Genomic DNA, 55,278 nt, shown 5'->3' with positions numbered 1-55,278 from the left:
CGGGAAGATGTGCGGGTGGCGCCGGATCAGCTTCTGGCGCGTGTTCTCGGCGACGGCGGCGAGGTCGCCGGCGCCGCGCTCCTCCAGCAGCAATGCGAGGAAGTGCACCTGGAAGAGGACGTCGCCGAGCTCGTCGAGCAGCTTCGCGTCGTCACGCCGGTTGGCGGCGTCGGCCAGCTCGTAGGCCTCCTCGAGCGTGTGCGGGACGATCGTGCGCTCGTCCTGCTCACGGTCCCAGGGGCATTCTCGCCGCAGGCGGCGGGTCAGCTCGTCGAGGCGCAGCAGCGCCTCCTGGATCTCTGATCGGCTCGTGCTCACTGACGGGGCAGACTACTAACGAAAAACGGCCCCGGTTGCCCGGGGCCGTCTGTCACACCTGTGAACTGCTGGGGCGCTGGATCAGTCGCCCGACGTCGACGTCGCGACGGTGCCGCCGGAGGTCGCCGTGGTACCGGTTCTCGGGGCGTTGCCGCAGATCTGGGGCACGATGAACTCTCTGCGGCAGTTCGTGAGCGCGACCCATCTTCTCTCGAATCTTCTGCCGAACTCGGTCAGCGCTCTCTGGCCGTTCTGCTGTCTGAGCAGCTCTCTGATCTGGTCTCTCGACTCGGCCAGCGTGTTCTGTCTCGCCGGCGTGACGCCGTCGACACGGACGATGTACCAGCCGAACTGACCTCTCACCGGGCCGACGACGACGCCTCTTCTGGCGGCGAATGCGGCGGTGTCGAGCGCTCTGTCCTGCTGGCCTCTGGCGACGCCGAGCAGTCTGCCGCCGTTGCTCTTGGAGAGCGTGTCGCTCGAATATCTTCTGGCGACGTCAGCCCATCTGTCGCCACCCTCGATCGCTCTCTTGGCCGCCTCGGCGTTCGCCTCGGTTCTGGTCAGGACGATCTCGAGGTCACGACGCTCCGGGACAGCGAACTGCTCTCTGTTTCTGTCGTAGTACGTGCTGACCTGCGCCTCGGTGACGTTGCCGGCGTCTCTCTGCACCTTGTCGGTGATTCTGGTCGCGTACTCACGCGAGCGCAGCTGCTCGAGGACGTCGTCTCTCGTCATCCCGGTCGTTCTGAGGAACTTCTCGTAGTCGCCTCTTCTCGGGAACGACTGTCTCATCGCCTCGTTGAAGGTTCTCTCGAGCTCTCTGTCCGTGACCGTTATGCCGAGGTCAGCGGCCTCTCTCTCCAGCCATATCGTCTGGATCAGCGACTGCATCGTCTGGTTTCTGAGCTGCGTCTCGATCTGTCTGCACTGCGCTCTCAGCGCGCTCTCGGCGGGGACTCTCTGTCCTCTCACCGCTCTCGCCTGTCTCGTCAGCGCCGCGACGCATCTCGTGTACGACGGCGGGTCCGGGATCACAGGATCTGCACCCTGCGACGAGCTCTTGGCCGTTATCTCGACCCAGCGGTCATAATCGGCTCTCGTCACCGGCGTGCCGTCGACAGAGGCGACAGCATTGCTCGGGACGTCGTTGTTGTCATCGTCCCCGCCACACGCGGCGATCGTGAACGAGAGCGCGAAAAAGGCGCAGAGCGCCAGGACTATGCGAAGTGTCTTGGTCACAGGCGAGGGCACTGTACAGAAGTCTCCTTGCTCGGTGCGGCAGTTCAACCGATTATTAGATTGGCTTTACAAATCGAGGTCGCGCTCACACCGTTCACGCGGCCTCTCGTGTCACTGCGAGCAGCACGTCGGCCGCCCGCACGACCGCCGGGAAGCGCGCGGCCGGGTCATCGGGCACCCGCACTGACAGCTGCGACTTGCCCGATTCGTACAGCGCCTCCGGGATCTCCTCGCGGAACCGCTTGGCGCGGCGCGAGTCGAGCTCGATCGGCGTGACGGCGAGCCTACCGGCTCGGAAGCTGACGGCGCGAGCACCGGCCTCGCCGAGCTTGATGCGCGCCTGCTGCAGCAGCAGCAGGTTGCGCAGCGGCTCGGGCGGCTCGCCGAAGCGATCCTCCAGCTCGGCCTTCAGCTCCTGCAGCTCGGAGACCTGGCGCGCGCCGGCGATGCGGCGGTGGACGTCGATCTTCGCCTGCTCGTACGGGATGTAGTCGGCCGGCACGTAGGCGTCGACGTTGACGTCGAGGCGGACCGGCTCTGCCAGGTCCTCGCCGTCGCCCTCGCCGCTCAGCTCGGCGACTGCCTCGTCGAGCATCTGCATGTACAGCTCGAAGCCGAGTGCGGCGACGTGGCCGGACTGCTCGTCGCCGAGCAGGTTGCCGGCGCCGCGGATCTCGAGGTCGCGCATCGCGACCTTGAAGCCGGCGCCCAGCTCGGTGTAGTCCGACAGCGCGGAGAGGCGCTGTGCGGCGTCGGCCGTCAGCGAGGCCGCCGACGGGTACAGCAGATACGCATAGGCGCGCTCGCGCGAACGCCCGACGCGACCGCGTATCTGGTAGAGCTGCGAGAGGCCGAAGAGGTCGGAGCGCTCGACGATCAGCGTGTTCGCCTGCGGGATGTCGATGCCCGACTCGATGATCGAGGTCGCGACCAGCACGTCGGCCTCGCCGCGCAGGAAGCGCAGCATCCGCTTCTCCAGCTCTCTCTCGTCGAGCTGGCCGTGCGCGACCTCGAACCTCGCCTCCGGCACGAGCGCGCGCAGCCGCTCGGCCGTCTCGTCGATCGATTCGACGCGGTTGTGGAGGAAGAACGCCTGGCCTCTGCGCGCCAGCTCGCGGTTGATCGCGCCCTTGACGAGCTGCTCGTCGTACTCGCCGACGTAGGTCTTGACGGGACGGCGGCCCTCCGGCGGCGTCTCGATCACGGAGATGTCGCGGATGCCGGCGATCGACATCTGCAGCGTGCGCGGGATCGGCGTCGCCGACATCGCGATCACGTCGACTCTCAGCTTCAGCTGGCGCAGCAGCTCCTTCTGCTTGACGCCGAAGCGCTGCTCCTCGTCGACGATCAGCAGGCCGAGGTCCTTCGGGCGGACGTCGCGCGAGAGCAGCCGGTGGGTGCCGATCAGGATGTCGACCCTGCCCTCGACGAAGGCGGCGATCGCCGTTCTCTGCTCGGCCGCCGGGCGGAAGCGCGAGACGTGCTCGATCGTGAACGGATAGTCCTTCAGCCGCTCCGAGAAGGTGCCGTAGTGCTGCTGGGCGAGGATCGTCGTCGGGACGAGCACCATCACCTGTCTGCCGTCGTTGGCGGCCTTGAAGGCGGCCCGCAGCGCGACCTCGGTCTTGCCGTAGCCGACGTCGCCGCAGATCAGCCGGTCCATCGGGCGCGCCGTCTCCATGTCGGCCTTGACCTGGTCGATCGCCTCGCGCTGGTCGGGCGTCTCGCGGTATGGCCAGGCGTCCTCGAAGTCGCGCATCCAGTCGCTGTCGGGCGGGAAGGCGTGGCCCTCGCGGCGCTTGCGCTCGGCGTACAGGTTGAGCAGCTCGCCGGCCATCTCCTGCGCGGCTCTGCGGGCGCGCGACTTGAGCGTGTCCCAGCGTCTGCCGCCGAGCTTGGAGAGCGGCGGATGGTCGCCGCCGGCGCCGACGTAGCGCGAGATCTTCGCGAACTGGTCGACCGGCATGAAGACCTTGTCGCTGCCGGCGTACTCCAGCTCGAGGTAGTCGCGCGTGACGCCGGCGACGGTCTTCGTGTCGAAGCCGGCGAAGCGCGCCAGGCCGTGGTCCTCGTGGACGACGATGTCACCGGTGCGCAGGTCGGTGAAGGAGCGCAGCGCGCCGCGCCGCGAACCGGTCGAGCCGCGGCCGGCGGAGCGCGCCGGGCGGCGGTGGAAGAGCCGGTGCTCGGGGATCACCGCGAGTCTGAAGCCGGGCGCGACGAAGCCGTCGCGCAGGCGCGCCTCGACGAAGGCGAGGTCGGCGCCGCGCGGCGCGTCGCCCTCGACCCAGCGGACCTTCATGCGGCCGAGGTTGTAGGCGGCGCGCTCGCCCTCGCCTCTGCGGCCGAACGCGACGACGGTGCGGTAGCCGCTGCGCACGAGCTTCTCCAGCTCCGGCTCGGCCTCCTTGACGCCGCGCGCGGCGACGTCGGCGCTCTGGCCGCGGAAGGCGATCGACTGGTCGCCGTCGATCGAGCTGAGGCGGATCCTGGCGCGCTGCCCGAGCGCCTGCTGGACCTCGTCGGGAGCGACGTAGAGGTCGTGCGCGTCCTCGGCGTGGAAGGCGGTGCAGACGTCGGACCAGTGGTCGGTCAGCGCCGGCGTGATCTCCTCCTCGGCGGCGACCAGCACGGCCGCGTCGGGGACCAGATCGAGCATCGCGTGGAAGTCTCTGACCGGCAGCAGCTCGGCGATGTCGGGCCGCTCGTCCTCGTTCTCCAGCGCGGCGATCTCGGCCAGCTCGCGGTGCTCGGCGGCCAGCTCGGCCGCGGGCGAGACCTCGATCCGCTCGGCGTCGCCGAGCGAGCGCTGCGTGAAGGTCGAGAACCACCGCAGCGACTCGACCTCGTCGCCGAACAGGTCGACGCGGACGGCGCGGTCCTCGGTCGCCGGGTAGAGGTCGAGCAGACCGCCGCGGATCGCGAACTGGCCGCGGTCCTCGACCTGGTCGACGCGCTCGTAGCCGGCCGCGACGAGATCCTCGGCGGTCTCGTCGAGGTCCATCAGCTCGCCGACCTCGAGCACGAAGCCGCGCGGCCGCAGCGCCGGGTCGGGGACCTTCTCCGACAGCGCGACGGCCGAGACGACGACGACCGGCGCCGGCTCGCCGGCGGCCCGCTTCGAGGCGAGCGCGTCGAGCGCTGCGACGCGCAGGCCGACGAGGTGCGGCGGCGGCGCCAGGTGCGACTCGTAGGCGACGCCGCGGGAGGGGTAGAAGCGGACCGGCCGCGGGCTCAGCCAGGTGCGCAGGTCGGAGGCGAGGTCGCGCGCCTGGCGGTCGTCGCCGGCGACGACCAGCAGCGGCCGCTCGACGTCCTGCTGCGCCAGCGCGGCGACGACGTAGGGGCGCAGCGAGAGCGAGACGAAGGCGTCGCCGCCGTCGCGTGCGAGCGTCGTGGTGGCGGGGTCGTCAGCAGCGTATGCGAGAAGCGGAGCGAGCATGGAAGAGGGCAGCACCAACGACCGCGCACGGCGGCCTGGGCCTGGTCAGGAGTTTATGACCTGATTCTCACGATCTCCTAAGCGCGCCGCGCGGCGCGCTAGGCCAACTCGGTCTCGCCGAGCACGATCCGCTCGGCGACGTCGGTCGATCGCTCGATCAGCTCGGCGACGTCGGCTCTCGGCTCGCTGAAGCGGCCGAGCACGTAGGCGGCGACACGGTCGGGATCGGTGCTCGGCGGGCGGTCGACGCCGATCCGCACGCGCGCGAAGTCGGGGCTGCCGAGCTCGCGCTTGAGCGACTTGAGCCCGTTGTGGCCGGCGAGGCCGCCGCCCATGCGGGCGCGGATGTCGCCGAACGGGAGGTCGATCTCGTCGTGCAGGACGAGGATCCGCTCCAACGGCACTCTGTAGGCGCCGCGAGCGGGGCCGACGGAGCGACCCGACTCGTTCATGTACGTCTGCGGCAGGATCACCGCGACGCGAGGGGAACCAGGCCCGCCCAGCCCGGCACGTCCATCCGTCACCAGGCCGGCGAACTTTCTCTTCGCCTTCGGCAGCTGCCAGCGCGCGGCGAGCGCGCTGGCGACCTCGAAGCCGATGTTGTGACGCGTTGCCGCGTACTGCGAGCCGGGGTTGCCCAGCCCGACGACCAGCCAGTCGACCGGCGTGGCGCCCGCGGCGGACCGCCCCAGGCGCACCGCGGGTTACTCCGAGTCGCCCTCGGAGGCGGACTCGGCCGGCTTGTCGCTGGCGACCTCGGTCTCGGTCTCGATCTCGTCCTCGGACTCGACCGACAGCTTCGGCGCGAGCACCGACGCGAGCACGGTCTCCTCGAGGTCGTCGAGCAGCTCGACGCCCTCCGGCGCCTTCAGCGCCGACAGGTAGACGGTGTCGCCGACCTCGACGTTCGAGACGTCGAGCTCGATCAGATCCGGGATCTCGTTCGGCAGCGCCTCTATGTTGATCTCGCGCGTGACCTGCTCGAGCACGCCACCGCCGCGGATGCCGGGGGCATCGTCGGCGTTGACCAGCTCGACCACGACGGTCGCGTGGATCTTCTTCTTCAGGTCGACGCGCAGCATGTCGACGTGGAGCATGTCCCCGGTGACGGGGTGACGGTGGTGGTCCTTCAGGACGACCGGGATCTGCGTGCCATCGAGCGTCAGCTGGATGACGGCGCCGCCGTGAGCCAGCGCGTTCCGCAGCTCGCGGGCGCCGACCTGGAACGGCGCGGGGTCTGCGTCCCCGCCGTAGACGATGCCCGGCACGAACCCGCTGCGACGGAGGCGGCGGGTGGCGCGGGAGCCTTCGATCTCGCGGGGAGCGACGGTGAGTGTGGTCTCTTCAGCAGCCATGAGCGACGAGCAAGGGTAGAGCATTCGCTCATATCGCGCGGACCGGCGGACACAAATCCCCCGTCGGCGCCGGTGCGGCGCTACGCTGCCTGGATGGGCGAAGAGACGCTCGTCGTGGTCATCTTCGGCACGCTCCACCTCGTCGGGCTGGGGCTGGGGATGGTGCTGCTGCTCCCGCTGCTGCGCGAGGAGCACGTCGCGCCGTGGGTTCCGCCGCAGGAGGACGACGACGGCGGAGGCGGCGGCAACGACCGCGTCGCGCCCGATCCGCCGCGCGGGCCCAGCTCCGGCGGCCTGCCGCTGCCGGACGCGGTGCAGACGCGCGTGCGCCTGCGCTCGGGCGAGCGGCTCGCCGACCGCAGGCCGGCGCGCGACCGCCGTCCGGCCCATCCGGCGACGCCGTCGCCGGCGCCGCGGCGCGTGCCGCAGCGCTGAGCGGCCGGGCTACTTCTTGCCGCCGCTGCGGGCGACGTACTGGCGCGAGGCGCGGTAGCTGCTGCGCAGCACCTGGTAGGCCGGCTTCTCGGTCCAGTCGAGCCGCACGAGGCCCTTCTGGTGGATCGGCGGCTCCGGCCACGGGTTGCCACCGCCCCAGGCGTTGCGGATCCGGAACTCCTGCAGCGCCCAGTAGACGCTGCCGCTGAGCCACGGCTTGGTCGCGAACTCTCTGAGGTGGTAGTCGACGAACTCTCTCTGGAACTCGTACGTGCCCTTCTCCTCGGCCGGACCGTCGCGGTTGGCCTCGGCGCCGTACTCGGTCACCGCGATCGCCTGCTTCGGGTAGCACGTGCGCAGCGCGTCGAGGAAGCCGGACAGCTCGTCGCGGTCGGCGATGTTGCCGCCGACGCCGGTGTACCAGCCGAAGTAGTCGTTCATCCCGAGCACGTCGATCGGCTTGTAGGAGGCCTGGCAGCCGGCCTCCGGGTGGCCGGCGAAGGCGAGGCCGACGAGGCCGCTCGGGTTGAGCGCGCGGATCAGCTGCGACGAGGCGGTGAGATAGCTGGCCTGGTTGCGGCCGGGCTGGCTCGCCATCTCGTTGCCGACCGACCAGACCGCGATCGACGGGTGGTTGCGGTTGGCGAGCAGGTCCTCTCTGACCTCCTGCAGCGCGAGCTTGCGGAAGGCCGGGCGGCCGAGGTCGCTCTCCGACAGCTGGTAGGTCGAGGGGATCTCGTTCCACAGCAGGATGCCCATGCGGTCGGCGAGCTGCTGGAAGTAGGGGTGCAGCGGGTAGTGCGAGCGCACGAGCGTCGAGCCCGAGTCGCGCACGAGCTGCATCAGTCTCGCGCGGTCGTCGTTGTTCATCGCCGAGCCGCGCTCGAGCGTGTCCTCGTGGATCGCGACGCCGCGGAAGCGGACCGTCTGGCCGTTGAGCGTCAGCTGGCCGGCGCCGGAGACGACGAGCGAGCGGATGCCGGTCTCGAGCGTGTAGCCGGCGACCGGCGTCGCTCTTCTCTCGTTCGCGCCCTGCGCCGTCGCCGACAGCCGCACGCGGTAGAGGTTCGGCTTCGCCGGCGACCACAGCTGCGGCCGTCTGACGACCAGCTTCGTTCTCAGCGTCACCGCTCTGCCGGCGCCGATCACCTGCTCGCCGAAGTCGAACGCCTGTCTGCCGAAGCGGCCGCCGAGCGTCGCGAGCTGGTTGGAGCTGGTCGTGTTGGTGACGGTCGCCTCGACGTCGACGGTCGCGGTCGCGCGGCTCGCCGACAGTCTCGGCTGCACGAACACGTCGGTCAGGTCGAGGCGGTCGACCTTGCGCAGGTAGACCTCGCGCTGGAGGCCGCCGTAGTTCCACCAGCCGGTCGCGGCGATCGGCTGGCTGACGATCCCGGTCGGCATCGCGCGGCGGTTGTCGGCGCGGATAACGAGCCGGTTGACGCCGTTGCGGTTGAGGTTCGGCAGTCTCAGCTCGAACGGCGTGTAGCCGCCGGTGTGGGTGCCGATCTGGCGCCCGTTGAGCCATATCGTCGAGCGCAGGTTGACGGCCTCGAAGCGGACGATCCAGTCGTCCGTTCTCGCCGTTCTGCTGGCCGGCAGTCTGAAGTCCTTGCGGTACCAGCCGATCGAGCCCTCGTACGACTCGCGCGTCGAGCCGTTGACGTTCCAGACCTGCGGCGCGGTCGTGCCGCTCCAGCCGTCGACGCCGCTGGCGCCGTACCAGCGCTGCGCGACGCCGGTGTCGTCGAGGTCGGCTCTGAACAGCCAGGGCCCGTCGACGAGGAAGCGGTTGTCCTGGCCCTCCAGGTAGAGCGGCTTGCCCGACGGGACGGTCACCTCCGCCGAGGGCGGGCCCATCGGCGTCGTCGGAGCGGCCGGCGACGCCGGCGCGCCGCTGTCGGGGTCGCCCTCTTCGGCGAGGGCGGGGGCTGCGCCGAGTCCCGCGAACAGCGAGGAGGCGAGCAGCAAGGCGAGGAACGGCGAACGACGCGGCATCGACCGGAGGAGAGTACGGAAGGGTCCCGACAGTTGCGGCGCCAACTGCTCCATGTCAGCTGTCTGACATCCCTGCGACGCGCCGGCTCGCGGTGCGTCGCCGCCCGCTCACGGGCAGCTCGTGTCGCGCTTGATCGGGCGGCTGAGCGAGGTCAGCCGCACCTCGATCCCGCTCGCGACGTTGCCCGAGCGATGGACGCGCGCGCACTGCACGACCGTCAGCCGGCTCGGCGTCTTCCAGACGACGCGCGCGGTGCCGGTCGTGTCGAACGGCGAGAAGCTGGTCGACAGGTCCAGCCGCGCCAGCTCGATCTCGCCGCTCGATCTGAGCGCCGCGGCGTTGACGGCGGCCTCCGCGCGACAGGCCTCGTCCTGCGCGCAGCCGTCGATCGCGGCGACGAGCGCGCGCGCGTCGCCGCTGGCCTGCGCCTCCAGCGCGTCGCGGATCGCCGCGCGCTCGGCGCCGTTGGCGCTGAGGACCCGCGCCAGCGCGGCGCTCACGAGCAGGAAGATGACGACCGCGGACGCGAGCACGAGGTAGCGGCGAGAGCGACCCATCGCGGCGCATCATCTCTGATCGCGAGCGCGCCGTGGGACGGTTCTCGCACGGGGCGGCTCGCGCGGACGGGCGCGCGCGGGCGCCGCGCGTCAGTGCAGCGTCGGCGGCTCCTCGCCCGAGATCTCGAGGAAGCGGGCGACCGAGGCCTCCTGGTGGGCCAGCCGCGACGCCAGCTCGTGGGCGTGATCGGCGGCGAAGTCGAGGAAGTCGCCGATCGCCCGCACGGGGTCGTCGGGCAGCGGGTAGATGCGGGCGAGGTCCTGCTGGGCGCAGGCGATCCCGAGCGGCGGCCTGCCCTCCGACAGCGCCCGCGCGCCGCAGACCGGCGCCACCACCAGCTGCCGCTCGGGCGCGACCAGCGCGACCGGCAGCAGCCGGTGGGCCGGCAGCGGCACGTTCAGCGCGACCGAGCGCTCGATCGTCACGTCGCCGCCGGCCAGCTCGGCGAGCGGCTCGCGCCAGACGTCGAGCACGGTGTCGGCGCCGACGAGCGCCTCGCGCAGCGCCCGCGCCTGCTGCAGGTACAGCTCCTCGGCCTGCTCGCGGTCCTCGGCGTCGCCGAGGTCGAGGTCGCAGGGAACGCGCATCAGCTCGCGCGCCGACAGCGTCGAGCCGGCGCCGAAACGGCCGCGGGCGACGTACGTCTGGATCGTGCCGAGGTCGCGGCGGCCGTGGAAGACGACCGTGACGACGTCGCTGACGGGCAGGTCGCCGACCGCGAGCGAGACGGCCGCGGCGTCGGAGGCGTCGAGCAGGGCGCGGCGGAGCAGCTCCTCAGCCGTGCCGTCGTCGTGCCGTTCGTCTGCCATGACGCACCGTCCTCGTGAAGTTCGTTCACACAGGATAATCGCCCTGTCGACGGGTAAGTTGACGACATGAAGCTGATCTACAAGCCGTTCGGCATCATCGTCGGCATCGTCGCCGGCCTGCTGGCGCGAAAGCTCTTCACGTTCGTGTGGGCCAAGATCGACGACGAGGAGCCGCCAGAAGCGACCACCGAGCTGGCGAGCTGGTCGAGAGTCGTGACGGCCGCGGCCGTCCAGGGCGTGACCTTCTCGGTCACGCGCGCGGTCGTCGACCGCGCCGGCGCAAGAGGCTGGGAGCACATCTTCGGTGTGTGGCCCGGCGAGAAGGCGCCGGACAAGGCGTAGCGCTGCGGCGCCGGCTCAGCCGGCGCCGCCGCCGCCGCGCAGCACGAACCCGCGCGCGGCCAACGTGCCGAGCGCGTCCTCGAAGCGCCCGAAGTCGCGCGCCAGCAGGGCGTCCAGCGGCCGCCCCTCCGGACCGCTGGCACGCAGCCAGCGCCGCAGCACCGGCGCGCCGGCGCGCTCCTCCGCCTCGGCCAGCAGGTCGAGCAGGATCGGCAGCTCGGGCCGGTGGTCGAGCTGGCCCGACAGCAGCGTCAGCGGGTCGACCGCGAGCGCCTGACACAGCTCGTCCTCAGAGAGGCCGAGCAGTGTCATCAGGTGGTGGGCGTCGCGCGCCACGGCGGCTGGAGGCGGGGCGCCGGGATCAGAACAGCTGGTTCTCGCCGCGGAAAACCTCGGAGACCGAGCCGTCCGTGAAGATCTGGCGGATCGAGCTGGTCAGCAGGTCGGCGCACGGCAGCACCGTGATGTTGTCCGGCGCGCCGTCGCGCAGCGGGATCGTGTCGGTCACGACGATCTCGTCGAAGGCCGCCGCGGCGAGGTTCTCCCACGCGTTGCCGGAGAAGACGCCGTGCGTTGCGGCCGCCAGCACGCGCGTGGCGCCGGCGTCGCGGACGGTCTGCGCGGCCGCCTTGAGCGTGCCGGCCGTGTCGATGATGTCGTCGACGATGACGGCCGTCTTGCCCTTCACGTCGCCGATCACGTAGCCGATCTCGGCGACCTGCTGGGCCGGGCGCTCCTTGTTGAGGATCGCCAGCTCGGCGCCGATCGTGGCGGCGAACTTCTTGTTCAGCTTCACGCGGCCGGCGTCCGGCGAGACGACGACGAGGTCCTCCAGCGACTGGTCGGCGAAGTATCTCGTCAGCATCCACATCGCGGTCATGTGGTCGCACGGCTTCTGGAAGAAGCCCTGGATCTGGCCGGAGTGGAGGTCCATCGTCAGGATCCGGTCGATCCCCGCGGTCTCGAGCATGCGCGCGACGAGGCGGGCCGAGATCGGCTCGCGAGGAGCCGACTTCTTGTCCTGGCGCGAATAGCCGTACCAGGGGCAGACGGCGACGACGCGGTGGGCCGAGCCGCCGACGGCCGCGTCGACCATCTCCAACAGCTCCATCAGCGAGTCGTTGGCGGTCATGCCGGTGCGCGCGTTGCCGCTGATCGGCTGGACGATGAAGACGTCCGCGCCGCGGATCGACTCCTCGTAGCGGCAGTAGACCTCGCCGTTGGAGAAGGTCTTCGTCGTGACGCCGCCGAGCTCGACCCCGAGCTTGCCGGCGATGTCGGCGCCGAGCTGCTGATGAGCGCGGCCGCTGAACAGCATCAGCTGCTTGCCATAGCCGATCTCGAGGTGGCTGTTGGGGTGCTCCTGCGGACCGGCACTCATCGAGTGAACGAGTCTACGCCCTGACGACGACGCTCCACGGGTGACGATGGGGGACATCAGTCCACGTTCTCCTTCTTGCGCTCGCTGTACTGCTCGATGTTCCGCTGCCGCGACCGGCCGACGCCGAGGGCGCCGTCCGGCACGTCCTCGGTGATCACCGACCCGGCGGCCGTCCAGGCGTCGTCGCCGACGGTCACCGGCGCGACGAAGGCGGTGTCGACTCCGCCCTTGACGCGTGCGCCGATCGTGGTGCGGTGCTTTCTGCGGCCGTCGTAGTTGGCGGTGATCGTGCCGGCACCGAGGTTCGACCCCGGCCCGACGTCCGCGTCACCGATGTACGACAGATGGGGGACCTTCGTGCCTTCGCCGATGTCGGAGTTCTTGACCTCGACGAACGTCCCGACCTTCGCCCCCGCTCGCAGCACCGCGCCGGGGCGCAGATAGGCGAACGGGCCGACGGAGGCGCCGTCGTGGACGGCGCACCCGGTCAGGTAGGAGTGCGGCACGCTGACGCCGTCGCCCAGCTCGGCGTCGATCAGCGACGTCTGCGGGCCGACGCTCGAGCCGCTGCCGACGCGCGTGGCGCCGAGCAGCGAGCTGAACGGCAGGATCGTCGTGTCGGCGCCGATCTCGACGCCGGCGTCGATCACGGTCGAGCCCGGGTCGACGATCGTGACGCCGGCCGCCATGTGCGCGGCGAGGATCCGCCGCTGCGCCTCGGCGCGGACCTTCGCGAGGTCGCCGCGGTCGTTGACGCCGAGCGCGAGGCCCGGGTCGTCGACGACGTGGGCGCGCACGGCACGCCCTCTGGCGCGCAGGATCGGCAGCACGTCAGGCAGGTACAGCTCGCCCTGCGCGTTGTCGGAGCGGACCTCCAGCAGCGCGTCGAGCAGCTCGCCGCCGTCGAACGCGTAGACGCCGCCGTTGACCTCGCGGATCTCCAGCTCGGCCGGCGTCGCGTCACCCGGCTTCTTCGTCTCGACGACGCGCTCGACGGCGCCGTCGGCGTTGCGCACGACGCGGCCGTAGCCGCTCGGGTCCGGCAGCACCATCGTCAGCATCGTCGCCGCCGCGCCCTGCTCGGCGTGGGCGGTCGCGAGCGCGCCCAGCGACGCGCCCGTCATCAGCGGCACGTCGCCGTTGAGGACGATCACCGGGGCGTCGCGGTCGATCTCGGCCGCGGCGGCCTGGACGGCGTCGGCGGTGCCGCGCGCCTCCTGCTGGACGGCGAGCACGACGTCGTCGGGGAGCCCCGGCGCGAGCGCGCGGTCGGGGCCGCCGACGACGACGACCTTGGACGCACCTGCGGCACGGGCCGCGTCGACGGTCCAGCTGAGCAGGGGTCTGCCGCAGAGTTCGTGCAGCAGTTTTGGCGTGGCGGAACGCATGCGCGTTCCCTGGCCCGCCGCGAGGATGACGACGACCGGAGCGGTCACGTACGGCATCGTAGCCACGTCGGGCGGCGGAGCGCTGCCTCAGCCCCGCTCGTTGCGGACGAATAGAATCGCGAGAACCCGTTGGGGGGTCGTCTAATGGCAAGACTCCGGCCTTTGGAGCCGGCTATCCGGGTTCGAGTCCCGGCCCCCCAGTTTCCCGGGCCCGACACACACCCACCGACGCGAGAGGAGGCGGGATGAAGGAGTTCTTCTGCGGAGCCGTGGTTCCCGACTGCACGGCACGATTCCGCGGCGAGAGCGAGGAGGCGATCCTCGCTCAGGTCGCGCAGCACGCGCATGACGATCACGGCATGGAGCACGTGCCCGACGCCGTGATCGAGGAGGTGCGGGCGCAGATCCAGGAGGTCGAGTAGCGCCTCAGACGGCTGAGAGCGTGCGCTCGCGCGCCTGCGCGAGCGCCGCGACCAGCCGTTCGACGCGCACCAGCCCGAGGTATCTGCCCTGCACGTCGCAGCAGACGATCGGGTGGAAGCGGGCCTCCGGCGGGCGCAGCATCGCCCGCTGCGCCAGCTCCGGGATCCGCCCCGACGGCGCCACCACGAGCACGTCGCCGAGCGGGTCCTCGCCGCGCAGCGCCGCGGCCCGCCCGAGCATCCCGACCGGTCGCCGGCGCGCGTCGACGACCGGCAGATGCTGCAGGCCGGCGTCGGCGCTGAAGCGGTCGGCGCGCTCGTCGGCGCCCGCGTCGCGCTCCAGCGGCGCGACCCGCTCCAGCAGCGCGACGAGCGCGCTCGGCGTCGTCGCGGCCGCGCCGCGGTCCCTCACGTAGGCGCTCAGCGCGAAGCCGATCCGTGTCAGCGTCTTCGTGCTGACACCGATCAGCGGCCCCTGCGCGAGCGGCGCCCGCAGCGCGATCAGCGCGTCCAGCTCCTCGACCTGCGAGACGCCCTGGGCGACGATCCAGGCGTCGAGCTGGCTGGCGAGGTGGCCGATCGTGTCGACGATCACCAGCTTCGCGTCGTCGCGGTGGATGCCCCTGACGAGGGCCGGGTCGAGCTTGACGAACTCCGGCCGCACTATCGCGATCTGCCGCAGCGTCGCGGTGCCGCCGCCGACGCCGTCGACCGCGATCGTCGCGCCGGCGTCGCGCAGCCGGCGCGCGGCCTCCTCCAGCTGCGGCTCCTCCACGGCGCTGCCGAGCGCCGTCAGCTCGATCACCAGCCGGTCGAGCCGGCCGGCCTCCGCCAGCACGCGCTGGACCGCCTCGCGCACGAGCGTGCGCGGGTCGATGTCGAAGCCGAGGAAGCAGTCGGCGGGGAGGCTCTCACGCGCCGCCAGCACGGAGCCGACGACGAAGGCGTCGAAGTCCGGCTCGAGGCCGCGCTCCAGCGCCTCGCGGCGCCAGCGGTCGCGGCTCATCGCCGCGGGGAAGCGGGCGCGCGCCTCGAAGCCGCAGATGACGCCGCGCGCGAGATCGGCGACCGGCTCGTAGGCGAGCCGGCAGCGGCCGCGCCGATCGATCAGGTGCGAGACCGAGACCGCATCGCTGCTCTCGTCAGGGGCTGTCCCTTCGCGATCTGCGTCCACGACGCGAATCCTAGGCATAGGACGAGTGTCAGAGCGCCGTGAGGTCACAGACACAAACGCGCGGCTGCGGCAAGCGCGCGCCTGGTGCCCCTCCACCGCCGCTCGGCGGTGTCAGCATGAGAACCCACGTCGCGAAACCCTCGGGTCGGACTACCGGGAGCTTCGATCGGGCGCCTCGCGGCGGACGCGGCCGCCCTCGGAGCCGCGCTCGGTCGCCGGGCCGCGCGGCGCGGCGATCCCGAGCACGCGCATCGCCTTCAGCCCGAACGAGAGCTTCTCGCGGCCGTCGGTCGAGGCGACGTCGAGGCCGGTGATCTCGCGCACGCGCTCGAAGCGGTAGCGGACCGTGTGACGGTGGGTGATCAGCCTTGCGGCGGTCGCGTTGACGTTGCCGTCGCACTCGAGGAAGGTCTCGAGCGTGCCGACGAGGTCGGAGGTCTCGTACTGCTCGTCGTAGGCGACGATCTTCGAGACCGTCTCGTCGTAGAAGCGCCGCAGCTCGGCCGGATCGCTCATGTGCGGCAGCAGCAGCTGGTAGGTGCCGGTGTCGTCGTAGGCGAGCAGCGCCTCGTCCGGGTCGCCCTCGACGACGTTGGCGGCCAGCAGCGCCTCGTTGCCGGCGCGATGGAGGTCGACCGGATCGCGCGCGACGCGGCTGCGGCCGACCGCGAAGGCGAAGCCGCTGAGATTGGCCTCCAGCTCGCGCAGGACGGTCGCGCCGACGCGGCGGCCGGCCTCGCCGTCGGCATCGGCGACCAGCAGCACGACCTCGTCGCCGTCGCCGCCGGCGGTCGGCGCGGCGATCGCGCCCGGGGCGATCGAGCGGGCGCCGCGCTCGGCCAGCGCCAGCAGCCGCGAGCGCCAGTCGTCGTCGGTCGGCGAGCGCGGATGGGCGCGCACGACGACGACGCTGCCGCCGCGGTCGAGCGAGATCCCCAGCTCCTTGCCGCGCGCGACGAGGTCGTCGCGGTCGCTGATCGCACGCGCGAGCACGTCGTGGACGAAGGCGGCGGCGGCCTCCTCGGAGGCGCGCTCAGGGCCGCGCACGCGCTCGACCTCTGAGGCGATCAGCGTCGTCACGAGCCGCAGCATCGAGCTGCCGGAGGCGGCCCACTCGGCGTCACGGCCGCGCAGCCGCAGCTGGCCGACGACGGTGTCGGCGACGCGCAGCTCGATCCGCTCGACGCCCTCGGCGTCGCGCAGCAGCGCCCGCTCCTCAGCCGGCGAACGGGCCGCGACCGCCAGCACGACGCTGGTGCGATCGATCAGCACGAGGCTCGCGTCGAGTGCGCGCGAGGCGGCGCGGATGATCTCGGGCAGGCCGGCGCCAGCCGCGATCGCGTCGGTGATCGCTTCGAGTGCGGAGAGGTCTGGCGCGGAGGCGTCGCCGCGGGCCTGCGAGGACATTGCCACCAATTGTACGAGCGGACCGCGCCAATCGCGCGCGGCCCGCTCGAAATCGGCTTAAGCGGCCGGCGGGACGAGCACCCGCAGGTACTTCGCCCAGTCGACGCCGGAGGCCATGTCGTAGGCGTAGGTGCCGGCCCAGTCGCCGCTGCCGGCGCGCATCCCGATCGACTTCGAGTACGTCACGAGCGGGTCGGCGGCGCCGAACGAGGTGTAGCCGGAGCCCGACTCGAACTGGAACGCGAAGCCGGAGCCGCCGGTGTCGCCGACGTAGCCGCCGTAGGTCGCCAGCGCCGTCAGGATCGTCTTCTTCCAGGCCGGGACCGACAGCGCGCCGATCTGCGCGGCGGTCATGTTGAGCTGCAGCCGCGCGCCCATCGGCGGCGCGGAGTTGTCGCACGACGCGCCGCCGTGCGAGGCCGGGTAGACGTAGGCGCTCTGGCCCCCGCCCGGCGCCGGCTTGGTGCCGTAGCCGAAGCCGGTCGTGCCCGAGGTGCACTTGAGCACGACGAAGAGCGCATGGTTGATTCTGCCCGCGGCCAGCTCGGCGCCGCGGATCGAGCCGGCGAGGTTGCCGAAGTTCGACGCGGTCGCCTTGCTGTCGATGCCGCTGCCGTCGATTCTCGTGCGGCCGCCGATCGCGAAGGTCAGCGTGCCCCCGCCTGCCGGCTTGGAGGAGACGCGCCAGAAGTCGTACTCCCAGCCGTCGGGCTGCACGACCGTCATGTGGCCGTCGTCGCCGCCGGCAGCCTTCGCGGCGCTCGGGACGCGGATTCTGAGCCCTTCGATGCTGTTCTTCGTGCTCGTCGCGTGCAGCGTGTAGAGCGGATCGCTCGGCTGCGCGTAGTAGGTCGGGTGGGCGTAGTCCTTCGTCGTGCCGGCGACGCCGGCGACGAGCGTGCCGGGCTTGCCCCACGAGAGGATCTTGTTGACGTACGCCGCCGAGTTGGGGTGGACGGCCTGGCCGGCCGCCGGGGTGTTGAACGGCGAGCTGGCGGCATAGGGACGCCAGTCGGAGCCCGGCCAGGCGCCGGCGCCGAAGCCGTTCCAGCCTTGGGCAGCATGCGCCGCGCCTGCGGGCAGCAGGACGAGGGCGGCGACAATCGAGCCGGCGAAGAGCCGACCGCGCAGCGGGTGATGACGCATCAAGCGTCTCCTTATGGGCTATGCGTCCGTGCGACCTTGTGACGCCTTGCCTCCCAGCAGGCGCCTGTCAGTCACGCGTTCAGTCCCCGTCGCGTCCGACTTTCACCCTGAAATGGAGAAAATCGGGCGAAACAGCAAACATTTCGCGCAGCCTGTCCCCCAGCTTGGGCCACGAGCGCTTCAGCGCAAGGAACCCCGTGTGCTCAGAACAGGCGCGGCCAATAGTAGATGACGGCCGCACCGGCCAGAGCGCCAACTCCCATCAGCGCGGCGAGCACCCACAGCGACAGCAGGCTCGCGACGATCCGCTCCCAGACGCGCTCGTAGGCGGAGGCGACGGGGACCATCACGAGGGTCACGAAGGCGATGAGGCCGACGACGGCGGCGCCGACGGCGACGAGCTGGACGATCGCGTCATTGCTCATGAGGCGCCTCATTCTCGCGCACGGCGCCGACGGCCGCGAACTCGGGCCCGACCGGCGCCGCCGCGACCGGCTCCGGGAAGCGCCCGCGCAGCGCCTCGGCGGCGACCAGCGCGGCCGTGCGCGCCTCCTCCCCGCCCCACCACAGGCCGATCGTCGTCGGCCCCGAGCCGCTGACGAAGGCGTGGTCGGCGCCGGCCGCGCGAAGGGCGTCCAGCGCCGGGCCGATCGCCGGGCAGAGCGAGCGGGCCGGCGCCTCGAGGTCGTTGACGAGCAGCTCCGGCAGCAGGCCCTCGCGCAGGCGCTCACGCAGCTCCAGCAGCTCCTCGGCGGAGCGGCCGAGGCCGAGCCGGTCGGCCTCGCGGAAGACGTCGGGCGTCGACAGCGGCAGGCCCGCGGGCACGATCACGAGCGCGTGCGCAGGCGGCGCGGCAACGCGCTCGACGTGCTCGCCGACGCCATGGACGAGCACCGGCGCGGGCTCGACCTGGCTCGGCACGTCGGCGCCGAGCGCGGGTGCGAGGCGGGCGATCAGCGGGTCGCCGGGGCGGCCGGCGGCGTGCGCGACGAGCCGCAGCGCGGCCGCGGCATCGCCCGAACCGCCGCCCATGCCGGCCGCGACCGGGACGCGCTTGACGATCGTCAGCCGCTGCGGCGGGCCGTCCCAGCCGCTGGCGGCGCGCCAGTCGGCGAGCGCCCGCGCGGCGAGGTTCGGACCCGTGACGCCGGCGCAGACGACCTCGTCGGCGGCGAGCGCGCAGGCCTCGCCGGCGAGGCCGGGCTCGGGGGCGGCGAGCGCCTCGGCGCCGGGACGCGGCTCCAGCGTCAGCTCGTCGGCGAGCGACAGCGGCTCGAACAGCGAGACCAGCTCGTGGTAGCCGTCGGGGCGCGTCGGGCCGAGGAAGAGGCCGAGGTTGGTCTTGCCGGGCGCGAGCGCGCGCAGCCGCGTCACGTGGCCGCCGCCTCGCCGGAGTCGGCGCGCAGCAGCTCCCAGAGGGCGCGCAGCTGCTGCGGCGAGAGCCGCTCGGCGCGCACGTCGGGCGGGTGGCCGAGCTGCTCCAGCGCGGCGCGGACGCGCTCGGGCGAGCCGACGCCGGCGATCCCGGCCGACTTCGCGAGCGTCTTGCGGCGGTGGGCGAAGGCGCCCTGCACGAAGCTGCGCAGCGCTCTCGGAGCGGCCGGGCCGGTGCGGGTCAGGCCGACGAGCACCGAGTCGACGTTCGGGACCGGGAAGAAGACGCGCCGCGAGACGGCCCGCTCGACTCTCACGTCCGCCGCCAGCTGGGCGATCACGGAGGGGATCCCGTAGGCGTCGCTGGCCGGCTTGGCGGCCAGCCGCTCGCCGACCTCCTTCTGCACCATCGCGATCCAGCGGGTCGCGCTCGGGATGTCCTCCAGCGTCTTCAGGATCGAGCCGGCGGCGATCCCGTACGGCAGGTTGGCGATCACCTTCGTCGGCTGCGGGTCGAGCGCTCCCATCTGCAGCTGCATCGCGTCGCCCATGTGCAGCGTCGCGCGCGCGCCGAACGGGTCGAGCGCGTCGCGCAGCGGCTCCTCGAGGATGCGGTCGACCTCGACGACGTGGACGTGCGCGGCGCGCTGCGCGAGGTGCTCGGAGAGGACGCCGAGGCCGCCGCCGATCTCCAGCACGACGTCGTCGGGCTGCAGCCCGGCGAGCCGCTCGATCACGTCGAGGATGTTCGAGTCGATCAGGAAGTTCTGGCCCAGCTCGCGGTTGGGGCGGATGCCGAACTGGCGCATCCGGCGCAGCGAGGGCTGCGTCGGGTCGCTCACGACCAGCCGAACAGCTCGGCGGCGTTGGCCTCGACCTGCGCTGACAGCTCGTCGTAGGCGACGCGCCGCTCGACGGCGATCAGCTGCGCCGTCAGGACGACGTTGGCGGGCACGTTGCGCTGCTTGCGGACCGGCTGCGGGCTGAGGTACGGCGCGTCGGTCTCGACCAGCAGCCGGTTCGCCGGGACGCGCAGCGCGGCGCTGCGCAGGTCGCCGTTGGCCGGGTAGGTGACGTTGCCGGCGAACGAGATCCAGTAGCCGCGCTCGACGCACTCGTCGACGCGGTCGGCCATCGAGAAGCAGTGCAGGATCACTCTGACCCCGTCGGCCTCGGCGTCGAGCAGGTCGAGCGTCTGCTGGTCGGCGCTGCGGGTGTGGATCACGAGCGGCTTGGCGGTCTCGCGCGCGAGCGCGACCTGGGCGCTGAAGGCGCGCCGCTGATCGGCCTCGGGGGCGTTGTCGCGGTAGAAGTCGAGGCCGGTCTCGCCGATCGCGCGGCACTTCGGATGGGCCGCGAGCGCGCGCAGCTCGGCCAGGTCGGCGTCGTCGAAGCCGGTCGCCGAGTTGGGATGGCGGCCGATCCCGACGTAGACCTGCGGGAAGTCCTCCGCCACCTGCAGCGCGGCGCGGCAGGAGTCGCCGTCGGTGCCGATCGTCAGCAGGCGCGTGACGCCGGCCTCCGTCGCGGCGGCGACGAGGTCGGCCGCCGGCTCGGCGCACGAGGTGACGTGGGTGTGGCTGTCGATCATCTCTGCGGCTTCGGGAAGAGCGGCTCGATCGCGGCGATCGGCGTGCCCCAGCCGTCGGCCGCGAAGCTCGCGCCCGCGTAGTCGAGCGACGGCCGGTCCAGCGCCGCCAGCAGCTTGTCGACCGTCTCCGGGATGTACGGGTGCAGCAGCACCGTCACGACGCGCAGGCCCTCGGCGAGCGTCGCCAGCGTCTCATCCAGCAGCGCCGCCTGCTCGGGGTCCTTCGCCAGCTTCCACGGCGCGCGCTCCTCGACGTATCTGTTGAGCCGCCGCACGCGCACCCAGATCTCCTCCAGCGCCTGGCTCGGCTCCGCTCTGTCGAGCAGCCGCGCGACCGTGTCGGCGAGACCGTCGAAGTCGGCGGCGAGCGCCGCGTCGACCGGGACCGCCGGCACGATGCCGTCGCGATAGCGGCCGACCATCGCGACCGTGCGGCTGGCGAGGTTGCCGTAGCCGTTGGCCAGCTCGGACTCGTAGCGGGCCTCGAAGCCGGTCGTCGAGACCGAGCCGTCCTGCCCGAAGGAGACCTCGCGGAAGCAGTAGAAGCGCAGCGCGTCGGTGCCGAATCTGTCGATCACGTCGAACGGGTCGAGCACGTTGCCGAGCGACTTCGACATCTTCTCGCCGTCGAGCAGCAGGTAGCCGTGGACGATCTCGCCCTTCGGCAGCTCGATCCCCGCCGCCATCAGCATCGCCGGCCAGTAGACGGCGTGGAACTTGAGGATGTCCTTGCCGATGATGTGGAGGTCGGCCGGCCAGAAGGTGTCGGTCAGGTCGTCGCCCTCGCGCGCGAACGAGAGCGCCGTGTAGTAGTTCAGCAGCGCGTCGAACCAGACGTAGAAGACGTGCGAGGGATCCCACGTGACCGGCACGCCCCAGGTGAACTTGCCGCGCGAGAGCGAGACGTCGCGCAGGCCGCCCTTGACGAAGGCGAGCGCCTCGTTGCGACGCGACTCGGGCTTGACCCAGTCCGGCCGCTCGGCGTACAGCGCCTCGAGTCTCTCCTGGAAGTCGGAGAGTCTGAAGAACCAGTTCTCCTCCGACTCGCGCAGCAGCGGGATGTGGTGGATCGGGCAGGTGTTGCCCTCGGCGATCTCGTTCTCGTTTTTGAAGTCCGCGCAGCGGGGGCAGTACCAGCCCTCGTAGCTGCCGAGGTAGGTGAAGCCGTTGTCGTGGATCCGCTGCATCACCTCCTGCACGCGTCTGACGTGACGCGGGTCGGAGGTGCGGATGAAGAAGTCGTTGGTGACGTTCAGCCGCGGCATCATCGCCTCGAAGCGAGCGGCGTTCTTGTCCGCCAGCTGCTTCGGCGTGACGCCGGCTCTCTCGGCCGCGAGCGCGACCGGCTCGCCGTGCTCGTCGGTGCCGGTGAGGAAGAAGACCTGCTCGCCGCGCTGGCGCTGATGCCGCGCCAGCACGTCGGCGGCGATCGTCGTGTACGCGTGGCCGAGATGCGGCTGCGCGTTGACGTAGTAGATCGGGGTTGTGACGTAGTAGGACACGCGGCCGAGAACAGTAGCGGCCGCTGCCTTCGTCCTACTGCGCGACCATCTTCTTGCTGGCCTTCTTCTCGTCGCGCACGGCCTTGCGGTACTCGCGGTTGAGCGTCCCGATCACGTCGATCGAGATCTCCTGCGGGCAGGCCAGCGAGCACTCGCCGAAGTTCGTGCAGCCGCCAAAGCCCTCCGCGTCCATCTGGTGGACCATCGAGCGGACGCGGTCGCCGCGCTCGGCCTGGCCCTGCGGGAGCGAGTTGAGGTGCGTCACCTTCGCGCCCGTGAACAGCATCGCCGCGCCGTTGGGGCAGGCCGCGACGCAGGCGCCGCAGCCGATGCAGATGGCGGCGTCCATCGCCGTCGTCTGCACCTCGGGGCTGACCGGCATCGCGTTCGGCTCCGGCTGCGGGCCGGTCGACGTCGAGATGTAGCCGCCGGACTGGATGATGCGGTCGAGCGCGCCGCGGTCGGTCACGAGGTCTCTCATGACCGGGAACGCGTTGTTGCGGAACGGCTCGACTCTGATCGTCTGGCCGTCTCTGAAGTCGCGCATGTACGTCTGGCAGGTGGTGACCTGCTGCGGACCGTGCGGCAGCCCGTCGATCGTCAGCGAGCAGGCGCCGCAGATGCCCTCGCGGCAGTCGCTGTCGAAGGCGACGGCGCGGCTGCCCTGCGCGATCAGACGCTCGTTGACCTGGTCGAGCATCTCCAGGAACGACGCCTCGGCGTCGATCTCGTGCGCCTCGATCGTCTCGTAGCGCCCCGAGTCGCCAGGACGGTCCTGGCGCCAGATCTGAAGTGTGAAGTTCACTTGTAGCTCCGGGTCGCGAGCTTGACGTTCTCGAACTCCAGCGGCTCCTCGTGGGCGACCGGCATGCCGCCTTCGCCGCCGTACTCCCACGCGGTCACCGACGCGAATCTGTCGTCGTCGCGGAGCGCCTCGCCGTCCGGCGTCTGGTGCTCCTCGCGGAAGTGGCCGCCGGCCGACTCCTCGCGCTTGAGCGCGTCGAGGCACATCACCTCGGCCAGCTCGATGAAGTCGGCGACGCGGCCGGCCAGCTCGAGGCTCTGGTTCAGCTCGTCGGCCCTGCCGTCGACGCGCACGTCGTTCCAGAACTCGTCGCGGATCTGATGGATCCGCTCGATCGCCTCGGTCAGGCCCTCCGCCGTGCGCGACATGCCGCACTTGTCGAGCATGACGTTGCCGAGCTCGCGGTGGATCACCTGCGGCGCGGTCGTGCCGTTGACGTTGATCAGGCGCGCGATGCGGTCCTGCACTTCCTGCTCGGTCCGCTCGAACGCCTCGTGTCTGTCGTCGACGATGCCGCCGCGTCTGGCGATGTGGTTCGTGACCGTGTGCGGGACGATGAAGTAGCCGTCGGCGAGGCACTGCATCATCGCGCTGGCGCCGAGGCGGTTGGCGCCGTGGTCGGAGAAGTTCGCCTCACCGACCGCGAACAGGCCGTCGATCGTCGTCTGCAGCTCGTAGTCGACCCACAGGCCGCCCATTGCGTAGTGCGGGGCCGGGTAGATCATCATCGGCGTCTCGTACGGGTCCTCCGCGGTGATGCGGTGGTACATGTCGAAGAGGTTGCCGTACTTGCCCTGGACCGTCGCTCTGCCGACCGTGTCGATCGCGTCGCGGAAGTCGAGGTAGACGCCGCGGCCGGTGCCGCCGACGCCGAGACCCTCGTCGCAGACGATCTTGGCGGCGCGCGAGGCGACGTCACGCGGGACGAGGTTGCCGAAGGCCGGGTAGCGCTCCTCGAGGAAGTAGTAGCGCTCGGCCTCGGGGATCTGCGCGGGCGGGCGCGAGTCTCTGCCTCTGCGCGGGACCCAGACGCGGCCATCGTTGCGCAGCGACTCCGACATCAGCGTCAGCTTCGACTGGTACTCGCCCGACTGCGGGATGCAGGTCGGGTGGATCTGCGTGTAACAGGGGTTCGCCATCAGCGCCCCGCGCTTGTGCGCGCGCCAGGCCGCCGTGACGTTCGAGTTCATCGCGTTCGTCGACAGGTAGTAGACGTTCGTGTAGCCGCCGGAGGCGAGCACGACCGCGTCGGCGGCGTGGCGCTCCAGCTCGCCGGTCACGAGGTTGCGGGCGATGATGCCGCGCGCCTCGCCGTCGACGGTGACGACGTCGAGCATCTCGTGGCGGTTGTAGATCTTCGCGTTGCCGCTGGCGACCTGGTGCTGCAGCGCCGAGTAGGCGCCGAGCAGCAGCTGCTGGCCGGTCTGGCCGCGCGAGTAGAAGGTGCGCTGGACGAGCACGCCGCCGAACGAGCGGGTGGCGAGCTGGCCGCCGTACTCGCGGTTGAACGGGACGCCCTGCGCGACCGCCTGGTCGACGATGTTGGCCGACAGCTCGGCGAGCCGCCAGACGTTCGCCTCGCGGGCGCGGAAGTCGCCGCCTCTGATCGTGTCGACGAACAGGCGCCGGATCGAGTCGCCCTCGTTGGCGTAGTCCTTGGCGGCGTTGATGCCGCCCTGGGCCGCGATCGAGTGGGCGCGACGGGCCGAGTCCTGGAAGCAGAACGACTTGACGCGGTAGCCCTGCGCCGCCAGCGAGGCGGCCGCCGAGGCGCCGGCGAGGCCGGTGCCGACGACGATCACGGTGTGGCTGGCGCGGTTGCGCGGGCCGACCAGTCTGTGCGCGTCGAGCCAGCTGTTCCACTTGCCCTCGATCGGGCCCGCCGGGATCTTCGCGTCGAGCGTGAAGGTGCTGCTCATCGGGCCACCACCGTGATCGATGCCTGCGTGTTGGCGACGTCGGGCGCCGACAGGGCGCCGGTCCAGAACAGCACCGGCACAAGCACGAACCCGACCACGACGAAGACGGCGAGCGCGCCGGCGGTGCGGCGGATCGCCTGGTTCTTCTCGGGCGAGTCGAAGCCGAGCGTCTGCACCGCGCTCCAGACGCCGTGCCGCAGGTGGAAGCCGAGCGAGCCGACCGCCAGCACGTACAGCAGCACGAAGTACCACTTCTGGAAGGCGTTGTAGAGGTTCGCGTAGACCGCACCCTCGTGCAGCGGCGTGACGTCGATCGTCAGCGTCGTGAACTGCAGGATGTGGAAGACGATGAAGGCCAGCAGCAGCGAGCCGGTGACGATCGTCGTCGCGGCCGAGAAGCTGCGGCCGATGCGGCGGGCCGGGTGGCCGCCGCGGGCGGCGCGGCTGCGGGCGCGCAGCTGGACGATGCCGGTCACGTGGACGACGAGGGCCGCGAGCAGCAGCACGCGCACCGCCCACAGCACGAAGCCGTAGGGCAGCAGCGGCTCGCCGAAGGTGCGCAGCCAGTGGGCGTAGTCGTCGACGCGGGCGTCGCCGTTGCCCGGTCCGTACAGCGAGTTGAGGTTGCCGAGCATGTGCAGCACGACATAGCCGACGAGGATGCCGCCGGAGACGGCGACGGCGATCTTCTTGCCGATCGACGAGTCCCACAGCTCGCGCAGGCCCGACCGTCGGGCACGTGTTCCGTCTGTGACGAGCATTCTCCGAAAAGTGGTCTGGGGCGCGCTGACGGGGGGCCTCGCGCCTTGCCCACGGACGAGATCGTCCGATGGTCGGACAATAGCGCGTTCGTGGCGCTTGCGACTACTTGCCCGCGGTCAGGGCGCGGTAGAGATCGTTGGCCGCGACGCCGGTCAGCTCCGACACCGCCGCAGCCGCCGGACGGGCCTTCGCGCCCGCCTCGACGAGTCTTCTGAGCGCCACCAGCGCGGGGCCCAACTCCGGCGCGACCGGCGTGGCGGCGCCGACGACGAGCACGACCTCTCCGCGCGGCGCCTCGGCAGCGTAGCGCTCCGCCAGCTCGGCGGCAGTGCCGCGCACGACCTCCTCGTGCAGCTTCGTCAGCTCGCGGCAGACGGCGACCGGCCGCTGCGGATCGAGCTCCGCCAGCACCGCCAGCGAGGCGGCGAGCCGGTTCGGCGACTCGAACGCGACGAGCGTCTCGTCGGTCGCGAACGACTCCTTCAGCTCGCCTCTCTTGCGCGGCAGGAAGCCGGCGAAGCGCCAGCGCTCGGCCGGCAGCGCGGAGGCGACCAGCGCCGCCAGCGCCGCGCTCGGCCCCGGCAGCACCTCGACCGCCAGCCCGGCGGCGACGCACGCCTGCACGAGCAGGAAGCCGGGGTCGGAGACGAGCGGCATGCCGGCGTCGGAGACGAGCGCGACGTTGGCGCCGGCCTGCATCCGTCTGACCAGCTCGGCGGCGCGGTCGCGCTCGTTGTGCTCGTGGTAGCTGAGCAGCTCGCCGCCGACGCCGTAGCGGTCGAGCAGCACGCGCGTGCGGCGCGTGTCCTCGCAGGCGATCAGGTCGGCCTCGCGCAGCGCGGAGAGGACGCGCAGGGTGACGTCCTCGAGGTTGCCGATCGGCGTCGGGCAGACGATCAGGCGCCCCGCCATCGGGCTCACCCGACCTTGCGCAGCTCGTCGAGCGCGAGCGCGCCGGCGCCGACCATGCCGGCCTCGGGGCCGAACGAGGCGGTGACGATCCTCGCGTGCTCGGCCATCGTCGGCAGCGCGCGGCTGGTCGCCTCGTCACGCGCCGGGCCCATCAGCAGCTCGCCGGCGGCGATCACCCCGCCGCCGATCACGACGACGTCGGGGTTGAAGATGTTGAGGTAGTTGGCGATCCCGACGCCGAGGTTGCGGCCGATCAGCGCGAGCGTGTCGATCGCCGCCTGGTCGCCGTCGTGCGCCAGCTCGGTCACGAGCGCGCCGTTGACGGTGCGGCCGTCGGCGAGCGCTCTGCCGAGCAGCGAGCCGGGCCGCTCGGCGGCGATCCGCGCGCCCTCGCGCGCCAGCGCCGTGCCGGAGGCGAGCACCTCGAGGCAGCCGTGGTTGGGGCAGTTGCCCTGGCAGCGCGGGCCGTCTCTGTCGATCACCATGTGGCCGAGCTCGGCGCCCGCGCCGATCGAGCCGCGGTAGAGCTGGCCGCCGAGGATCAGGCCGCCGCCGATGCCGGTGCCGATCGTCAGCACGACCGCGTCGGTGACGCCCTGCGCCGCGCCGGCGCGGAACTCGGCCAGCGCCGCCATGTTGGCGTCATTGTCGACGTGGACCGGCAGGCCCAGCCGCTCGGCCATCACGTCGCGGAAGGGCATGTCTCTGATCGGCAGGTTGACCGCCATCTTCGCGACGCCGGTGCGCTGGTCGATCAAGCAGGGGATGCCGAAGCCGGCGGCGGAGATCTCTCGCCCGGCCGCCTCGCGCACCTCTTCGACCGCGCCGACGATCGTGTCGATCAGCTCGCCCTGGGGCAATCCATGCACCGGGCGGTACACGCGGTTGTGGACGTTCATCTCTTCGTCGAGCACGCCGGCGAGCACCTTCGTGCCCCCGAGGTCGACGCCGATTACGCAGTCGGCCGACATGGTGCGGCACTATAGACGTGCACATGGCAGATCACCGCGACGATCCCCCAGGCCGCGGCGACGAGCCCTCGTACCGCGTCTACCGCGCCGGCGAGGACGACCGATCCCGCCGCGCCGAGCGCCCAGCCGACCGCCCCTCGGGCGACTCCGCTGACGAGCCGTCGTACACGACCTACCGCGCCAGGCCGCGCGGCTTCCTGTCGCGCCTGCGCGGCGAGGACGACAGCTTCGGCGAGCCCGCGCCCGGCGGTGGCGACGGCGGCTGGGACGACGACGGGCGTGGCGGAGGCGGCGGCCGACGACTTCCGGGCCTGCCGGGGCGCGGCCGGCGGCGCGGCGGGCGCGGGATCACGCCGCGGCGCGTCGTCAAGTGGGTCGTGCTGGCGATCGGCGCCTGGCTGGCGCTGTCGATGGTGCTGTTCCTCGTCAGCGCGCAGATCCAGAAGGGCAAGGTCTCCGACTCCGCCAAGGCGGCGCTGACCGACGCCGGCTACCCGCTGTGGTCGGCCAACAACATCCTCATCCTCGGCTCCGACCAGCGCCAGAAGGGCTCGAAGGAGCCGGGCGCCTCGACGAGCGGGCCGAGCCGTTCGGACTCGATCATGCTGTGGCGCGTCGGAGGCGGGAAGTCGGCGCGACTGTCGATCCCGCGCGACACGATCGTCGACATCCCCGGCCACGGCCGCCAGAAGATCAACGCCGCCTACGCGTTCGGCGGCGCGGCGTTGTCGATCGACACGATCGAGGCCTACCTCGGCGTGCCGATCAACCACCTGATCGAGGTCGACTTCGACAACTTCCCGAAGCTGATCGACGCGCTCGGCGGCATCAACGTGACGACCGACCGCGTCTGCTCGGAGATCTCCGGCGGCAGATCCAACGGCGGCTGGACGCTCAACCTCAGACGCGGCACCCACCACCTCGACGGCGAGCAGGCGCTGGTGCTGGCGCGCACGCGCAAGAACTCGTGCAACCCGGCCGAGGACGACCTCACGCGCGCCAAGCGCCAGCAGCAGATCCTCGCGGGGATGAAGAGCAAGGCGTTCTCGCCGACGACCTTCTTCCGCCTGCCGTGGGTCTCGTGGGCGGCGCCGAAGGCGATGCGGACCGACATGGGCGGCCCGACGCTGATGGGCTTCTTCGGCGCCGCGGCGCTCGGCGGCTCGCCGCCGACGCGCGTGCTGAGACCATCCGGCTACGAGACGCTGCCCGACGGCGGCTCCGGCCTCGTCGTCTCCGACGCCGACAAGCAGCGCGCGGTCAAGCAGTTCATGGACGGCTGAGCGCGGGCTCCTCGGAGCGGACGCTGCTCGACGGCGACGTCGGCGCGTCCGCCGTCGACTGACGGCGCTCAGGCGCCGCCGGCCTCGGGCCGGTCGAGGATCCGCAGCCAGCTGCCGTCGGGCTGGCGCCGGGCGACCTGGGCGCGACCGCCCGTGCCGTCGCTCGGCTGCGTCGCGGTCAGCGCGAGGTCGCCGTGGATCAGCGTCGGCAGCGGCTGCTCGCGCGGGAACGGCAGCGGCGCGTGCTGCAGCATCTGCTCCAGCACCTGCCTGATCGCGGCGCGGCCGACGGTCTGCCGGCCGGGCGGGAAGCCCATCACGGCGTCGTCGGCGTAGAGCGCCGCGAGGCCGTCGGCGTCGCGCGCGTTGGCGCGCTCGACGAAGAGGCGGGCGAGGTCTTCGGGGGTGCTGGCCTGTTCACGTGTCGTGCTCATGGGGTGAGCCTGCTCGCCCGATGCCAGAAGCACAAGATCTATGCGTGCTATGTGCTAGAAGCAACGCGTATGGAACTGCGCCAGCTCGCCTACCTCGCCGCGGTCGCCGAGCACGGCGGCTTCACCGCCGCCGCCGATGCGCTGCACGTCGCGCAGCCGGGCGTCAGCGCGCAGGTGCGCAGACTGGAGGGCGAGCTGGGCCACGAGCTGCTCGACCGCTCCGGCCGCCGCGTGCGGCCGACAGCGGTCGGCGAGGCGGTGCTGCCGCACGCGCGCGCGGCGCTGGCGGCGGTCGCCGCGCTGCGCGACGCGGTCGACGCGCTCGACGGCCTGCTGCGCGGCCGCGTCGCCGTCGGGCTCGTGCCGGGCGGGCCGGCCGGCTTCGTCAGCGACCTGCTCGGCCGCTTCAACGCCGCCCACCCCGCCGTCGAGGCGACGCTGGAGGAGGGCGACTCGGAGTCGCTGCTGGCGCTGCTGCTCGACGGCCGCCTCGACCTCGTCGTCGCCGGCCGCGCCGCCCCGCCGCCGGCCGGCGTCGCGGCGGCGACGCTGCTGGAGGAGCCGCTCGCCGCCGCCGTCGCGCCGGAGCATCCGCTCGCCTCCCGCGCGAGCGACGCCGCAGCGCCCGCCGCCCCGCGCGCGACGCCCGCCCCACCGCCCGCCGCCCCACGCGCGACGCCCGCCCCACCCGCCGGCGCCATCTCGCTGGCCGACCTCATCGGCGAGCCGCTGATCTCGCTCCCCCGCGGCAGCGGCCTGCGCGCGGCCTTCGACGCCGGCTGCGCGGCTGCCGGCGTGCGGCCGCGGATCGCCTTCGAGGCCGGCGACCCGAACGTGCTCGTGGCGCTCGCGCGGCGCGGGCTCGGCGTCGCGATCCTGCCGCGCGTCGTCGCGACCGCCGCCGGCAGCGGCCTCGTCGCGCTCGCGCTCGGCCCGCCCGAGCTGCGCGCGCGGATGGAGCTGCTGTGGCGCGCCGGCGGCCCGTCGAGCCCGGCCGCGCAGGCGCTGATCGCGCTCGCACGCGAGGCCGTCGCCCGCTAGACGACTGCGAACTTCCAGCGCGCGACGACCGTGCCGGCGACCGACCAGCTGACCGCCCACTTGCCCTTGCGGAAGCGCAGCGGCGTGATCGTCGGGCTGCCGGCGGGACCGCTGGTCGTCGCGAAGCAGCTCCTGAGCGCGCCCTTGCCGAGCCGCCTGACGCAGGTGCGGTAGCTCGTGCCGGCGGCGTCGTCGTCGACGAAGACGAGGTCGGCGAGCGCGCGGCCGGTCGAATCGGCCGCGAGCTTGTGCGCCGGCGTGCGCAGCGCGTCGGTGACCTGGCCGTCGAAGCGCGCGTCGTCGTCGGCGAAGGCCGCCGGGGCGCAGGTCAGCAGCAGCGCCAGCGCGGTCGCGAACGCGACCGCGACGCTACGACGCGGCGCTCTTGGGAGCCGAGTCGCCACTGCTCGACGAGGAGGACGAGCTGCTGGTGCTGCTCGTCGATCTGCTGTCGCCCGACGTGGAGTCGCTGGAGCTGGTGCTGGTGCTGGTGGAGCTGCCGGAGCTGGTGCCATCGCCGCCGTTCGATCCGCTCTTGCCCTCGCCCGCGCTCTTCAGCTCGCGGGCGCGCTTCTTCGTACCGTAGTCGGTGTTGTAGAAGCCCGAGCCCTTGAAGTGGACGGCCGGGGCGTGGAGGACGCGCTGGCACGGGGCGCCGCAGACCTCGCACTCCGTGAGCGCATCGTCGGCCATTCTCTGAATGGCGTCGAAGGTGTGCCCGTTCTCGCAGCGGTACTCGTAGATCGGCATCGTCGGGAGAGTATCGCAGACGCCTTGGCACTCTCTCGCCGAGAGTGCCAAGAACGGATGTCCGTGCACCGACCTGGCGCGCCTAGCTAGCATCCCTCGCCGGATGACGACCGACATCGTGACCATGGACAAGATCGTCGCGCTCTGCAAGCGACGTGGCTTCATCTTCCCCTCCTCCGAGATCTACGGAGGGGTCGGCTCGACCTACGACTACGGGCACTACGGCGTTCTGCTCAAGACGAACGTCAAGAACGAGTGGTGGCGGGCGATGCTGCAGGATCGCGACGACGTCGTCGCGATCGACTCGGCGATCATCCAGAGCCCACGCGTGTGGGAGGCCTCGGGCCACCTCGCCGGCTTCAGCGACCCGCTCGTGCAGTGCCTCGGCGACTGCAAGAGACGCTGGCGCCTGGATCATCTGCAGGAGGCCGCCGTCGAGAACGGCGAGGATCCCGCGCTCGTCAGATGCCCCACCTGCGGCGGCGACCTGACCGAGCCGCGCGCCTTCAACCTGATGTTCGAGACGACCGTCGGCCCCGTCAGAGACGAGGGCGCGACCGTCTACCTGCGGCCCGAGACGGCGCAGGGCATCTTCATCAACTTCAAGAACGTGCTCCAGTTCGCGCGCAGAAAGCCGCCGTTCGGCATCGCGCAGATCGGCAAGTCGTTCCGCAACGAGATCACGCCCGGCAACTTCATCTTCCGCACGCGCGAGTTCGAGCAGATGGAGATGGAGTTCTTCACGCCGCCGGACGAGGCCGACAAGTGGTTCGCGCACTGGCTCTCCGCCCGCGAGCGCTGGTACACCGACCTCGGCCTGCGCCCCGACCACCTGCGCCTGCGCCCGCACGAGCAGGACGAGCTGTCGCACTACTCCAGCGGCACCAGCGACGTCGAGTACCTCTTCCCGATCGGCTGGTCGGAGCTGGAGGGCATAGCGAACCGCGGCAGCTACGACCTGACCGCGCACAGAAACGCCTCCGGCGAGAAGCTGGAGTACATGGACCCGGGCACCGGCGAGCGCTACACGCCGCACGTGATCGAGCCGGCCGCCGGCGCCGACCGCGCGACGCTCGCCTTCCTCGTCGACTCCTACGACGAGGAGGAGGTCGAGGGCGACGTCCGCACCGTCCTGCGCCTGCACCCGAAGCTGGCGCCGGTCAAGGTCGCGGTGATGCCGCTGCTGAAGAAGGCCGGCCACCCCGAGGTCGCGAGAGAGATCTTCGACGACCTGCGCCCGCGCATGCAGGCCGAGTACGACGAGGGCGGCTCGATCGGCAAGCGCTACCGCCGCCAGGACGAGATCGGCACGCCGTGGGGCGTGACGGTCGACCACCAGACGCTCGAGGACCGCACCGTCACGCTGCGCGACCGCGACTCGCTGGAGCAGGTCCGGATCGCGATCGACGAGCTGGCGCCGGAGCTGGAGCGCCGCCTCAAGGCGTCCTGGACCTCGCCGAAGCTCGCCTCCTAGCCGCTCGCCTCAGCTACGGTTGCACCAGCCGGTGGTGCAACCGTAGGAGGGAGAGCGAGATGGCCGTCGTCAGCGCGACAGAGCAGATCAGCTACACGGACCTCTACGCCCGCTGGGAACGCGGCAACTGGAGCGCGACCGAGATCGACTTCAGCGCCGACCGCGAGCAGTGGCAGACGCGTTTCGGCGCGTTCGAGCGCAGAGCGGCGCTGTTCAACTACTCGCTCTTCTTCCACGGCGAGGACGCCGTCGCAGACACGCTGACGCCGTACATCGACGCCGCGCCGCTGCCCGAGCAGAAGTACTTCCTGACGACGCAGCAGGTCGACGAGGCGCGCCACGCCGTCTTCTTCAAGCGCTTCATGCACGAGGTCGCGGGCGTCGGCGACGGCACGATGGCCGGCGGCCTGGCGGCGATCCAGCCGCAGCTGACGTGGGGCTTCCGCAAGGTCTTCGAGCGGCTCGACCAGATGGCCGACGAGCTGCGGCGGGACAGATCGAAGCCGCGGCTGGCCGCCGCGATCGCGCTCTACCACCTGATCGTCGAGGCGACGCTGGCGCAGTCCGGCCAGCACTTCATCACCGGCTATCTCGAGCAGCGCGACATGCTGCCGGGCTTCTACGGCGGGATGCGCAACGTCGAGCTCGACGAGCAGCGCCACATCGGCTTCGGCGTGCGGCTGCTGTACGACCTCAACCGCGAGGACCCCGACTGCAGAGAGGCGGTCGAGGAGCTGCTGCGCGAGGTGCTGCCGTGGGCGCTGGCGGTGTTCGTGCCGCCGGGCTGGGACGAGCGCTACGTGGGCGCATTCGGCTTCGAGCTGCTCGACATCTACGAGCTGGGGATCGGCTCGCTCGACAGCAAGCTGCGCGCCGCCGGGATGCCGCTGGAGCAAATGCGGCTGCCGCTGCCGAGCGGCCAGACGCCGCGCGAGCGGGCCGCGTACGGGATCGCGCTGCTGAGAGCGGGCTACCTCGGCGAGAAGCTGCGCAAGCCGGCGACCGACCGCGAGACGCTGAGACTGCTGTTCGACGGCGTCGAGGGGCTCGTCGACCACCGCCACGCGCCGGCGCGGCCGGTGACGCTGGAGTGGCAGTTCCGCGACGCCGAGCCGTGGCACCTGCGGATCGACAACGGCCGCACACGCGCGCTGCCGGGCGCCGTCGACGGCGGCGCCGACCTGACCTTCCACTGCACGGTCGAGGACTGGGTCGACGTCGCCGCCGGCCGCGTCGACCCGCGCGTCGCGATGCTGCGCGGCAGACTGCGCCCGCGCGGCTCGCTGCGGCTGCTGGCGCGGATGCCGAAGCTGCTCAGCTGACGACGCGCGCGCTGGCGCGCAGCTCGACGCGCCCGTCCGGCTGCGGATACGCGGCGATCCGCTCGACGTCGATGCGCGGGTCGCCGAACAGCGTGTAGGAGCTGATCAGCCCCAGCAGCCCCTCCGGCCGCGCCACCACGCGGCCGTCGCGGGCCGCCACCTGCAACGTCACGTTCGCGCCGCCGATGCGCGCCGCGACCCGCACCGCGCCGTCGTCGCTGGGCAGCAGCCGGCCCTCGATCCCGGCCGGCAGGGCGGCCGCGACCTGGTCCGGGTCGACGGTCGCGCTGCCGCTCAGGCGCCCGTCGCGCTTCTCGACGCGCACGTCGTGCAGCTCGACCTCGGGCGTCGCCTGGACGCGCTCGATCCACACGTCGAGCGTGTCGACCTTGCGCGTCTGCGCGAGGTCGTCGGCTATCGAGGCGCCGTCGGCGTCGAAGCTGCGCACGCGCGCGGAGACGCGGTCGGCGTGCTGCCACAGCAGCTCGATCGCGGGCAGCGCGCCGACCTCGACGTGCGTCACCTCGTCGCCGCCGAGCCGGCGCCTCACCTCGTCCTCCGCCAGCCGCGGCAGCGCGAGCTGGGCGACGAGCAGCAGCAGGAGCGCGACCGCCACTCCGATGAGCGCGACGCGCCGCAGCGCGAGCCCTTCACGCTACGCCGGGTCGGCGATCAGCGTGCGCGCGGCCGCGACCGCGGCGCCGACGGTCGGGCGCGGGTCGAGCTTCGGCTCCGTCAGGAAGCGCAGCGCGAGCCCGTCGGCGAGCGCCAGCAGCACGCCGGCGACGGCGTCCGGCTCGGCGCCGAGCCGCAGCACGCCCTCGTCGCGCTTCTCCGCCAGCGAGGCGGCGAGGTGGCCGCGCATCTTCAGGCAGAGGTCGGCGAGCGCCTCGGCGATCTCGTCGTTGCGGCGCGAGAGCGTGAACAGCTCGAACATCAGCGTGACGAGATCGGAGTCGCCTTCGACCAGCTCGGAGAGGCCGCGCACGAGGCCGCCGATGAAGTCGTCGGCGGTGTGGGCGTCCTGCAGCTGGGCGGCGAGGCTCTCGATGCGGATGTCGCAGTCGCGCCGCACGACCTCGACCAGCAGCCGCTCCTTCGTGCCGAAGTAGTAGTGCAGCAGGCCGCGTGAGACGCCGGCCTCACGCGCGACGTGGTCGAACGTCGAGCCGGCCGCGCCGCGCGCCGCGACGCTGACGCGCATCGCGTCGACGATCCTTCTCGCCTTGTCGCTCTCGAGCGTGCGGACTTGCTCCGCGGCGACCGCATCGGTTGCTGCCATCGTCCGATCGTAGCTGGCTCGGCGGCCAGGGTGCCCCGCACTGGCACGAGAGAGGGCGCCCTGTGGGCGCCCTCTGAACGACTGCTGCTGTGGTGACGAGCCTACGCCGCCGGTGGCGCCGGCGGCGCGGGCGGCGTCGTGGTGGAGGTGTACTCGAACTCCTCCTCCTTGCCGAAGAGCGCGTCGAGCACCTTCGTGCGGAGGTCCTCGCTGATCGCCAGCGCGGCGCCCGCGAGCACGAACGCGATCAGCAGCTTGCGGAACGGATGGCGCTTCTTCGGCTTCTTCTTCGGGCCGTCCTTCAGCGCGGCGCCCGCGTCCTTGAGCGCGCCCGCGGCCTTGTTGAGGTCCTTCTGGACCTTCTTGTCCTCGACGAGCGCCTTCGGGCCCTTGCCGTCGGAGACGCGGTCGTAGGCGTCCTTGGCAGCCTCGAACGCGACGCGGAAGTTGTCGCGCAGCTCGTCGTCCTCGACCAGACGCTGGACCCACGGACTCGTCGTCGCGGCCGCCGAGCTCGCCGCCTTCTTCGCCTTCTTCGTGCGTGCCGCCATGTCGTGGTGCTCCTTGTCGATTACCTCGGTGGCCTTCACCATACCCCCTGTCAAGCGGGTCGACGCCGCCCCGTTCTCCTGGCGGCGAGCGCCAGCTCGAGCACCTGCTCGATGCGGGAGACGAAGTGGAAGTCGAGGTCCTTGCGGAGGTGCTCGGGGATGTCGTCGACGTCCTGCTCGTTGAGCGCGGGCGCGATCACGACTCTGATGCCGCTGCGCTGCGCGGCGAGCGCCTTCTCCTTCAGCCCGCCGATCGGCAGCACCTGGCCGGTCAGCGTGATCTCGCCGGTCATCGCCACCTCGGCGCGGACCGAGCGGCGCGTCAGCAGCGACGTCAGCGCGGTCGCGATCGTGATGCCGGCGCTGGGGCCGTCCTTCGGGATCGCGCCGGCCGGCACATGCACGTGCAGGTCGTGCTCGGCGAACCAGTCGTCGCCGATCCCCTCCGGCGGATGGCTGCGAACCCATGACAGCGCCGCCTGCGCCGACTCGCGCATCACCTCTCCGAGCTGGCCGGTGATCGTCAGCTTGCCGCTGCCGGGCATCGCCGTCGCCTCGACGAACAGCACGTCGCCGCCGACCGGCGTCCACGCCAGCCCGGTCGAGACGCCCGGCTCGGAGGTGCGGCGGCGGGTCTCGCGGAAGACGCGCCGCTTGCCCAGCAGCTCGCGCACGCGCGGGCCCGAGACGGTCACCTTTCTCGTCACTCTGCCCTCGGCCACCTGGCGCGCGATCTTGCGGCAGACGGTGCCGATCTCGCGGTCGAGCCCGCGCACGCCGGCCTCGCGCGTGTAGTCGCCGATGATCGCCCGCAGGGCGGAGTCGCTGAAGGCGATCTGCGCTCTGCGCAGGCCGTTGCGGTCGATCTGGCGCGGCACCAGGTAGCGGCGCGCGATCTCCAGCTTCTCCTCCTCGGTGTAGCCGGCGAGCTGGATCGTCTCCATCCGGTCGCGCAGCGGGCCGGGGATCGTGTCGAGCGTGTTCGCCGTCGTCACGAACATCACGTCGGAGAGGTCGAACGGCAGGTCGAGGTAGTGGTCGCGGAAGGTCTCGTTCTGCTCGGGGTCGAGCACCTCCAGCATCGCGCTGGCCGGGTCGCCGCGGAAGTCGGAGCCCATCTTGTCGATCTCGTCGATCATGAACAGCGGGTTCTTCGACTCGGCGTCGCGCAGCGCGCGGACGATCACGCCCGGCATCGCGCCGATGTAGGTGCGGCGGTGGCCGCGGACCTCCGACTCGTCGCGCATGCCGCCGACCGAGATGCGCTCGAATCTGCGCCCGAGCGCACGTGCGATCGATCTGCCGAGCGAGGTCTTGCCGACGCCGGGCGGCCCGACGAGGCAGAGGATCGAGCCGCGCGCGTCCGGCTTCAGCTTGCGCACGGCGAGGAACTCGAGGATCCGCTCCTTCACCTGCTCGATGTCGTAGTGGTCCTCGTCGAGCACGGCGCGCGCGTGTCTGAGGTCGAGGTTGTCCTCGGTCCGCTCGCTCCACGGCAGCGAGGCGATCCATTCGAGGTAGCCGCGGATGACGCCGTGCTCGGCGGAGGCGGGCGGGATCCGCTCCAGCCGCGCCAGCTCGCGGTCGACCTGCTTGCGGACCTCCTCGGGCAGCTCCAGCGCGTCGAGCTGCTCGCGCAGCTCCTCCGCCTCGGCCGCCATCTCGTCGCCCTCGCCGAGCTCCTCCTGGATCGCCTTCAGCTGCTGGCGCAGGAAGTACTCGCGCTGCGTCTTGTCGAGCTCGGACTGGACCTGCGACTGGATCTTGGAGCCGAGCGCGACGACCTCCAGCTCGCGCGCGAGGATCTCCGACAGGCGCCGCAGCCGGCGCGCGACGTCGCGCTCCTCCAGCAGCCCCTGCTTCTCCTCGGTTCTGATCCTGAGCGCGCTCGCGATCAGGTGGCTGAGCGCGCCCGGGTCGTCGAGGTTGGCGATCGCGACGTGCAGCTCCTCCGGCAGATACGGGACCTCCTCGACGATGTTCGAGAAGGTCGCCTGCACGTTGCGCATCAGCGCGATCAGCTCGGGCGTCTCCTGGCCGTTCTCGTCGGGCGCCTCGGCGATGTCGGCGACGAGGTAGGGCTCGGTCCGCTCCCAGCCGGTGACGCGGATCCGCTGGGTCGCCTGCACGAGGATCCGCAGCGTCCCGTCGGGGACCTTCAGCATCCGCGCGACGACGCCGGCGACGCCGACGTCGTAGAGGTCCTCCGGGCCGGGCGTCTCCAGCTCCGGCTTGCGCGAGGCGACGAGCGCGATCATGCGGTCGCCGCCGAGCACGTCGTTGACGAGCGCGACGCTGCGGTCCTGACCGACCGCCAGCGGGACGAGCGTCTCCGGGAAGGTGACGCTGTCGCGCAGCGGCAGCACCGGCAGCGTCCCGGACAGCGACCTCTGGGTCGGGACCTCGATCTCGCGAGCCTGTCCGGGCGTGCCGATCTCGATCATGACGCGCCGCCTCTGCGCGTTCTCGAATGCGGTCTCGGGACCTCGATCGGGACGCTGCGACGGCGCTTCTCGGGCTCGACCAGCGGCAGCTCGACGCGCAGCAGGCCGTCCTCGTAGATCGCCTTCGCCTCCTCCGCGCGCACCTCGGCGCCGAGCTGGACGACGCGGCGGAAGGGACCGTGCTCGATCTCGACCTGCTGATAGACGCGGCCCTCCGCCTCGCCGGCGCGGCGGTGGCCGGAGAGGACCAGCTCGCGGCCCTGGATCTCCAGCGCGAGCCGGTCGGCGTCGATCCCCGGCAGCTCCGCCGTCACGACCGCGCGCGGCGGGTCGTCGGCGTAGTAGACGTCGACCGCGGGCGAGAAGCCGCCGCGCTTGCGTGGCGCGATGCCGGGTCGCTGGAGGACGTCGCCGAACAGCTCGTCCATCTCCCGCCGCATGCGCTCGAAGTTCGCGAAGAGGTCGCGTTCCGGAGCCATGCGCAGAAACCTACCCGTCCGCGCGCCCGCTTGACATACGGGCAACCGACCTTGCGCGGCGGGCGCCGCTGGCGCGTCTGCGTCAGAGCTCGTAGGTCGCGAACTCGACCGCGATCTCGACCGGTGCGCCGAAGGCCGCCTCGGCCGCCGCGCGGGCCTTGTCGAGGTCGTCGTCGGCGGCGATGTGGGTCAGCACCAGCCGCTTGGCGCCGGCCGCTCTGCCGAGCGTGCCGGCCTCGGCCCAGGTGAGGTGGCCGCGGTGGCCGTCCTCGGGCGTCTCCAGCGTCGCTTCCAGCATCAGCAGGTCGGCGTCGCGGCCGAACTCGATCAGCGCCTCGTTGGGGCAGCAGTCGGCGCCGAAGGTGAAGCTGCCGCTGGGGCCGGTCACCTTGACCGCGTGCGTGCGGATGAAGTGCGGGACCTCGCGGAAGGTGATCGTCAGCGGACCCAGCTCGATCGTGCGGTCGGGCTCGTACTCGATCAGGCAGAAGGCCTGCTCGACCAGCTCCGGGGCGTTCCAGGCGCCGGTGATCTGGCGGAAGACGTCCCTGCCGCCGGGCGGCGCGTAGAGCGTCGGGCGCGGATGCGGGAAGGCCCGCGCCCGCGGCGAGTACGACAGCGCGTACGAGTACGGGATCAAGTCGATGCAGTGGTCGGCGTGCAGGTGCGACACGACGACCGCGTCGACTGCCATGTAGTCGACGGCCTCGCGCAGCTTGCCGAAGACGCCGTTGCCGCAGTCGACGAGCAGCGTCGTGTCACCCTCCTCGACGAGGTAGCCGCTGCACGCCCCGCCGGCGTCTTGCCAGGCGGGTGACTTTCCGAGCACGGTGATCTTCACGCCGGGGACCTTCCCACAGTGGGTCGGACACTCTAGCCGTGTGACCGCCGCCCGGCGCCGTGCCTCCTGCGCACCGCTTTTCAGGTGACGCGCCGGTCAGGCGTGGAGCGCGGCCTGCTCCTGCGCGCTGGGCATCGCCCAGACGGCCTGCGTGCGGCGCTCCTGACGGAACTGGAAGCGCAGCTGACGCGGTGGCCGGAGGCCCTCGGGACTGGCTGGCCGGAAGGTCGCGCAAGGCTCGTCGTCCGCGAGCGCGCAGAGCAGGTTCTGACGGAAGAAGCAGTCTTCGCAACCGACTCTGCGTCCATTCACACGACCCTTTGCCATCTAGTCCTTCGACCTCCTTCGTCCGGCCTCACGGCCGCCTGCTCTGCTTGGGGGAGGCGGCAGTCAAACAAACCTGCCGAGCGGACTCAACGTCGATTCCCGCAAAACGCAGGAACTTTTTGACGCGTCTACTTTCACCTGCAAATCCGCGACTTTTTGCTATGGGGTCCGAGAACTCCCCGGTATTTGCGGAGGTTTCCGGGAACTGCGTTCGTCATGCTGTCGCAGGCATGCGAATCCTGATAACGGGCGTCAGCGGGTTCGTCGGATCGCGGCTCGTCCCGCGCCTCCGGCACGACGGTCACGAGCTGCGCGGCTTCGCCCGCGACGCGGCTCGCGTCGCCGTCGACGTCCCGCTCGTGCTCGGCGACGCGGTCAGCGGCGCCGGCCTCGACGCGGCGCTCGACGGGGTCGAGGTCGCCTACTTCCTGATCCACTCGATGGAGCCGCCGCCCGATGGCGACCGCGCGGCGTTCGAGGCGCGCGAGCTGGCCTCGGCGGAGCGCTTCGCGACGGCGGCGCGCGCGGCCGGCGTGCGGCGGATCGTCTACCTCGGCGGACTGGTGCCGACGGCGGTCGCGCCCTCCGCCCACCTCGCCAGCCGGCTCGTGGTCGAGCAGACGCTGCTGGCGGCCGTGCCGGACCCGCTCGCGCTGCGCGCCTCGATCGTGATCGGCGCCGGCTCGCGCTCGTTCCGCTTCCTCGTGCGGCTGATCGAGCGGATGCCGGTGCTGGCGCTGCCGGGCTGGCGCGACTTCCGCACCCAGCCGGTCGACGAGCGCGACGTCGTCGAGACGGTCGCGCGCGCCGCGACGGCGCAGCTGCCGGCCGGTGCGCCGCGCTCGCTCGACCTCGCCGGGCCGGACGTCGTCAGCTACCGCGAGCTGATCGAGCGGATCCGCGACCACATGCTGCTCGACCGGCCGGTGCTGCCGTTCGACCCGCCGGCGCCCGCGAGCATCGCCAGCCGCGTCGCGGCCGCGATCGCGGGCGAGCGCCACGAGCTGGTCGGCCCGCTGATGGCCGGGCTCACGAGCGACCTGCTGCCGCGCGCCGGCGACACGGCGGCGCTGCTGGACGTGCGGCTGCACCGGCTCGACGCCGCGATCGAGCACGCGCTGCGCGAGTGGGAGCGCGATGAGCCGCTGGCGGCGAGATAGGGTCCTGGGCAGATGACGCTCGTCACCACCGCGATCGAGATCGAGGCGCCGCCGGAGCGCGTCTGGGCGGTCCTGCTCGATCCGCGCAGGCTCGGCGACTGGGTCACGATCCACCGTGCGCTCGGCGAGGACACGCCCGCGAAGCTGCGCGTCGGCTCGACCTTCGAGCAGACGATGAACCTGCGCGGCGCCCACCTGCACGTCAACTGGCGCGTGGTCGCGCTCGACCCGCCGACGCGCGCCGAGTGGCACGGCCGCGGGCCCGCCCACTCGCAGGCGTCGATCGTCTACGCGCTGGAGCCGACGCCGGCCGGCGGCACCCGCTTCACCTACGAGAACACCTTCAAGCCGCCGGGCGGCCCGCTCGGCGCGGTCGCCGGGCGGGTGCTCGTCGGCGGTCTCTCACACCGTGAGGCGGTGCGGTCACTGGAGCGGCTGAAGCAGTTGCTGGAAAGCTCCTGATCAGTGAAGTCGGGCAATGTGCGCTGCACTGGTCGAAGGTGACGCCGCACCGCGCTAAGATTCGGCTCAACCGGCTGAACCGCAGTGACTGGGGCGGCTAGTTGAACACATACGTAGGGGGAATTCAGGGGGCGGGCGATTCGACCATGCGTCAACGGGTCGCGTCGTGAACGTTTGTGTTTTCCACCTCGGGACCCAGACAGGAGAAAGGACCGGAAACGAAGTGGCTGACTTTCTCGACGCAAAGGTGAAAGAGATCGAAGGGCGCCTGAGAGAGCTGCGCCCGCTGCTCGACGAGTACCACAGGCTGGAAGCCGCCGCGGCGGCTCTCGGTGGTGTCGAGCTGCCGCGCAACGGGCGCGTACGGGCGCGTGGGAGCGTTCCGCGCAGCAATGGCGTGAACGGCACCCGGCGCGGGCGCCCGCGCGGCAGCAGGGGCGAGAACACCCGCGCGGCGCAGGCCGTCGAGCTGGTGCGCACGCGCCCGGGGATCACGATCCCCGAGCTGGCCGAGCACATGGGCATCAAGCCGAACTACCTGTACCGCATCCTCCCCCAGCTGGAGGAAGAGGGCAGAGTGCGGCGCGAAGACAAGGGCTGGCTGCCGGGGTAGCCAGCAGAACCGCCGGCGCGACCCCCTCCGCGCCGACGGTCCCCCTCAGGCGTTCTTCACGGGATCAGGCCGAGCTGCCTGATCGCCTCGCGCTCCTCGACCAGCTCGTTGACCGAGGCGTCGATCTTCGCGCGCGAGAAGTCGCTGATCTCCAGCCCCTGGACGATCTCGTACGTGCCGTCCTCGGTCGTGCACGGAAACGACGAGATGATCCCTTCCGGCACCCCGTAGGAGCCGTCCGACGGGACCGACATCGAGACCCAGTCGCCGGCCGGCGTGCCGAGCACCCAGTCGTGCACGTGGTCGATCGCCGCGTTGGCGGCCGAGGCCGCCGAAGAGGCGCCGCGCGCGTCGATGATCGCCGCGCCGCGCTTCTGCACGGTCGGGATGAAGTCGCTCTCCAGCCAGGCCTGGTCGCCGATCAGCTCGGCCGCGTTCTTGCCGCCGACCTGCGCGTGGAAGATGTCCGGGTACTGGGTCGCCGAGTGGTTGCCCCAGATCGTCACGTTGGTGATGTCCTTCACCGCCGCGCCGGTCTTCTTCGCCAACTGCGCGATCGCGCGGTTGTGGTCCAGCCGCGTCATCGCGTGGAAGCGGTCCTTCGGCACGTCGGGCGCGTTGCTGGCGGCGATCAGCGCGTTCGTGTTGGCCGGGTTGCCGACCACGAGCACCTTCACGTCGTCGGCGGCGTGGGCGTTGATCGCCTCGCCCTGCGGCTTGAAGATGCCGCCGTTGGCCTCCAGCAGGTCGGCCCGCTCCATCCCTCTGGAGCGCGGGCGCGCGCCGACCAGCAGCGCGACGTTGGCGCCGTCGAAGGCGACGTTGGCGTCGTCGGTCGCGTCGACGCTGTGCAGCAGCGGGAAGGCGCAGTCGTCCAGCTCCATGATCACGCCCTCGGCGGCCTTCAGCGCCGGGGTGATCTCCAGCAGCCGCAGCGAGACCGGCTGGTCGGGCCCGAGCAGGGCGCCGCTGGCGATGCGGAACAGCAGGGCGTAGCCGATCTGGCCGGCGCCACCGGTGACGGTGACGCGTACGGGTTGCTTGTCAGTCACTGGCCTCGAGCCTTTCGATTTTCCGGGGTAGCCGCGCGATGCTATCGCCGATTGTCAGACAAAGGCCGCGTCAGCGTGTCGTCGCCAAGCTGCGCGGGAGGCGTGCAGATCGTGCTTGACTGTCACTCATGTCCCTCGCGCCGCCCGGGGAGACGCAGGCAACGCACCGCGTCACCAACCAGCCGCCTCCGCTGGAGGGCCTCGACCTGTTCAGCGAGAACCGCCCGCTGGTGGAGGCGCTGGAGCGCGAAGGCGGCGGCTGGGCCGCCGCCGACGCGGCGATGGTCGGCGAGATCGCGGGCGGCGAGGCGATCCGCTGGGGCTTCGAGGCGAACGAGAACCCGCCGAGACTGAAGACGCACGACCGCTTCGGCAACCGCGTCGACCAGGTCGACTTCCATCCCTCCTGGCACCACCTGATGCGGACCTCAGTCGAGCACGCGGTCCACGCGCTGCCGTGGCGCGAGCAGCGGCCCGGCGCGCACGCCGCGCGAACCGCGCTGTTCCTCACGCTCACGCAGCCCGAGGCCGGCCACGCCTGCCCGATCACGATGACGTTCGCCGCCGTGCCGGCGCTGCGCGCGCAGCCGGAGCTGCTGGAGACGTGGGAGGAGCGGCTGACCTCGGCCCGCTACGACAGCCGCGACCTGCCGGCGGCCGAGAAGACCGGCGCCCTCTGCGGCATGGGCATGACGGAGAAGCAGGGCGGCTCCGACGTGCGCGCGAACGCGACCGTCGCGAAGGCGGTCGGCGCCGGCGGCGCGGGCGCGGAGTACGCGCTGAACGGCCACAAGTGGTTCTGCTCGGCGCCGATGTGCGACCTCTTCCTGATGCTGGCGCAGATCGAGGGCGAGGGGCTCTCCTGCTTCGCGGTCCCGCGCTGGCGGCCCGACGGCAGCCGCAACGCCTTCCAGCTGCAGCGGCTGAAGGACAAGCTCGGCAACCGCTCCAACGCCTCCTCCGAGGTCGAGCTGCGCAACGCCTACGGGCAGCTCGTCGGCGAGCCCGGCCGCGGCGTCGCGACGATCATCGAGATGGTCAACCACACGCGCCTGGACTGCGTGATCGGCTCGGCCGCGGGGATGCGCTGGGCGGTCTCGCTCGCGACCCACCACGCCGCCCACCGCAGCGCCTTCGGGCGGCTGCTGAACGAGCAGCCGCTGATGGCCAACGTGCTCGCCGACCTGTGCGTCGAGTCGGAGGCGGCGACGGTCACCGCGATGCGGCTGGCGCGCGCCTACGACGAGGCCGGCGACCCGGCCGGCGACCCCGCGGCGGTCGCGCAGGCGCAGGCGTTCAAGCGGATCGCGACCGCGGTGATGAAGTTCTGGGTCTGCAAGCGCCAGGCGCCGCACGCCGCCGAGGCGCTGGAGGTGCTCGGCGGCAACGGCTACGTCGAGGAGTCGGGGCTGCCGCGGCTCTACCGCGAGGCGCCGCTGAACTCCGTCTGGGAGGGATCCGGCAACGTCATCTGCCTCGACGTCCTGCGCGCGCTCCACGATGATTCAGATCCCACCCGCCCCCGCGAGGCGTTCCTCGCCGAGCTGGCGCTGACCGACGGCGCCGATCCGCGCCTCGACGCGCACGTCGCGACGCTGCGCAAGCGGCTCGCCGACCCGACCGACGCCGAGCTGCGCGCCCGCCGCACGGTCGAGGCGATGGCGCTCGCGCTGCAGGGCTCGCTGCTGGTGCGCCACGCGCCGCCGGCCGTCCGCGAGGCGTTCCTCGCCTCGCGGCTGACCGGCGACCACGGCAGCGCCTTCGGCACGCTGCCGCCCCACGTCGCCTTCGGCGCGATCGTGGAGCGGCACCGGCCGCGGCTCTAGCGCCCTGTCCAGGTCCCGGAGTAGCAGGACGTGCCGGCGCCGCAGGTGTCGACGACGCGCCCGCCGACTCTGAGGAACTCCGACTTCTGCGCGCGGGCGGCCGGCGTCGCGCGCGGCAGGCCGTGCGGGTCGTGGCCGTCGTTGGCGGCACCGCCGTCGACCGCCTCGACCGGCGCTCGGTTGACGAGCGGCGCCGGGTTGTTGCCGAGCGCGCCGCCGTCGCGCACCGGGCCGGCGTCCCACAGCACCAGCGCCGAGCCGGCGTAGGGGAAGCCGCCGATCGGCTTCAGCCCGTAGAACGGCGATCTGACCGGGATCCGGCCGGCGTCGGCGAGCGGCGTGCGGACGCGCGCGCCGATCGTGCGCGCCTCGACCTGCGCCATCGTGTCCGAGACCTGGAAGTCGCCGAGCGCGACGTGCAGCAGCACCTCGTGTCTGGGCGTGTTCTTCAACGGGTCGCTCGTCATGTGGTGGGCGACGCCGTTGGCCTCCGAGCGGTCCCACAGCATCTGCGCCAGCGTCAGCACGAGCGGCCGCGAGTGCTCGGCCGGGTAGCCGTTGTCGAACGCGGGCGAGAACTGGCCCCAGTCGGTCGAGCGCGGCAGCAGCACGCTGTAGTTCATCCCCGGCACGCCGAGCACGGCGCGGTCGAAGTCGGGCGCGAACGCCGTCAGCGCGCCGCCGAGGATCCCGCCCTGGCTGTTGCCGTCGTAGAAGAGGCGGGTCGTGTCGATCAGCCGCTGGCCGTCGGCCGTCTGGAAGGCGGGGTCGGCGGCGAGGCCCTGCGGGTGGACCAGCAGGCGGCCGAGGTACAGCTCGTTCAGCAGGCCCTGCTGTATGCGGTCGACGAATCTGCCGAAGTTGGAGAAGTCGCCGAGCATCGTGATCGCGGTGACGATGTCCTCGTTGGCGAAGCCGATCTCCGGCGTCGCGCAGAAGACGAAGTCGTGCTCCTGCGCCATCGCCTGCACGTTGGCGGCGGTGACCTCGGTGTGGCGGCCGAGCAGCCCATGGCCGTACAGCGACGGCCGCGCGGGCGCGACCGGGCCGCCGGCGACGCCGCTGGCGCGCGGCACGATGCAGAGGAATCTCGCCTGGTAGACGTTGCCGGGGATCTGGCTCGGCAGCGTGTCGGCGCCTCTGTCGGGGTAGTGATAGCCGGCGCCGGGCGGGCAGCCGACGACGTTCAGGTAGCACGGCACCTCGACCGTGCCCTCGACCTGCCGCGCGATCAGCGGGTTCTGCTCGGGGGTGAAGTCGGTGACGGCCTGCAGCGCGTATCTCGGCGCGGTGCCCTCGACCTTCAGGTCGGCGAGGTCGGTGTCGCCGAGCTGCTTGAAGGCGTCGTCGCGGATCTGCAGCATCCGCTCCGTCAGCGCGCGCTCGGAGGAGACGGTGAAGTCCCACGCCAGGTAGAGCGTTCTGTCGCGCGCGACCTTCGCCCTTCTCAGCGTTCTGAAGATCGACGCGAACTGCGGCCGCCGCAGCTCGACGGCGCGGCTGCGGGTTCTGATCTCGTCGCGGAAGAGGCGGAAGCCGGGCGGCGCCGTGAGCGCTCTCCCCTTCGCGTTGCGCAGGTCGCGCAGCACGACGACGTAGCGGCGGCCCTCGGCGAGGTTTCTCGCCGGGTGGATCAGCAGCGTGCGCTCCTTCGCGCTCGTCGCCTGCGCGTCCAGCTCGACCCAGATCAGCTGCCGCTTGCCCGTCTGCGCGTCGAGCAGCAGGACGGGCTGGTCCTTGCGCTTGTACTGCGACAGGTCGGAGAGCGTGACGGCTCTGGTGCGCGCGAGCGCCTTGTCCCTGTCGAGCCCGGGGACCTGGACGACGATCTGCTGCCCGGGGCTGAAGCCGTCGTTGCGGTTCCACTCGGCCGGGTCGATGCGGACGCCGTTCTGGTTGGCCGGCATCGAGGCGCGCGTGAAGTGGACGCGCAGCCCGGTCGCGGTCCGTCTGTCGCGGATCGTGAAGCGGTCGCTGGGGAACGGCAGCATGCAGTCGCGGCCGGCGATGAACTCGCAGCGGTCGGCGTTGCGCAGGTCGAGGCCTGCCGGCAGTTTCGCCGCTGAGGCGCTGGCGGATGCGGCCACGAGGCAGCAGCCCGCGAGCGCCAGCGCGCGGATGACTCTCTCCATGCGCGCGAACGTACCACCGCGCCGTCGCACCGAACCGAGGCGCGACGGCGGCGGTTCGCGCCGCTACGAGAGACCGTAGAGCGGGGTCAGCTTCGTCGTCAGGTAGTCGACGAACGGCTGCACCTGGATCGGACCGCCGAGCACCCGCCGCTGCAGCTCCTTCGGCGGCAGCTTGCGCCCGTATCTGTGCAGCTGCTCGCCGAGCCAGGCCCGCAGCGCGGCGCCGTCGCCGGCCGCCAGTTGGGCGTCGAGGTCGGGCAGGTCGGTGCGCGCCTTCTGCCACAGCTGCGCCGCGATCAGGTTGCCGAGCGCGTAGGTCGAGAAGTAGCCGATCTCGCCGGCCGACCAGTGGACGTCCTGCAGCACGCCGTCGGCGTCGTCGGGCACGTCGACGCCGAGGTACTCCTTCATGCGCGCGTTCCACGCCTCCGGCAGGTCCTTCAGGTCGAGCGCGCCGGAGAGCATCTCCCGCTCCAGCTCGAAGCGGAGGATGATGTGGAGTCCGTAGGTCGCCTCGTCGGCCTCGACGCGGATCAGCGACGGCTGGACTCTGTTCACCGCGCGGTAGAACTGGTCGGCATCGACGCCCGAGAACCGCTCCGGGAAGGTCCGCTGCAGCTCGCCGTGGAGGAAGCCGGCGAACGGCCGCCCGCGGCCCACGACGTTCTCCCACAGGCGGCTCTGCGACTCGTGCCAGCCGAGCGAGACGCCGCCGGCCAGCGGCGTGCGCGCGAGCTGCGGCGCGACGCTCGCCTCGTAGAGGCCGTGGCCCATCTCGTGGATCGCGCCGTAGAGCGACATGCCGATGTAGGACGGGTCGTAGCGGGTCGTGAGGCGCACGTCGGTCGGTCCGAAGCTGGTCGCGAACGGGTGCGCGGCCTCGTCCAGCCGCCAGCCGTCGGGCGACCAGCCGAGCCGCTCCAGCACGCCGCGCAGCAGCACGGCCTGGCGCGCCGGCTCGAAGTCGCCGTGCAGCGGCGCGTTGTCGACCGCGTCGGCGCGCTCGGCGATCCGCGCGATCAGCGGCACGAGCGCGGCCCGCAGCTCGCTGAAGAGGGCGGCGACCTCGGCCGTCTTCATCCCCTCCTCGTAGTCGTCGAGCAGCACGTCGTAGGGGTCGTCCGGGCTCTCGTCGGCGAACAGCTCGACGTACTGCCGCTTCAGCTCGACGTTGCGCTGCAGGAACGGCAGGAACGCGGCGAAGTCCGATCTCGCGCGCGCCTGCACCCACGCCTGGTGGCCCAGCGCGCCGGCGCGCGCCATCTCGACGGCCAGCTCGGCCGGGACGCGCTTGGACTTCTCGTAGTCGCGCCGGGCGACGCGGATCAGCGCGGCGTCGTCGGAGTCCGGGTCGGCCGCGCGCAGCGCCTCCTCCTCGCCCTCGAGCTGGTGCAGCAGCCTGCCGATCGCCTCGTCGGTCGCGCGTTCGTGGACGATTCCGGAGAGCGTTCCGAGCTGCTCCGCGCGGAGCGGCGCGGCGCGCTCCGGCATCATCGTCTGCTGATCCCAGTCGAGCACCGCGACGGCGCTGCTGAGGTCACTGATCTCGGCGAGCCGCTGGCGCAGCTCCTGCAATGGACCGCTCATGGGCCTCCTCGCGGGTCTGAAGTCGTCGCTGTGCGACCATTGCAGCATGTTCGGCAGGAGCGGATCGATCCAGCTGGCCCGCATCTTCGGCATCCGCGTCGGAGTCGACTTCACCTGGTTCGTCGTCCTGTTCGTGGTGATCTTCTGGCTCTCGGACGAGTTCCAGCGGTCGCTCGGCGGCAGCGACACGCAGGCGTACGTGACCGCCGTGATCGCCGCGCTGCTGCTGTTCGCGTCGGTGATCGTGCACGAGCTGGGACACGCGCTGGCGGCGCGCCGGCACGGGATCGAGGTCGCCGGCATCACGCTCTCGCCGCTCGGCGGCTTCGCGCTGATGAGCCGCGAGAGCCGCACGCCGAAGGAGGAGCTGCAGGTCGCCGGCGCCGGCCCGCTGGCGACGTTCGGGGTGCTGCTGCTGTGCGCGCTCGTCTGCCTCGTCGCCTACGGGCCGAGCGAGTTCGCCGACGCGGCGCTGCTGCGCAACGACCTGCCGACGACGCCGCTGTCGCTGACGCTCGGCTGGCTGGCGACGATGAACTTCATCGTGCTCCTCTTCAACCTGATCCCCGCCTACCCGCTCGACGGCGGCCGCCTCACGCGCGGGCTGGTGTGGCAGCTGACCGGCGACAAGGAGCGCGGCTCGCGCGTGGCGGCGCGGCTCGGCCAGGTGCTCGGGATCGTGCTGATGGGCCTCGGCCTGTGGGCGCTGGTCGCGTTCGACCCGTTCATCGGCATATGGGCGCTGCTGGTCGGCTTCGTGATCAGCGGCTCGGCGCGGGCGCTGCTGGCGCAGACGGTCTTCACCGCGCAGCTGGAGGACGTGCGCGTCGCCGACATCATGGACGAGCAGCCGGTGAGCGTCCCGCAGGAGCTGACGGCCGACCGCGCGCTCGACGAGTTCTTCCTGCGCTACCGCTGGCCGTGGTTTCCGGTCGTCGACGCGGCCGGCCGCTTCGTCGGCGTGCTGCGCGAGGACGGCGCGCGCGAGGCGGTCGAGAGCGGCCGCCCGGTGCTGCCGGTCGCCGAGCTGATGGACCCGGACGAGCACGAGCGCTGGCGGATCGACGAGGACCGCACGCTGCGCGAGCTGCTGGAGGCCGACGGGATGCGCTCGCTCGGCGCGGTGATGGCGGTCGACCGCGCCGGCGTGCTGCGCGGCGTCGTGACGATCGGCCGTCTGCGCCGCGCGGTGCAGGCCGCGATCGCGAAGCCCTGAGCCGGCCCGGCCGGCCGCCTGCCGCCGCGCCGGCCGCCGCGTGTGACGACGGTTGCGGCGGGCGAGGGCCGAACGCCGGGCGCTCCAGAAGGGCCGCGCGCAGCCGGCCCGCGCGGGGGAACGCGGACCGGCGTTGGCGCTTGAGCGCCCCGGGGCCATGCGGAATCGCAACGCAATGGCCGGGGACCTTCTACCCCAGATGTCAGAGACAGCGCCAGCCTCCCGGAAGGCGAATCGTCTCTGCGGCCGTAACCCCTGCCGTCGTGTCCGTGGGGCAGAAGACGAAAGGGATACTCGCGGATCCCACCCCGGCTGTCGTCCCCTCGCGGGGGTGATCTTGGGGGGACCGCACGGGGGATCGAGGGGTGAGGCGAAGGGGTAGACAGGGGTGAGATGAACCTCCCCTCGTTGTCACACCGACAAGTAGACTCTCACTAGTCGGATGTCTCTCCGTGCCCCTGTCAGCGTGATGATCGGCCGGTTCGAGGACCTCGTCGGCCGCGGTCTGCGGGCCCTGATCGAGGAGGACCCGAACCTTGCGGTCGTCGCCCACGACGTGCCGCCCGAGCGGATCGCGGGCACCGTCGCCGACCATGCGCCGCAGGTCGCGCTGCTCAACTTCGGCTCGCTGCAGCGGCCGACCGACGTGCGCGAGCTGGCCGGCGCCAACCCGGCCACGCGCCTGATCGTGCTCGCCAACCGCCCCTCCCCCGCCGAGTGCAACCAGATGCTCGCGTTCGGCGCGACCGCCTGCCTGTCGAAGGAGACGCAGGCGCGCGACGTGCTGAGCGCGATCCATCTCGCCTCACGCGGGCTGCACGTGCTGCCGCGCACCGCGCGCGACCCGCTCGGCGCCGAGAGCCCGCGCCAGGCCGGACCGCAGCTGCTGACGCCGCGCGAGGCCGACGTGCTCGAGCAGCTGCAGCAGGGCCGCTCCAACGCCGAGATCGCGATCGCGCTGCACGTCGGCGTCGAGACGGTGCGCACGCACGCACGCAACATCTACCGCAAGCTCGGCGTCCGCTCGCGCCGCGACCTGGCGCGGATCGGCGAGCCCGCGGCGCACTGAGCGGTCGGGCCGGGCGCGGCGTGCGCGCCGCTCAGCCGCGCAGACGGCCGAGCAGGCCGCGGCGGCGCTTCAGCGCGACCGTCTCCGGCGGCGCCTGGCCGGCCAGCACCATCGCCGGGTGCTCCTCGCACAGCAGCCGCACGGCGGCGCCGAAGCCGGCCTGCTCGAGCGGCTCGCGCAGGCCCGGCCGGCGTCTCTCGGCGCTGTGCGAGTCCGACGCGAAGGTGTGGGCGAGACCGGACTCCATCAGCGCCAGCGCGCAGCGCTGCACGTGGCGGCCGAATCTGCCCTCCAGCGCGCCGGCCGTCACCTGCGTGCGCACGCCCGCGCGCACCAGCCGCGCGACCTGCTGCGGCTCGCGCTGCAGCAGCGGCGCCCGCTCGGGATGGGCGAGCAGGATCTCGAAGCCGCGGCGGCGCAGCGTCGCGACGCCCTCCTCCAGCGGCGCGGTCGCCGTCAGCGGCGACTCCAGCAGCAGCCAGCGGCCGCCGTCGAGCGTCAGCCCCGACAGCTCCTCGTCGCTGCGCCCCAGCGCCCATCTGAGGTCGACCTCGGCGCCGTGCACCAGCTCCAGCGGGATCGACGCCGCTCTCAGCGCCGTCCGCATCTCGATCAGCCCGCGCGCGATCCTCGCCTCGTCGTTGGGCCAGGCGGCGATCGCGTGCGGCGTGACCGCGACCGTCCGCACGCCCGCGGCGGCCTGCGCCTGTGCCAGCCGCAGCGCGGCGCCGAGGTCCGGCGGACCGTCGTCGATCGCCGGCAGCAGGTGGCAGTGGAGGTCGATCACCGCGGGCTCACGACAGGCCCGGCCGCGCCCAGCTCAGCTCGCGGCGCGCGCCGCGCTGCCGATCAGCCCGCGCTCGTGCAGCAGCTCGGCGAGCTGGACGGCGTTGAGCGCCGCGCCCTTGCGCAGGTTGTCGGCGACGACCCACAGGTCGAGCGCCTGCTCGTTGCCGGGATCGCGGCGGATGCGGCCGACGAAGACGTCGTCCTGGCCGGAGGCCTCGATCGCGAGCGGGTAGCTGTTCGCGTCCGGGTCGTCGAGCACCGTGATCCCCGGCGCCGCGCGCAGCAGCTCGCGCGCCCGCTCGGGCGACAGCGGCCGGCGCGTCTCGACGTTGACCGCCTCCGAGTGGCCGTTGACGACCGGCACGCGGACGCAGGTCGCGCTGACGCGGATCGACTCGTCGCCGAGGATCTTGCGCGTCTCGTTGATCAGCTTGCGCTCCTCGTCGGTGTGGTCGTCACCGGGAGCGAAGTTGCCCGCGTGCGGCAGCGCGTTGAAGGCGATCTGATGCTTGTAGGCCTGCGCGGCCGGCACCTCGGCGCCTTCGACGACGGCCTTCGCCTGGCCCAGCAGCTCGTCGACGCCGACCTTGCCGGTGCCGGAGACGGCCTGGTAGGTCGAGATCACGAGCCGCTCGATGCCCGCCTCCGCGTGCAGCGGCTTGAGCGCGACGACCATCTGCATCGTCGAGCAGTTGGGGTTGGCGACGATCCCTCTGTGGCCGTCGAGCGCCTCCGGGTTGACCTCGGAGACGACGAGCGGGACGTCCTCGTGCATCCGCCACTTCGAGCTGTTGTCGATCACGACCGCGCCCGCCTCGGCGAACTTCGGCGCCCACTCGCCCGAGGTCGAGCCGCCGGCGGAGAAGATCGCGACGTCGAAACCCTGGATCGTCTCGTCGGTCAGCGGCTGGACGACGAGGCCGCCGTCGAGCACCTTGCCGGCCGAGCGCTCCGAGGCGAACGGGACGACCTCGGAGGTCGGGAAGCCGCGCTCTCTCAGCAGCTGCAGCATGACGGTGCCGACCTGGCCGGTCGCACCGACGACGGCAAGGCGGTAGGGGGCGGGCGGGCGGGAACTGAATCCGCTCATCGCGCCTGCTCCCCGATCGGCGCCTCGGCGACGATCCCGTCGGCGCCCAGCTCGAAGGCGCCGTGGAGCGCGCGCACGGCCGTCGGCACCTGGTCGGCGGCGATCACGCAGGAGATCTTGATCGGCGAGGTCGAGATCATCTCGATGTTGATCTCGTGCTCGGCGAGCACCTGGAAGACCTTCGCCGCGACGCCCGGATGCGACTTCATGCCGGCGCCGACGATCGAGACCTTGCCCATCTCCGGCACCGACTCGACCGAGTCGATCCCCAGCTCGGCCGCGACCGGCTCCAGCGCGTCCTGCGCGGCGCGCAGGTCGTCGCGCGGGACGGTGAAGGAGACCTCGGCCTTGCGGCCCTCCTCCAGCGGCTCGTTCTGGATGATCATGTCGACGTTGCAGTTCGCGTCGGCCAGCGCCGCGAAGATCTTGGCGGCAGCGCCCGGCTCGTCCGGCACGCCGACGAGCGACAGGCGCGCCTCGTCGGTCGAGTGCGCAACGGCGGTGATGAGGGCGTGCTCCATGGTCTCCTGCTCTCCGACGACAAAGGTACCGGTGGAGTCGTCGAAGCTCGACCGGCAGTGGATCCGCACTCCGTGGTTGCGCGCGTACTCGACCGAGCGCAGCTGCAGCACCTTCGCGCCCGAGGAGGCCATCTCGAGCATCTCCTCGAACGAGACGACATCGAGCTTTCTGGCGTCCGGGACGATCCGCGGGTCGGCGCTGAAGACGCCGGGGACGTCGGTGTAGATCTCGCAGACGTCGGCGTCGACGGCGGCGGCGAGCGCGACGGCGGTCGTGTCCGAGCCGCCGCGGCCGAGCGTCGTCACGTCCTGCGCGGTCGAGACGCCCTGGAAGCCGGCGACGAGCACGATCAGGCCCTCGTCGAGCGCCGTTCTGATGCGGTCGGCGCGGACGTCGAGGATGCGCGCCTTCGTGTGCGAGGTGTCGGTCACGATGCCGGCCTGCGAGCCGGTCAGCGAGATCGCCTTGTGGCCGAGGTCGTTGATCGCCATCGCGCAGAGCGCGCACGAGATCCGCTCGCCGGTCGACAGCAGCATGTCCATCTCGCGCGGGTCGGGCGTGTCCGACATCTCGTTCGCGAGCGCGACCAGCTCGTCCGTCGTCTTGCCTCGCGCCGACAGCACGGCGACGACGTTGTTGCCCTCCTCGCGGGCGGCGACGATGCGGCGCGCGGCGCGCTTGAGTCGTTCGGAGTCGGCGACGGAGGTCCCGCCGAACTTCATGACCACGGTTCCTGACACAGTCGTCCTAGGGTAACCGAGGCGCGCGGTGCGGGAGTGACCGGGGCGCTACGAGAGCGCGCGGCGACCGGCGAGCGCGCGGCCGAGCGTCAGCTCGTCGGCGTACTCGAGGTCGGCGCCGACCGGCAGGCCGCTGGCGAGGCGCGTGACGACCGTCTGCGGGGCGCGCTCGCGCAGCTGGTCGGCGATGTGCAGGGCGGTCGCCTCGCCGGTCGTCGTCGGGTTGGTCGCGAGCACGACCTCGCGGATCGCCGGCGCGCCGTCCTCGGGCGTCGCCGTAACGCGTCTGTACAGCTCCGCGATCCGCAGGTCCTCGGGGTCGACGCCGTCGATCGGCGAGAGCGCGCCGCCCAGCACGTGGTAGCGGCCGTGGTACTCGTGCGTGCGCTCGATCGGGATGATGTCGGACGGCTCCTCGACGACGCAGATCAGGCTCGCGTCCCGGCGCTCGTCGGAGCAGATGCGGCAGCGCGGGCCGTCGGCGAGGTTGAAGCAGATCTCGCAGAGGCCGATTCTCGCCTTCACGTCCTTGATCGCCTCGGCCAGCGCGAGCGCGTCCTCCTCGGAGGCGCGCAGCAGGTGGAAGGCGAGCCGCTGCGCCGTGCGCCCGCCGATGCCCGGCAGTCTGCCGAGCTCGGTGATCAGCCGCTGGACGGGGGGCGCGAAGGTGGACATGGTCGGCGCTGGCTCGCTCTGCGCGGCTAGAAGCCCGGGATCCCGAGCCCGCCGAGGCCGCCGCCCGGACCGCCGAGGCCGCCGGTGACCGAGCCCATCCGTCTCTCGGCGAGCTCCTGCGCGGCGCGGATCGCCTCGTTGACGGCGACGAGGATCGTGTCCTGCAGCAGCTCGACGTCCTCGGGGTCGACCGCCTCAGGGTCGACCGTGATCGACTTGACCTCGAGGTCGCCGCTGATCTTGACCGTCACCATGCCGCCGCCCGCGGCCGCCTCGACGACCTCGTCCTTGAGTCTCTCCTGCGCGGCCGCCATGTCGGCCTGCATTCTCTGGACCTGCTTGAGCATCTTCTGCATGTTCGGCTGGGGCATCAGGCGCCGCCTTCCTCGGGATCGTCGATCAGCTCCTCGGCCTCGAACTCTGCCACGAACCTCGCGACCAGCTCGTCGTGTGACAGCTCCGGCGCCGCGGCCGCGGCGGCCTCCGGCTCCACCTCGGTCAGGTCGCGCAGCTCGTAGACCGGCTTGAGGCTCACGCCCGCGAGCGCCAGCAGCGCGGCGGCGACGAGCCGCCTGCACTCGTCGCCCTCGGCCTTGCGCTTGAAGAAGGCGGCGCTGGGCGAGAAGGCGAAGACCGCCTCGGAGCCGGTCACGTCGAACGGCCTCGCCTCCCCGAGCGCGGCGGCGAGCATCGCGTTGTCGGCGCGGACGGCGTCTATGACCGCCGGCCAGATCTCGCGCAGCGCCGCGAGGTCGAAGGCGCCGCCGGGCGCGGGCGGCGCGGCGGGCGCGGGTGCGGCGGCAGGCGCGGGTGCGGCGGCAGGCGCGGGTGCGGCAGCAGGCGCGGGTGCGGCGGCAGGCGCG

54 protein-coding genes, 1 tRNA gene and 1 pseudogene (1 of these 56 only partly in view) are annotated in these 55,278 nt (G+C 71.9%); 14 read left to right on the top strand and 42 right to left on the bottom strand.

The window, feature by feature from the left end:
- The 5 genes from mazG to Q7L73_RS14785 form a co-directional block, all read right to left on the bottom strand.
- Window positions 1–318, bottom strand: partial view of a nucleoside triphosphate pyrophosphohydrolase gene (gene mazG / locus Q7L73_RS14805; protein ID WP_304690504.1) — the start only. It extends 540 nt beyond the left edge of the window; only the first 318 of its 858 coding nucleotides appear in the window; it begins with the start codon at window positions 316–318; the stop codon falls past the left edge of the window.
- Window positions 319–399: 81 nt separating this feature from the next.
- Entirely contained in the window at window positions 400–1,560 is a 1,161-nt protein-coding gene (locus Q7L73_RS14800; protein ID WP_304690503.1) for a peptidyl-prolyl cis-trans isomerase, read from the bottom strand.
- Between the two features lie 94 nt (window positions 1,561–1,654).
- On the bottom strand, window positions 1,655–5,002 hold the full coding sequence (gene mfd / locus Q7L73_RS14795; RefSeq protein ID WP_304690502.1) for a transcription-repair coupling factor: 3,348 nt from the start codon (window positions 5,000–5,002) through the stop codon (window positions 1,655–1,657).
- A gap of 98 nt (window positions 5,003–5,100) precedes the next feature.
- Window positions 5,101–5,700, bottom strand: a complete 600-nt coding sequence (pth, locus tag Q7L73_RS14790; protein WP_304690501.1) for an aminoacyl-tRNA hydrolase — start codon at window positions 5,698–5,700, stop codon at window positions 5,101–5,103.
- Window positions 5,701–5,706: 6 nt separating this feature from the next.
- The gene (locus Q7L73_RS14785) at window positions 5,707–6,357 is read right to left on the bottom strand and encodes a 50S ribosomal protein L25 (RefSeq protein WP_304690500.1); all 651 of its coding nucleotides are present in this window, start codon (window positions 6,355–6,357) and stop codon (window positions 5,707–5,709) included.
- Between the two features lie 93 nt (window positions 6,358–6,450).
- Between Q7L73_RS14785 and Q7L73_RS14780 the strand changes: the two genes are divergently transcribed.
- The gene (locus tag Q7L73_RS14780; RefSeq protein ID WP_304690499.1) at window positions 6,451–6,792 is read left to right on the top strand and encodes a hypothetical protein; all 342 of its coding nucleotides are present in this window, start codon (window positions 6,451–6,453) and stop codon (window positions 6,790–6,792) included.
- Window positions 6,793–6,801: 9 nt separating this feature from the next.
- Here the strand turns inward: Q7L73_RS14780 and Q7L73_RS14775 are convergent, their stop codons facing one another.
- The 3 genes from Q7L73_RS14775 to Q7L73_RS14765 form a co-directional block, all read right to left on the bottom strand.
- Window positions 6,802–8,790, bottom strand: a complete 1,989-nt coding sequence (locus Q7L73_RS14775; protein WP_304690498.1) for a glycoside hydrolase family 2 protein — start codon at window positions 8,788–8,790, stop codon at window positions 6,802–6,804.
- A gap of 108 nt (window positions 8,791–8,898) precedes the next feature.
- On the bottom strand, window positions 8,899–9,348 hold the full coding sequence (locus tag Q7L73_RS14770) for a hypothetical protein (protein ID WP_304690497.1): 450 nt from the start codon (window positions 9,346–9,348) through the stop codon (window positions 8,899–8,901).
- Between the two features lie 90 nt (window positions 9,349–9,438).
- Window positions 9,439–10,158 (bottom strand): hypothetical protein, encoded by a 720-nt coding sequence (locus Q7L73_RS14765; protein WP_304690495.1) that lies wholly within the window; start codon window positions 10,156–10,158, stop codon window positions 9,439–9,441.
- Window positions 10,159–10,224: 66 nt separating this feature from the next.
- Here Q7L73_RS14765 and Q7L73_RS14760 point away from each other — a divergent pair, with 66 nt between their 5' ends.
- Window positions 10,225–10,500, top strand: coding sequence for a DUF4235 domain-containing protein (locus Q7L73_RS14760; protein ID WP_304690494.1), 276 nt, complete (start codon window positions 10,225–10,227; stop codon window positions 10,498–10,500).
- 15 nt (window positions 10,501–10,515) lie between these two features.
- Here the strand turns inward: Q7L73_RS14760 and Q7L73_RS14755 are convergent, their stop codons facing one another.
- The 3 genes from Q7L73_RS14755 to glmU all read right to left on the bottom strand — a co-directional run bounded on the left by Q7L73_RS14755 (window position 10,516) and on the right by glmU (window position 13,317).
- Window positions 10,516–10,836: a hypothetical protein gene (locus Q7L73_RS14755; RefSeq protein ID WP_304690493.1), complete on the bottom strand. Its 321-nt coding sequence runs from the start codon at window positions 10,834–10,836 to the stop codon at window positions 10,516–10,518.
- Between the two features lie 25 nt (window positions 10,837–10,861).
- Window positions 10,862–11,839 (bottom strand): ribose-phosphate diphosphokinase, encoded by a 978-nt coding sequence (locus Q7L73_RS14750; RefSeq protein WP_370552390.1) that lies wholly within the window; start codon window positions 11,837–11,839, stop codon window positions 10,862–10,864.
- Window positions 11,840–11,937: 98 nt separating this feature from the next.
- Window positions 11,938–13,317, bottom strand: a complete 1,380-nt coding sequence (glmU, locus tag Q7L73_RS14745; protein ID WP_304690491.1) for a bifunctional UDP-N-acetylglucosamine diphosphorylase/glucosamine-1-phosphate N-acetyltransferase GlmU — start codon at window positions 13,315–13,317, stop codon at window positions 11,938–11,940.
- 82 nt (window positions 13,318–13,399) lie between these two features.
- On the opposite strand from glmU, the gene Q7L73_RS14740 reads away from it, so the two are divergent.
- Window positions 13,400–13,470, top strand: a tRNA-Gln gene (locus Q7L73_RS14740).
- A 44-nt stretch (window positions 13,471–13,514) separates the two neighbouring features.
- The gene (locus Q7L73_RS14735) at window positions 13,515–13,691 is read left to right on the top strand and encodes a DUF1059 domain-containing protein (RefSeq protein ID WP_304690490.1); all 177 of its coding nucleotides are present in this window, start codon (window positions 13,515–13,517) and stop codon (window positions 13,689–13,691) included.
- A gap of 4 nt (window positions 13,692–13,695) precedes the next feature.
- Here the strand turns inward: Q7L73_RS14735 and Q7L73_RS14730 are convergent, their stop codons facing one another.
- From Q7L73_RS14730 to Q7L73_RS14670, 13 genes are all read right to left on the bottom strand, one after another.
- Complete coding sequence (locus Q7L73_RS14730) at window positions 13,696–14,865, bottom strand: EAL domain-containing protein (RefSeq protein ID WP_304690489.1); 1,170 nt, start codon at window positions 14,863–14,865, stop codon at window positions 13,696–13,698.
- 150 nt (window positions 14,866–15,015) lie between these two features.
- The gene (locus Q7L73_RS14725) at window positions 15,016–16,272 is read right to left on the bottom strand and encodes a CdaR family transcriptional regulator (RefSeq protein WP_304690488.1); all 1,257 of its coding nucleotides are present in this window, start codon (window positions 16,270–16,272) and stop codon (window positions 15,016–15,018) included.
- A 57-nt stretch (window positions 16,273–16,329) separates the two neighbouring features.
- Window positions 16,330–17,418, bottom strand: coding sequence for a hypothetical protein (locus Q7L73_RS14720; protein ID WP_304690487.1), 1,089 nt, complete (start codon window positions 17,416–17,418; stop codon window positions 16,330–16,332).
- A gap of 203 nt (window positions 17,419–17,621) precedes the next feature.
- Window positions 17,622–17,843, bottom strand: a complete 222-nt coding sequence (locus Q7L73_RS14715) for a hypothetical protein (protein WP_304690486.1) — start codon at window positions 17,841–17,843, stop codon at window positions 17,622–17,624.
- Window positions 17,833–18,792 (bottom strand): 4-(cytidine 5'-diphospho)-2-C-methyl-D-erythritol kinase, encoded by a 960-nt coding sequence (locus tag Q7L73_RS14710; protein ID WP_304690485.1) that lies wholly within the window; start codon window positions 18,790–18,792, stop codon window positions 17,833–17,835. The genes Q7L73_RS14715 and Q7L73_RS14710 overlap by 11 nt, the downstream gene beginning before the upstream one ends.
- Window positions 18,789–19,634: a 16S rRNA (adenine(1518)-N(6)/adenine(1519)-N(6))-dimethyltransferase RsmA gene (gene rsmA / locus Q7L73_RS14705; protein ID WP_304690484.1), complete on the bottom strand. Its 846-nt coding sequence runs from the start codon at window positions 19,632–19,634 to the stop codon at window positions 18,789–18,791. Before rsmA ends, Q7L73_RS14710 begins: the two co-directional genes overlap by 4 nt.
- Entirely contained in the window at window positions 19,631–20,383 is a 753-nt protein-coding gene (locus Q7L73_RS14700; protein ID WP_304690483.1) for a TatD family hydrolase, read from the bottom strand. Before Q7L73_RS14700 ends, rsmA begins: the two co-directional genes overlap by 4 nt.
- The gene (gene metG, locus Q7L73_RS14695) at window positions 20,380–21,885 is read right to left on the bottom strand and encodes a methionine--tRNA ligase (RefSeq protein ID WP_304690482.1); all 1,506 of its coding nucleotides are present in this window, start codon (window positions 21,883–21,885) and stop codon (window positions 20,380–20,382) included. Before metG ends, Q7L73_RS14700 begins: the two co-directional genes overlap by 4 nt.
- A gap of 34 nt (window positions 21,886–21,919) precedes the next feature.
- Window positions 21,920–22,690: a succinate dehydrogenase/fumarate reductase iron-sulfur subunit gene (locus Q7L73_RS14690; RefSeq protein WP_304690481.1), complete on the bottom strand. Its 771-nt coding sequence runs from the start codon at window positions 22,688–22,690 to the stop codon at window positions 21,920–21,922.
- The gene (locus Q7L73_RS14685; RefSeq protein ID WP_304690480.1) at window positions 22,687–24,609 is read right to left on the bottom strand and encodes a fumarate reductase/succinate dehydrogenase flavoprotein subunit; all 1,923 of its coding nucleotides are present in this window, start codon (window positions 24,607–24,609) and stop codon (window positions 22,687–22,689) included. The genes Q7L73_RS14690 and Q7L73_RS14685 overlap by 4 nt, the downstream gene beginning before the upstream one ends.
- Window positions 24,606–25,370 (bottom strand): succinate dehydrogenase cytochrome b subunit, encoded by a 765-nt coding sequence (locus Q7L73_RS14680; RefSeq protein ID WP_304690479.1) that lies wholly within the window; start codon window positions 25,368–25,370, stop codon window positions 24,606–24,608. The genes Q7L73_RS14685 and Q7L73_RS14680 overlap by 4 nt, the downstream gene beginning before the upstream one ends.
- A gap of 103 nt (window positions 25,371–25,473) precedes the next feature.
- A complete protein-coding gene (gene rsmI / locus Q7L73_RS14675; RefSeq protein WP_304690478.1) occupies window positions 25,474–26,283 on the bottom strand; it encodes a 16S rRNA (cytidine(1402)-2'-O)-methyltransferase in 810 nt (269 codons plus the stop codon).
- Window positions 26,284–26,288: 5 nt separating this feature from the next.
- Window positions 26,289–27,254, bottom strand: coding sequence for an ROK family protein (locus Q7L73_RS14670; RefSeq protein ID WP_304690477.1), 966 nt, complete (start codon window positions 27,252–27,254; stop codon window positions 26,289–26,291).
- Window positions 27,255–27,277: 23 nt separating this feature from the next.
- Here Q7L73_RS14670 and Q7L73_RS14665 point away from each other — a divergent pair, with 23 nt between their 5' ends.
- Complete coding sequence (locus Q7L73_RS14665; protein ID WP_304690476.1) at window positions 27,278–28,537, top strand: LCP family protein; 1,260 nt, start codon at window positions 27,278–27,280, stop codon at window positions 28,535–28,537.
- A 68-nt stretch (window positions 28,538–28,605) separates the two neighbouring features.
- On the opposite strand, the gene Q7L73_RS14660 is transcribed toward Q7L73_RS14665, so the two are convergent.
- On the bottom strand, window positions 28,606–28,971 hold the full coding sequence (locus Q7L73_RS14660) for a nuclear transport factor 2 family protein (RefSeq protein WP_304690475.1): 366 nt from the start codon (window positions 28,969–28,971) through the stop codon (window positions 28,606–28,608).
- Between the two features lie 69 nt (window positions 28,972–29,040).
- On the opposite strand from Q7L73_RS14660, the gene Q7L73_RS14655 reads away from it, so the two are divergent.
- Complete coding sequence (locus Q7L73_RS14655) at window positions 29,041–30,012, top strand: LysR substrate-binding domain-containing protein (protein ID WP_304690474.1); 972 nt, start codon at window positions 29,041–29,043, stop codon at window positions 30,010–30,012.
- Here Q7L73_RS14655 and Q7L73_RS14650 read toward each other — a convergent pair.
- The gene (locus tag Q7L73_RS14650) at window positions 30,009–30,416 is read right to left on the bottom strand and encodes a hypothetical protein (protein WP_304690473.1); all 408 of its coding nucleotides are present in this window, start codon (window positions 30,414–30,416) and stop codon (window positions 30,009–30,011) included. The two genes, Q7L73_RS14655 and Q7L73_RS14650, sit on opposite strands and share 4 nt — an antisense overlap.
- Complete coding sequence (locus Q7L73_RS14645) at window positions 30,382–30,762, bottom strand: FmdB family zinc ribbon protein (protein ID WP_304690472.1); 381 nt, start codon at window positions 30,760–30,762, stop codon at window positions 30,382–30,384. Before Q7L73_RS14645 ends, Q7L73_RS14650 begins: the two co-directional genes overlap by 35 nt.
- A 103-nt stretch (window positions 30,763–30,865) precedes the next feature.
- Here Q7L73_RS14645 and Q7L73_RS14640 point away from each other — a divergent pair, with 103 nt between their 5' ends.
- Window positions 30,866–32,236, top strand: a complete 1,371-nt coding sequence (locus tag Q7L73_RS14640; protein ID WP_304690471.1) for a glycine--tRNA ligase — start codon at window positions 30,866–30,868, stop codon at window positions 32,234–32,236.
- 59 nt (window positions 32,237–32,295) lie between these two features.
- Window positions 32,296–33,558, top strand: a complete 1,263-nt coding sequence (locus tag Q7L73_RS14635) for a ribonucleotide-diphosphate reductase subunit beta (RefSeq protein WP_304690470.1) — start codon at window positions 32,296–32,298, stop codon at window positions 33,556–33,558.
- Here Q7L73_RS14635 and Q7L73_RS14630 read toward each other — a convergent pair.
- The 6 genes from Q7L73_RS14630 to Q7L73_RS14605 form a co-directional block, all read right to left on the bottom strand.
- A complete protein-coding gene (locus tag Q7L73_RS14630) occupies window positions 33,551–34,174 on the bottom strand; it encodes a hypothetical protein (protein ID WP_304690469.1) in 624 nt (207 codons plus the stop codon). The two genes, Q7L73_RS14635 and Q7L73_RS14630, sit on opposite strands and share 8 nt — an antisense overlap.
- 39 nt (window positions 34,175–34,213) lie before the next feature.
- The gene (locus Q7L73_RS14625; protein ID WP_304690468.1) at window positions 34,214–34,840 is read right to left on the bottom strand and encodes a TetR/AcrR family transcriptional regulator; all 627 of its coding nucleotides are present in this window, start codon (window positions 34,838–34,840) and stop codon (window positions 34,214–34,216) included.
- Between the two features lie 101 nt (window positions 34,841–34,941).
- The gene (locus Q7L73_RS14620) at window positions 34,942–35,391 is read right to left on the bottom strand and encodes a hypothetical protein (RefSeq protein WP_304690467.1); all 450 of its coding nucleotides are present in this window, start codon (window positions 35,389–35,391) and stop codon (window positions 34,942–34,944) included.
- Between the two features lie 50 nt (window positions 35,392–35,441).
- The gene (gene lon / locus Q7L73_RS14615; RefSeq protein WP_304690466.1) at window positions 35,442–37,835 is read right to left on the bottom strand and encodes an endopeptidase La; all 2,394 of its coding nucleotides are present in this window, start codon (window positions 37,833–37,835) and stop codon (window positions 35,442–35,444) included.
- Window positions 37,832–38,314 carry an Hsp20/alpha crystallin family protein gene (locus tag Q7L73_RS14610; protein WP_304690465.1) on the bottom strand — a complete coding sequence of 161 codons (483 nt, stop codon included), beginning with the start codon at window positions 38,312–38,314 and terminating at the stop codon, window positions 37,832–37,834. Before Q7L73_RS14610 ends, lon begins: the two co-directional genes overlap by 4 nt.
- 82 nt (window positions 38,315–38,396) lie before the next feature.
- Window positions 38,397–39,155 (bottom strand): MBL fold metallo-hydrolase, encoded by a 759-nt coding sequence (locus Q7L73_RS14605; protein WP_304690464.1) that lies wholly within the window; start codon window positions 39,153–39,155, stop codon window positions 38,397–38,399.
- 557 nt (window positions 39,156–39,712) lie between these two features.
- Here Q7L73_RS14605 and Q7L73_RS14600 point away from each other — a divergent pair.
- The 3 genes from Q7L73_RS14600 to Q7L73_RS14590 all read left to right on the top strand — a co-directional run bounded on the left by Q7L73_RS14600 (window position 39,713) and on the right by Q7L73_RS14590 (window position 41,717).
- On the top strand, window positions 39,713–40,642 hold the full coding sequence (locus Q7L73_RS14600; protein WP_304690463.1) for an NAD(P)H-binding protein: 930 nt from the start codon (window positions 39,713–39,715) through the stop codon (window positions 40,640–40,642).
- Window positions 40,643–40,654: 12 nt separating this feature from the next.
- Window positions 40,655–41,104, top strand: coding sequence for an SRPBCC family protein (locus Q7L73_RS14595; RefSeq protein WP_304690462.1), 450 nt, complete (start codon window positions 40,655–40,657; stop codon window positions 41,102–41,104).
- A 223-nt stretch (window positions 41,105–41,327) separates the two neighbouring features.
- A complete protein-coding gene (locus Q7L73_RS14590; protein ID WP_304690461.1) occupies window positions 41,328–41,717 on the top strand; it encodes a MarR family transcriptional regulator in 390 nt (129 codons plus the stop codon).
- A gap of 56 nt (window positions 41,718–41,773) precedes the next feature.
- On the opposite strand, the gene Q7L73_RS14585 is transcribed toward Q7L73_RS14590, so the two are convergent.
- The gene (locus tag Q7L73_RS14585) at window positions 41,774–42,769 is read right to left on the bottom strand and encodes a malate dehydrogenase (RefSeq protein ID WP_304690460.1); all 996 of its coding nucleotides are present in this window, start codon (window positions 42,767–42,769) and stop codon (window positions 41,774–41,776) included.
- Window positions 42,770–42,897: 128 nt separating this feature from the next.
- Between Q7L73_RS14585 and Q7L73_RS14580 the strand changes: the two genes are divergently transcribed.
- Complete coding sequence (locus Q7L73_RS14580; protein WP_304690459.1) at window positions 42,898–44,595, top strand: acyl-CoA dehydrogenase family protein; 1,698 nt, start codon at window positions 42,898–42,900, stop codon at window positions 44,593–44,595.
- Here Q7L73_RS14580 and Q7L73_RS14575 read toward each other — a convergent pair.
- Window positions 44,592–46,727 (bottom strand): hypothetical protein, encoded by a 2,136-nt coding sequence (locus tag Q7L73_RS14575; RefSeq protein WP_304690458.1) that lies wholly within the window; start codon window positions 46,725–46,727, stop codon window positions 44,592–44,594. The genes Q7L73_RS14580 and Q7L73_RS14575 overlap by 4 nt on opposite strands.
- 63 nt (window positions 46,728–46,790) lie before the next feature.
- Complete coding sequence (locus tag Q7L73_RS14570; protein WP_304690457.1) at window positions 46,791–48,314, bottom strand: carboxypeptidase M32; 1,524 nt, start codon at window positions 48,312–48,314, stop codon at window positions 46,791–46,793.
- 46 nt (window positions 48,315–48,360) lie between these two features.
- Here Q7L73_RS14570 and Q7L73_RS14565 point away from each other — a divergent pair, with 46 nt between their 5' ends.
- Window positions 48,361–49,530: a site-2 protease family protein gene (locus Q7L73_RS14565; RefSeq protein ID WP_304690456.1), complete on the top strand. Its 1,170-nt coding sequence runs from the start codon at window positions 48,361–48,363 to the stop codon at window positions 49,528–49,530.
- A 442-nt stretch (window positions 49,531–49,972) separates the two neighbouring features.
- Window positions 49,973–50,599: a response regulator transcription factor gene (locus Q7L73_RS14560; protein ID WP_304690455.1), complete on the top strand. Its 627-nt coding sequence runs from the start codon at window positions 49,973–49,975 to the stop codon at window positions 50,597–50,599.
- Between the two features lie 31 nt (window positions 50,600–50,630).
- Here Q7L73_RS14560 and Q7L73_RS14555 read toward each other — a convergent pair whose 3' ends face one another.
- From Q7L73_RS14555 to Q7L73_RS14530, 6 genes and pseudogenes are all read right to left on the bottom strand, one after another.
- A complete protein-coding gene (locus Q7L73_RS14555; protein WP_304690454.1) occupies window positions 50,631–51,386 on the bottom strand; it encodes a tyrosine-protein phosphatase in 756 nt (251 codons plus the stop codon).
- Between the two features lie 33 nt (window positions 51,387–51,419).
- Window positions 51,420–52,478, bottom strand: coding sequence for an aspartate-semialdehyde dehydrogenase (locus tag Q7L73_RS14550; RefSeq protein WP_304690453.1), 1,059 nt, complete (start codon window positions 52,476–52,478; stop codon window positions 51,420–51,422).
- Complete coding sequence (locus Q7L73_RS14545) at window positions 52,475–53,722, bottom strand: aspartate kinase (RefSeq protein ID WP_370552389.1); 1,248 nt, start codon at window positions 53,720–53,722, stop codon at window positions 52,475–52,477. Before Q7L73_RS14545 ends, Q7L73_RS14550 begins: the two co-directional genes overlap by 4 nt.
- Window positions 53,723–53,788: 66 nt before the next feature.
- Entirely contained in the window at window positions 53,789–54,415 is a 627-nt protein-coding gene (gene recR / locus Q7L73_RS14540) for a recombination mediator RecR (RefSeq protein ID WP_304690451.1), read from the bottom strand.
- 26 nt (window positions 54,416–54,441) lie between these two features.
- A complete protein-coding gene (locus Q7L73_RS14535; RefSeq protein WP_304690450.1) occupies window positions 54,442–54,786 on the bottom strand; it encodes a YbaB/EbfC family nucleoid-associated protein in 345 nt (114 codons plus the stop codon).
- Window positions 54,786–55,278: pseudogene (locus Q7L73_RS14530) on the bottom strand (hypothetical protein); the annotation flags it as partial. The gene Q7L73_RS14535 and the pseudogene Q7L73_RS14530, both read right to left, overlap by 1 nt.

It is taken from the genome of Conexibacter sp. CPCC 205762, from assembly GCF_030646155.1.
GTDB lineage: Bacteria > Actinomycetota > Thermoleophilia > Solirubrobacterales > Solirubrobacteraceae > Conexibacter.
This window is presented reverse-complemented; position numbering and strand designations above follow the sequence as displayed.

Bases quoted from the DNA above. Each gene is read 5' to 3' on its own strand.
- mfd (WP_304690502.1), bottom strand. From the start codon at position 5,002: ATGCTCGCTCCGCTTCTCGCATACGCTGCTGACGACCCCGCCACCACG.
- Q7L73_RS14785 (WP_304690500.1), bottom strand. From the start codon at position 6,357: ATGGCTGCTGAAGAGACCACACTCACCGTCGCTCCCCGCGAGATCGAA.
- Q7L73_RS14780 (WP_304690499.1), top strand. From the start codon at position 6,451: ATGGGCGAAGAGACGCTCGTCGTGGTCATCTTCGGCACGCTCCACCTC.
- Q7L73_RS14775 (WP_304690498.1), bottom strand. From the start codon at position 8,790: ATGCCGCGTCGTTCGCCGTTCCTCGCCTTGCTGCTCGCCTCCTCGCTG.
- Q7L73_RS14770 (WP_304690497.1), bottom strand. From the start codon at position 9,348: ATGGGTCGCTCTCGCCGCTACCTCGTGCTCGCGTCCGCGGTCGTCATC.
- Q7L73_RS14765 (WP_304690495.1), bottom strand. From the start codon at position 10,158: ATGGCAGACGAACGGCACGACGACGGCACGGCTGAGGAGCTGCTCCGC.
- Q7L73_RS14760 (WP_304690494.1), top strand. From the start codon at position 10,225: ATGAAGCTGATCTACAAGCCGTTCGGCATCATCGTCGGCATCGTCGCC.
- Q7L73_RS14735 (WP_304690490.1), top strand. From the start codon at position 13,515: ATGAAGGAGTTCTTCTGCGGAGCCGTGGTTCCCGACTGCACGGCACGA.
- Q7L73_RS14725 (WP_304690488.1), bottom strand. From the start codon at position 16,272: ATGTCCTCGCAGGCCCGCGGCGACGCCTCCGCGCCAGACCTCTCCGCA.
- Q7L73_RS14720 (WP_304690487.1), bottom strand. From the start codon at position 17,418: ATGCGTCATCACCCGCTGCGCGGTCGGCTCTTCGCCGGCTCGATTGTC.
- Q7L73_RS14715 (WP_304690486.1), bottom strand. From the start codon at position 17,843: ATGAGCAATGACGCGATCGTCCAGCTCGTCGCCGTCGGCGCCGCCGTC.
- Q7L73_RS14700 (WP_304690483.1), bottom strand. From the start codon at position 20,383: ATGATCGACAGCCACACCCACGTCACCTCGTGCGCCGAGCCGGCGGCC.
- Q7L73_RS14685 (WP_304690480.1), bottom strand. From the start codon at position 24,609: ATGAGCAGCACCTTCACGCTCGACGCGAAGATCCCGGCGGGCCCGATC.
- Q7L73_RS14680 (WP_304690479.1), bottom strand. From the start codon at position 25,370: ATGCTCGTCACAGACGGAACACGTGCCCGACGGTCGGGCCTGCGCGAG.
- rsmI (WP_304690478.1), bottom strand. From the start codon at position 26,283: ATGGCGGGGCGCCTGATCGTCTGCCCGACGCCGATCGGCAACCTCGAG.
- Q7L73_RS14670 (WP_304690477.1), bottom strand. From the start codon at position 27,254: ATGTCGGCCGACTGCGTAATCGGCGTCGACCTCGGGGGCACGAAGGTG.
- Q7L73_RS14665 (WP_304690476.1), top strand. From the start codon at position 27,278: ATGGCAGATCACCGCGACGATCCCCCAGGCCGCGGCGACGAGCCCTCG.
- Q7L73_RS14660 (WP_304690475.1), bottom strand. From the start codon at position 28,971: ATGAGCACGACACGTGAACAGGCCAGCACCCCCGAAGACCTCGCCCGC.
- Q7L73_RS14655 (WP_304690474.1), top strand. From the start codon at position 29,041: ATGGAACTGCGCCAGCTCGCCTACCTCGCCGCGGTCGCCGAGCACGGC.
- Q7L73_RS14645 (WP_304690472.1), bottom strand. From the start codon at position 30,762: ATGCCGATCTACGAGTACCGCTGCGAGAACGGGCACACCTTCGACGCC.
- Q7L73_RS14640 (WP_304690471.1), top strand. From the start codon at position 30,866: ATGACGACCGACATCGTGACCATGGACAAGATCGTCGCGCTCTGCAAG.
- Q7L73_RS14635 (WP_304690470.1), top strand. From the start codon at position 32,296: ATGGCCGTCGTCAGCGCGACAGAGCAGATCAGCTACACGGACCTCTAC.
- Q7L73_RS14625 (WP_304690468.1), bottom strand. From the start codon at position 34,840: ATGGCAGCAACCGATGCGGTCGCCGCGGAGCAAGTCCGCACGCTCGAG.
- Q7L73_RS14620 (WP_304690467.1), bottom strand. From the start codon at position 35,391: ATGGCGGCACGCACGAAGAAGGCGAAGAAGGCGGCGAGCTCGGCGGCC.
- lon (WP_304690466.1), bottom strand. From the start codon at position 37,835: ATGATCGAGATCGGCACGCCCGGACAGGCTCGCGAGATCGAGGTCCCG.
- Q7L73_RS14610 (WP_304690465.1), bottom strand. From the start codon at position 38,314: ATGGCTCCGGAACGCGACCTCTTCGCGAACTTCGAGCGCATGCGGCGG.
- Q7L73_RS14600 (WP_304690463.1), top strand. From the start codon at position 39,713: ATGCGAATCCTGATAACGGGCGTCAGCGGGTTCGTCGGATCGCGGCTC.
- Q7L73_RS14595 (WP_304690462.1), top strand. From the start codon at position 40,655: ATGACGCTCGTCACCACCGCGATCGAGATCGAGGCGCCGCCGGAGCGC.
- Q7L73_RS14580 (WP_304690459.1), top strand. From the start codon at position 42,898: ATGTCCCTCGCGCCGCCCGGGGAGACGCAGGCAACGCACCGCGTCACC.
- Q7L73_RS14575 (WP_304690458.1), bottom strand. From the start codon at position 46,727: ATGGAGAGAGTCATCCGCGCGCTGGCGCTCGCGGGCTGCTGCCTCGTG.
- Q7L73_RS14570 (WP_304690457.1), bottom strand. From the start codon at position 48,314: ATGAGCGGTCCATTGCAGGAGCTGCGCCAGCGGCTCGCCGAGATCAGT.
- Q7L73_RS14565 (WP_304690456.1), top strand. From the start codon at position 48,361: ATGTTCGGCAGGAGCGGATCGATCCAGCTGGCCCGCATCTTCGGCATC.
- Q7L73_RS14560 (WP_304690455.1), top strand. From the start codon at position 49,973: ATGTCTCTCCGTGCCCCTGTCAGCGTGATGATCGGCCGGTTCGAGGAC.
- Q7L73_RS14550 (WP_304690453.1), bottom strand. From the start codon at position 52,478: ATGAGCGGATTCAGTTCCCGCCCGCCCGCCCCCTACCGCCTTGCCGTC.
- Q7L73_RS14545 (WP_370552389.1), bottom strand. From the start codon at position 53,722: ATGAAGTTCGGCGGGACCTCCGTCGCCGACTCCGAACGACTCAAGCGC.
- recR (WP_304690451.1), bottom strand. From the start codon at position 54,415: ATGTCCACCTTCGCGCCCCCCGTCCAGCGGCTGATCACCGAGCTCGGC.
- Q7L73_RS14535 (WP_304690450.1), bottom strand. From the start codon at position 54,786: ATGCCCCAGCCGAACATGCAGAAGATGCTCAAGCAGGTCCAGAGAATG.